59 protein-coding genes, 4 tRNA genes, 3 rRNA genes and 1 other RNA gene (2 of these 67 running past the window's edge) are annotated in these 57,671 nt (G+C 37.7%); 4 read left to right on the forward strand and 63 right to left on the reverse strand.

Annotated elements, in window-relative coordinates; genetic code table 11:
- The 42 genes from lysS to metG all read right to left on the reverse strand — a co-directional run.
- Positions 1-213, reverse strand: the 5' portion of a protein-coding gene (gene lysS / locus AABL52_RS26655; RefSeq protein WP_000369672.1) for a lysine--tRNA ligase. 1,287 nt of this gene lie to the left of the window's left edge; the window shows 213 of its 1,500 coding nt (coding positions 1-213); it begins with the start codon at positions 211-213; the stop codon falls past the left edge of the window.
- A gap of 159 nt (positions 214-372) precedes the next feature.
- Entirely contained in the window at positions 373-1,371 is a 999-nt protein-coding gene (dusB, locus tag AABL52_RS26660) for a tRNA dihydrouridine synthase DusB (RefSeq protein WP_000912237.1), read from the reverse strand.
- 23 nt (positions 1,372-1,394) lie between these two features.
- Positions 1,395-1,598 (reverse strand): helix-turn-helix domain-containing protein, encoded by a 204-nt coding sequence (locus AABL52_RS26665; protein ID WP_000387029.1) that lies wholly within the window; start codon positions 1,596-1,598, stop codon positions 1,395-1,397.
- Complete coding sequence (folK, locus tag AABL52_RS26670; protein WP_001059441.1) at positions 1,550-2,065, reverse strand: 2-amino-4-hydroxy-6-hydroxymethyldihydropteridine diphosphokinase; 516 nt, start codon at positions 2,063-2,065, stop codon at positions 1,550-1,552. Before folK ends, AABL52_RS26665 begins: the two co-directional genes overlap by 49 nt.
- Positions 2,062-2,424 (reverse strand): dihydroneopterin aldolase, encoded by a 363-nt coding sequence (gene folB, locus AABL52_RS26675; RefSeq protein ID WP_000358076.1) that lies wholly within the window; start codon positions 2,422-2,424, stop codon positions 2,062-2,064. Before folB ends, folK begins: the two co-directional genes overlap by 4 nt.
- Entirely contained in the window at positions 2,425-3,285 is an 861-nt protein-coding gene (folP, locus tag AABL52_RS26680) for a dihydropteroate synthase (protein ID WP_033655950.1), read from the reverse strand.
- Entirely contained in the window at positions 3,275-4,132 is an 858-nt protein-coding gene (gene pabC / locus AABL52_RS26685) for an aminodeoxychorismate lyase (protein ID WP_000909861.1), read from the reverse strand. The genes folP and pabC overlap by 11 nt, the downstream gene beginning before the upstream one ends.
- Positions 4,126-4,713, reverse strand: a complete 588-nt coding sequence (gene pabA / locus AABL52_RS26690) for an aminodeoxychorismate/anthranilate synthase component II (RefSeq protein ID WP_341518709.1) — start codon at positions 4,711-4,713, stop codon at positions 4,126-4,128. Before pabA ends, pabC begins: the two co-directional genes overlap by 7 nt.
- A gap of 5 nt (positions 4,714-4,718) precedes the next feature.
- Positions 4,719-6,116: an aminodeoxychorismate synthase component I gene (gene pabB / locus AABL52_RS26695; protein WP_341518710.1), complete on the reverse strand. Its 1,398-nt coding sequence runs from the start codon at positions 6,114-6,116 to the stop codon at positions 4,719-4,721.
- A gap of 221 nt (positions 6,117-6,337) precedes the next feature.
- A complete protein-coding gene (gene cysK / locus AABL52_RS26700) occupies positions 6,338-7,261 on the reverse strand; it encodes a cysteine synthase A (protein ID WP_001261702.1) in 924 nt (307 codons plus the stop codon).
- Between the two features lie 113 nt (positions 7,262-7,374).
- A complete protein-coding gene (gene hslO / locus AABL52_RS26705; protein WP_061678927.1) occupies positions 7,375-8,250 on the reverse strand; it encodes a redox-regulated molecular chaperone HslO in 876 nt (291 codons plus the stop codon).
- Between the two features lie 6 nt (positions 8,251-8,256).
- Positions 8,257-9,045, reverse strand: a complete 789-nt coding sequence (locus AABL52_RS26710) for a type III pantothenate kinase (protein ID WP_000578367.1) — start codon at positions 9,043-9,045, stop codon at positions 8,257-8,259.
- A 225-nt stretch (positions 9,046-9,270) separates the two neighbouring features.
- Positions 9,271-11,172 (reverse strand): ATP-dependent zinc metalloprotease FtsH, encoded by a 1,902-nt coding sequence (ftsH, locus tag AABL52_RS26715; RefSeq protein ID WP_001079662.1) that lies wholly within the window; start codon positions 11,170-11,172, stop codon positions 9,271-9,273.
- Between the two features lie 85 nt (positions 11,173-11,257).
- Positions 11,258-11,800, reverse strand: a complete 543-nt coding sequence (gene hpt / locus AABL52_RS26720; RefSeq protein ID WP_000981838.1) for a hypoxanthine phosphoribosyltransferase — start codon at positions 11,798-11,800, stop codon at positions 11,258-11,260.
- Entirely contained in the window at positions 11,797-13,227 is a 1,431-nt protein-coding gene (gene tilS, locus AABL52_RS26725; protein WP_000655439.1) for a tRNA lysidine(34) synthetase TilS, read from the reverse strand. Before tilS ends, hpt begins: the two co-directional genes overlap by 4 nt.
- A gap of 218 nt (positions 13,228-13,445) precedes the next feature.
- Positions 13,446-15,917: a stage II sporulation protein E gene (spoIIE, locus tag AABL52_RS26730; protein ID WP_341518711.1), complete on the reverse strand. Its 2,472-nt coding sequence runs from the start codon at positions 15,915-15,917 to the stop codon at positions 13,446-13,448.
- Between the two features lie 260 nt (positions 15,918-16,177).
- Positions 16,178-16,249: transfer RNA gene (locus AABL52_RS26735), tRNA-Glu, on the reverse strand.
- Between the two features lie 13 nt (positions 16,250-16,262).
- A tRNA-Met gene (locus AABL52_RS26740) sits at positions 16,263-16,336 on the reverse strand.
- Positions 16,337-16,496: 160 nt separating this feature from the next.
- The gene (locus AABL52_RS26745; protein WP_000021453.1) at positions 16,497-16,982 is read right to left on the reverse strand and encodes a S1 domain-containing RNA-binding protein; all 486 of its coding nucleotides are present in this window, start codon (positions 16,980-16,982) and stop codon (positions 16,497-16,499) included.
- Between the two features lie 87 nt (positions 16,983-17,069).
- The gene (gene divIC, locus AABL52_RS26750; RefSeq protein WP_001208737.1) at positions 17,070-17,429 is read right to left on the reverse strand and encodes a cell division protein DivIC; all 360 of its coding nucleotides are present in this window, start codon (positions 17,427-17,429) and stop codon (positions 17,070-17,072) included.
- The gene (gene yabQ / locus AABL52_RS26755; RefSeq protein ID WP_097844306.1) at positions 17,426-18,079 is read right to left on the reverse strand and encodes a spore cortex biosynthesis protein YabQ; all 654 of its coding nucleotides are present in this window, start codon (positions 18,077-18,079) and stop codon (positions 17,426-17,428) included. Before yabQ ends, divIC begins: the two co-directional genes overlap by 4 nt.
- Entirely contained in the window at positions 18,076-18,384 is a 309-nt protein-coding gene (yabP, locus tag AABL52_RS26760) for a sporulation protein YabP (RefSeq protein ID WP_001059101.1), read from the reverse strand. Before yabP ends, yabQ begins: the two co-directional genes overlap by 4 nt.
- A 57-nt stretch (positions 18,385-18,441) precedes the next feature.
- On the reverse strand, positions 18,442-18,717 hold the full coding sequence (locus tag AABL52_RS26765; RefSeq protein WP_001234876.1) for an RNA-binding S4 domain-containing protein: 276 nt from the start codon (positions 18,715-18,717) through the stop codon (positions 18,442-18,444).
- 14 nt (positions 18,718-18,731) lie between these two features.
- Positions 18,732-20,192 carry a nucleoside triphosphate pyrophosphohydrolase gene (gene mazG / locus AABL52_RS26770; protein WP_000014263.1) on the reverse strand — a complete coding sequence of 487 codons (1,461 nt, stop codon included), beginning with the start codon at positions 20,190-20,192 and terminating at the stop codon, positions 18,732-18,734.
- A 12-nt stretch (positions 20,193-20,204) separates the two neighbouring features.
- Positions 20,205-21,806 (reverse strand): putative polysaccharide biosynthesis protein, encoded by a 1,602-nt coding sequence (locus AABL52_RS26775; RefSeq protein ID WP_000444147.1) that lies wholly within the window; start codon positions 21,804-21,806, stop codon positions 20,205-20,207.
- A gap of 232 nt (positions 21,807-22,038) precedes the next feature.
- Entirely contained in the window at positions 22,039-22,575 is a 537-nt protein-coding gene (gene spoVT / locus AABL52_RS26780; protein ID WP_000648309.1) for a stage V sporulation protein T, read from the reverse strand.
- Between the two features lie 136 nt (positions 22,576-22,711).
- Positions 22,712-26,242 carry a transcription-repair coupling factor gene (gene mfd, locus AABL52_RS26785; protein WP_000579707.1) on the reverse strand — a complete coding sequence of 1,177 codons (3,531 nt, stop codon included), beginning with the start codon at positions 26,240-26,242 and terminating at the stop codon, positions 22,712-22,714.
- 105 nt (positions 26,243-26,347) lie between these two features.
- A complete protein-coding gene (locus AABL52_RS26790; RefSeq protein ID WP_000399442.1) occupies positions 26,348-26,572 on the reverse strand; it encodes an anti-sigma-F factor Fin in 225 nt (74 codons plus the stop codon).
- A gap of 70 nt (positions 26,573-26,642) precedes the next feature.
- Positions 26,643-27,203, reverse strand: coding sequence for an aminoacyl-tRNA hydrolase (pth, locus tag AABL52_RS26795; protein ID WP_080000234.1), 561 nt, complete (start codon positions 27,201-27,203; stop codon positions 26,643-26,645).
- 72 nt (positions 27,204-27,275) lie between these two features.
- Positions 27,276-28,229, reverse strand: coding sequence for a ribose-phosphate diphosphokinase (locus AABL52_RS26800; protein WP_000107420.1), 954 nt, complete (start codon positions 28,227-28,229; stop codon positions 27,276-27,278).
- An 18-nt stretch (positions 28,230-28,247) separates the two neighbouring features.
- On the reverse strand, positions 28,248-29,627 hold the full coding sequence (gene glmU, locus AABL52_RS26805; protein ID WP_000071043.1) for a bifunctional UDP-N-acetylglucosamine diphosphorylase/glucosamine-1-phosphate N-acetyltransferase GlmU: 1,380 nt from the start codon (positions 29,625-29,627) through the stop codon (positions 28,248-28,250).
- A 324-nt stretch (positions 29,628-29,951) separates the two neighbouring features.
- Positions 29,952-30,245 carry a septation regulator SpoVG gene (gene spoVG, locus AABL52_RS26810; protein ID WP_000454042.1) on the reverse strand — a complete coding sequence of 98 codons (294 nt, stop codon included), beginning with the start codon at positions 30,243-30,245 and terminating at the stop codon, positions 29,952-29,954.
- Positions 30,246-30,397: 152 nt separating this feature from the next.
- Positions 30,398-30,772: a RidA family protein gene (locus AABL52_RS26815; protein ID WP_000869825.1), complete on the reverse strand. Its 375-nt coding sequence runs from the start codon at positions 30,770-30,772 to the stop codon at positions 30,398-30,400.
- Between the two features lie 124 nt (positions 30,773-30,896).
- Positions 30,897-31,745 carry a pur operon repressor gene (purR, locus tag AABL52_RS26820; RefSeq protein ID WP_061678916.1) on the reverse strand — a complete coding sequence of 283 codons (849 nt, stop codon included), beginning with the start codon at positions 31,743-31,745 and terminating at the stop codon, positions 30,897-30,899.
- A 54-nt stretch (positions 31,746-31,799) separates the two neighbouring features.
- A complete protein-coding gene (gene ispE / locus AABL52_RS26825) occupies positions 31,800-32,669 on the reverse strand; it encodes a 4-(cytidine 5'-diphospho)-2-C-methyl-D-erythritol kinase (RefSeq protein ID WP_000772099.1) in 870 nt (289 codons plus the stop codon).
- Positions 32,670-32,865: 196 nt separating this feature from the next.
- A complete protein-coding gene (gene sspF / locus AABL52_RS26830; protein ID WP_001985066.1) occupies positions 32,866-33,045 on the reverse strand; it encodes an acid-soluble spore protein SspF in 180 nt (59 codons plus the stop codon).
- Between the two features lie 91 nt (positions 33,046-33,136).
- Positions 33,137-33,397, reverse strand: a complete 261-nt coding sequence (gene veg / locus AABL52_RS26835) for a biofilm formation stimulator Veg (protein WP_000044349.1) — start codon at positions 33,395-33,397, stop codon at positions 33,137-33,139.
- Positions 33,398-33,635: 238 nt separating this feature from the next.
- On the reverse strand, positions 33,636-34,499 hold the full coding sequence (yabG, locus tag AABL52_RS26840; protein WP_001173736.1) for a sporulation peptidase YabG: 864 nt from the start codon (positions 34,497-34,499) through the stop codon (positions 33,636-33,638).
- A 110-nt stretch (positions 34,500-34,609) separates the two neighbouring features.
- Positions 34,610-35,488 (reverse strand): 16S rRNA (adenine(1518)-N(6)/adenine(1519)-N(6))-dimethyltransferase RsmA, encoded by an 879-nt coding sequence (gene rsmA / locus AABL52_RS26845; RefSeq protein WP_000651555.1) that lies wholly within the window; start codon positions 35,486-35,488, stop codon positions 34,610-34,612.
- Positions 35,485-36,042, reverse strand: coding sequence for a ribonuclease M5 (gene rnmV / locus AABL52_RS26850; RefSeq protein ID WP_000692828.1), 558 nt, complete (start codon positions 36,040-36,042; stop codon positions 35,485-35,487). Before rnmV ends, rsmA begins: the two co-directional genes overlap by 4 nt.
- Positions 36,043-36,236: 194 nt before the next feature.
- Positions 36,237-37,004, reverse strand: a complete 768-nt coding sequence (locus AABL52_RS26855; protein WP_000895839.1) for a TatD family hydrolase — start codon at positions 37,002-37,004, stop codon at positions 36,237-36,239.
- A 166-nt stretch (positions 37,005-37,170) separates the two neighbouring features.
- Entirely contained in the window at positions 37,171-39,153 is a 1,983-nt protein-coding gene (gene metG / locus AABL52_RS26860) for a methionine--tRNA ligase (RefSeq protein WP_000134145.1), read from the reverse strand.
- A 518-nt stretch (positions 39,154-39,671) separates the two neighbouring features.
- On the opposite strand from metG, the gene AABL52_RS26865 reads away from it, so the two are divergent.
- Positions 39,672-39,956: an AbrB/MazE/SpoVT family DNA-binding domain-containing protein gene (locus AABL52_RS26865; protein WP_000843036.1), complete on the forward strand. Its 285-nt coding sequence runs from the start codon at positions 39,672-39,674 to the stop codon at positions 39,954-39,956.
- A 20-nt stretch (positions 39,957-39,976) separates the two neighbouring features.
- On the opposite strand, the gene rsmI is transcribed toward AABL52_RS26865, so the two are convergent.
- The 21 genes from rsmI to tadA all read right to left on the reverse strand — a co-directional run bounded on the left by rsmI (position 39,977) and on the right by tadA (position 56,250).
- Entirely contained in the window at positions 39,977-40,852 is an 876-nt protein-coding gene (rsmI, locus tag AABL52_RS26870; protein WP_097844302.1) for a 16S rRNA (cytidine(1402)-2'-O)-methyltransferase, read from the reverse strand.
- Positions 40,821-41,111: a GIY-YIG nuclease family protein gene (locus tag AABL52_RS26875; protein ID WP_000414345.1), complete on the reverse strand. Its 291-nt coding sequence runs from the start codon at positions 41,109-41,111 to the stop codon at positions 40,821-40,823. Before AABL52_RS26875 ends, rsmI begins: the two co-directional genes overlap by 32 nt.
- Positions 41,098-41,838, reverse strand: a complete 741-nt coding sequence (locus AABL52_RS26880; protein WP_001055372.1) for a tRNA1(Val) (adenine(37)-N6)-methyltransferase — start codon at positions 41,836-41,838, stop codon at positions 41,098-41,100. The genes AABL52_RS26875 and AABL52_RS26880 overlap by 14 nt, the downstream gene beginning before the upstream one ends.
- 119 nt (positions 41,839-41,957) lie before the next feature.
- The gene (gene yabA, locus AABL52_RS26885) at positions 41,958-42,311 is read right to left on the reverse strand and encodes a DNA replication initiation control protein YabA (RefSeq protein WP_000412061.1); all 354 of its coding nucleotides are present in this window, start codon (positions 42,309-42,311) and stop codon (positions 41,958-41,960) included.
- A gap of 14 nt (positions 42,312-42,325) precedes the next feature.
- Positions 42,326-43,153: a PSP1 domain-containing protein gene (locus AABL52_RS26890; RefSeq protein ID WP_000272429.1), complete on the reverse strand. Its 828-nt coding sequence runs from the start codon at positions 43,151-43,153 to the stop codon at positions 42,326-42,328.
- A gap of 5 nt (positions 43,154-43,158) precedes the next feature.
- A complete protein-coding gene (holB, locus tag AABL52_RS26895; RefSeq protein WP_000169569.1) occupies positions 43,159-44,142 on the reverse strand; it encodes a DNA polymerase III subunit delta' in 984 nt (327 codons plus the stop codon).
- 35 nt (positions 44,143-44,177) lie between these two features.
- The gene (gene tmk, locus AABL52_RS26900) at positions 44,178-44,804 is read right to left on the reverse strand and encodes a dTMP kinase (RefSeq protein WP_061678924.1); all 627 of its coding nucleotides are present in this window, start codon (positions 44,802-44,804) and stop codon (positions 44,178-44,180) included.
- A 1-nt stretch (position 44,805) separates the two neighbouring features.
- Entirely contained in the window at positions 44,806-46,227 is a 1,422-nt protein-coding gene (locus AABL52_RS26905) for an aminotransferase class I/II-fold pyridoxal phosphate-dependent enzyme (RefSeq protein WP_341518712.1), read from the reverse strand.
- Positions 46,228-46,299: 72 nt separating this feature from the next.
- The gene (locus AABL52_RS26910; RefSeq protein WP_000837606.1) at positions 46,300-46,479 is read right to left on the reverse strand and encodes a sigma factor G inhibitor Gin; all 180 of its coding nucleotides are present in this window, start codon (positions 46,477-46,479) and stop codon (positions 46,300-46,302) included.
- Between the two features lie 190 nt (positions 46,480-46,669).
- Positions 46,670-46,785 (reverse strand): 5S ribosomal RNA (rrf, locus tag AABL52_RS26915).
- Positions 46,786-46,834: 49 nt separating this feature from the next.
- A 23S ribosomal RNA gene (locus tag AABL52_RS26920) occupies positions 46,835-49,756 on the reverse strand.
- A gap of 80 nt (positions 49,757-49,836) precedes the next feature.
- Positions 49,837-49,912, reverse strand: a tRNA-Ala gene (locus AABL52_RS26925).
- A gap of 10 nt (positions 49,913-49,922) precedes the next feature.
- Positions 49,923-49,999 (reverse strand) — tRNA-Ile (locus AABL52_RS26930).
- Between the two features lie 130 nt (positions 50,000-50,129).
- Positions 50,130-51,681: ribosomal RNA gene (locus AABL52_RS26935) — 16S ribosomal RNA — on the reverse strand.
- The 16S, 23S and 5S rRNA genes sit together here with 2 tRNA genes alongside, the layout of an rRNA operon.
- Positions 51,682-51,900: 219 nt before the next feature.
- Positions 51,901-52,170 (reverse strand): pro-sigmaK processing inhibitor BofA family protein, encoded by a 270-nt coding sequence (locus tag AABL52_RS26940; protein WP_001089287.1) that lies wholly within the window; start codon positions 52,168-52,170, stop codon positions 51,901-51,903.
- A 215-nt stretch (positions 52,171-52,385) separates the two neighbouring features.
- The gene (locus AABL52_RS26945; protein ID WP_000466019.1) at positions 52,386-52,607 is read right to left on the reverse strand and encodes a YaaL family protein; all 222 of its coding nucleotides are present in this window, start codon (positions 52,605-52,607) and stop codon (positions 52,386-52,388) included.
- 14 nt (positions 52,608-52,621) lie between these two features.
- On the reverse strand, positions 52,622-53,218 hold the full coding sequence (gene recR / locus AABL52_RS26950; RefSeq protein ID WP_000559169.1) for a recombination protein RecR: 597 nt from the start codon (positions 53,216-53,218) through the stop codon (positions 52,622-52,624).
- A 14-nt stretch (positions 53,219-53,232) separates the two neighbouring features.
- Positions 53,233-53,559, reverse strand: coding sequence for a YbaB/EbfC family nucleoid-associated protein (locus AABL52_RS26955; protein ID WP_170930109.1), 327 nt, complete (start codon positions 53,557-53,559; stop codon positions 53,233-53,235).
- 25 nt (positions 53,560-53,584) lie between these two features.
- On the reverse strand, positions 53,585-55,273 hold the full coding sequence (gene dnaX, locus AABL52_RS26960; RefSeq protein WP_000121578.1) for a DNA polymerase III subunit gamma/tau: 1,689 nt from the start codon (positions 55,271-55,273) through the stop codon (positions 53,585-53,587).
- A gap of 132 nt (positions 55,274-55,405) precedes the next feature.
- An RNA gene (ffs, locus tag AABL52_RS26965) (signal recognition particle sRNA large type) lies at positions 55,406-55,670 on the reverse strand.
- 79 nt (positions 55,671-55,749) lie between these two features.
- Complete coding sequence (tadA, locus tag AABL52_RS26970; protein ID WP_000399501.1) at positions 55,750-56,250, reverse strand: tRNA adenosine(34) deaminase TadA; 501 nt, start codon at positions 56,248-56,250, stop codon at positions 55,750-55,752.
- Between the two features lie 107 nt (positions 56,251-56,357).
- Here tadA and AABL52_RS26975 point away from each other — a divergent pair, with 107 nt between their 5' ends.
- The 3 genes from AABL52_RS26975 to AABL52_RS26985 form a co-directional block, all read left to right on the forward strand.
- On the forward strand, positions 56,358-56,897 hold the full coding sequence (locus AABL52_RS26975; protein ID WP_000798742.1) for an isochorismatase family cysteine hydrolase: 540 nt from the start codon (positions 56,358-56,360) through the stop codon (positions 56,895-56,897).
- Positions 56,898-57,022: 125 nt separating this feature from the next.
- Positions 57,023-57,658, forward strand: a complete 636-nt coding sequence (locus AABL52_RS26980; protein WP_000148216.1) for a deoxynucleoside kinase — start codon at positions 57,023-57,025, stop codon at positions 57,656-57,658.
- Between the two features lie 2 nt (positions 57,659-57,660).
- On the forward strand, positions 57,661-57,671 hold the 5' portion of the coding sequence (locus AABL52_RS26985) for a deoxynucleoside kinase (protein WP_001053583.1). The gene runs 658 nt beyond the window's last position; the window shows 11 of its 669 coding nt (coding positions 1-11); its start codon is at positions 57,661-57,663; the stop codon falls past the right edge of the window.

Consider the following 57,671-nt stretch of genomic DNA (forward strand, 5'->3'; position numbering starts at 1 on the left):
TGTCATAATACGACCAGCGATAGAAACAGAGATTTCTTTCTCTTCTAATTCTTCTTTAGAGAACTCTCCATATAAGCTTAATAAGTCATTTGTTGCATTTGTACGTTCAAATCGTTTACCGAACGGATCGATTCCTTGCTCACGTAAGTTATGTAACTTTTCACGACGAACAAGCAATTGGTCGTTTAATTCTTCGTGGTTCATGTTATCCATGGTATTGATATCACTCCAGCTCTATTAATTTTTACAATATATACAGTATAGCATTTTCTACTCAACTAGAAAAACTGCCAGCAACTAGCTGGCAGTTCTTCTTTCTTTCACGTAATTATAGGAAGTGTATAGAAGAATGTCAATCTTCCCTATCTATTATTAACCAACGTGAATTGTTTGTTGTTTCGCTTCTACTTCTTCTACAAATGCACCTAATACATTCGCAAGATCTTCACGCGTATTACAAGCATTGATACCATTACGTACAGTTGCATTACCACGAACACCCTTTAAATACCAAGCTGCATGCTTTCTCATCTCTCTTACAGCGACATTTTCGTTCTTTAAATCGATAAGACGGTCTAGATGCAACATACATACGTCAATTTTCTCACGCACTGTCGGTTCCGGCATTAATTCACCTGTTTCCAAATACTTTACCGTACGATAAATCATCCACGGATCCCCAAGGGCAGCGCGACCGATCATAACACCATCTACACCAATTTCATCAAGCATTCGCTTTGCATCTTGTGGCGTTTCGACATCACCATTTCCGATAACCGGGATATTTACAGCTTGCTTTACTTGTTTAATAATATCCCAATCCGCTTTCCCTTCATACATTTGCACTCGTGTACGCCCATGAACTGCTACCGCTTGTCCGCCAGCACGTTCAACAGCTTTTGCATTCTCAATTGCGAAAATATGATCTGCATCCCAACCAATACGCATCTTAACTGTAACTGGCTTTTCAACAGCATCTACAACTGCCGCTACCATTTCATATATTTTATTTGGGTCTAAAAGCCACTTTGCTCCCGCATCACACTTAATGATTTTCGGTACTGGGCAACCCATATTAATATCAATAATGTCTGCTGTCGTATATTTATCTACGTATTTCGCAGCATCTACAAGAGTTTCTTTCTCTCCACCAAAAATTTGTAAACTTAATGGCTTTTCTCTTTCATCAATATATAACATATCTAATGTTCTTTTGTTATTAAGTAATATCGCTTTATCACTTACCATTTCAGCACAAACTAGGCCTGCACCAAATTCTTTTACTGTCAAACGGAATGCAGAATTACACACTCCCGCCATCGGTGCTAATACAACCGGGTTTTTCATCTCAATATTTGCGATCTTTAACACTCGACTTACTCCTTCCTTCATAGTCACTTTGGCATTAATTCCTCCACCGAAACCTTCAATGCCTTAGCAACTTCCACTACAAAATCTTGGGAAGGTGATCGATTCCCTCTCTCAACTTCACCTAAAACAGATACAGATACCCCTAACTCTTTAGCAAAACCTTCTTGCGTATAGCCTTTTAGCTTTCGAAAAGCACGAATGCGTCTTCCCCATTTTTCTGCTTCCATACCGTTACTCCCTCTCGCCTTTTCATTTCTTCTACTTGTGAACGTGAAATGTTTTGTTTAATATCTTGATTAATCTCTAACAACGGAACGATAACAAAAGCTCTTTCGAACATCCGCGGATGCGGAACAATAAGATTCTCTGCTTCAATATTTTCTTGATTATATAGCAAAATGTCAAGGTCGATGGTCCTCGGACCCCATCTGATTTCCCTTTTTCTTCCTAAATCATTCTCTACTCTTTGCGTAACTTTCAATAACTCTTGCGGTGATAAATTGGTAGAAATTTTTACAACTAAATTTAAAAAGCAACTTTGGTCAGTATAACCAACTGGTTCCGTTTCATATACAGACGAAACATCCTCAACTTGGATATAAGGATTTTTATTTAGAAACTGAATCGCTTCAGTTAAATACGTGTGACGTTCTCCGATATTTGAGCCTAATGCAATGTAAGCTATATTATTCATGGACGTTCTCTCGTAATTTCCACTGCTACAGCACGATAATGCCCAGGTATCGGCGGATCTGGTTTAATTACTTTAATTGTACAACGGAAAATACTCTCATATTGTTTCAATATATCTGCAGCAATATTTTCAGCGATACTCTCTACAAGCTTATACGTTCTATCTTCAACAACTTTTCTACATAATTCAAAAAGCTCTCCATAATTGACAGAATGCTCTAAGTCATCACTTTCTCCCGCCTGCTTCAAATCCAATTCCACCGTTAAGTCCACTTTAAATCTCTGCCCCAATTTATTTTCCTCTGGGAATACACCATGATAACCATAAAACTCCATATCATGAACATAGATTTTATCCAATTACTTTACCCCCTTACCAATCATCGCGTCCATCATCTTAGCCATACGTGACATTTCCCTCACATCATGAACACGAACAAACTCACAGCCCTTTTCAATACCGAGACAAACGGTAGCTCCCGTTCCCTCAAGACGTTCCTCTACCGGTAAATCTAGCACATGCCCAATAAAGGACTTTCTTGAAGTACCTAACAGCACTGGGTAACCTAGTACGTTTAACTGTTCTAAATTACGCATCGCCTCTAAATTTTGTTCAGGTGTTTTAGCAAAACCAATGCCTGGGTCTAAAATGATATTCTCATCTCGCACACCAGCATTTTTAGCAATTTTAATACTGTCATATAAATCAGCGACCATATCAGCCATTAAATTGCGGTAATTCATGTTATCGCGATTATGCATTAAAATAATAGGTACATCGTAATGAGCTGCAACTTCAGCGATTTTCGGTTCCGCCTTCGCTCCCCAAATATCATTAATAATATGAGCACCCGCCTCTATTGCTTGTTTTGCAACTTCAGCTTTATACGTGTCGATAGAAATAGGCAATTTTACTTCTTTTGAAACCGCCTGAATCATTGGAACAACTCGCTTGATTTCTTCTTCCACTGATACTTTAGCAAAACCCGGACGAGTGGATTCACCGCCGATATCAATAATATGAACACCTTCATCTCGCATTTCTTTCGCATGGCGCACTGCAGCCTCTACCTCGTTGTAACTCCCGCCATCAGAAAACGAATCTGGTGTTACATTTAAAATCCCCATAATTAAGGTTTTTTCATTTAAGTTCAATGTATATTCGCCGCAGCGCAAATCATAATCCCACTTCAAACTACACATCTCCTCTTCACAATTCATTTCTGCTCCACAATTTCTCTCTCTGCATTTCATAAAGACTCATAAACCTTTTTGTAACCATACCTACTTTACCCGGGAAATCTCGTCCCTCTATACGATAAAGCGGAACAATTTCTTGAATCGAATTTGTTACGAAGACTTCCTCAGCTGAAAGTAATTCATCTTTTGTAAAGAAACCTTCCTTTACTTCTATACCTAACTCTTCAGCAACCTTTATAATAAACGCACGAGTGATACCATTTAAAATCCCTGTTTTTAACGAAGGTGTATATAAAATATCACCTTTTACGAAAAAGAGATTCGAAACAATACCCTCTGCAACATAACCTGTTTCAGTAAGGAAAATACCTTCCTTATTCACAACATTTCCAATTTCACGTTTCCCTAAAATGTTATTTAAATAATGATGAGACTTCAAGCGGGACGCACCCTCTGGCGTATTTCGCACTTGCTTTAAAACAACCCCTTCTTTTTCCACTACATCTCCCGGGGCTGCTAAAGGTTTTATAAAAACAATAACAGACGGCTCTTCATACATTTCCGTTTGCAATCCAATTTCATCTATACCCGCCGATACATTAAAACGGACATACGCATGCTCTAATTCATTCTTAACGAGTAGGTTCTTCAGAATAAGCAATACTTCATCTTTCGTCATTGTCCATTTAATTTGCAATGTATTCAGCGCATCTATTAAACGATCATAATGATCATCCAATAAGAAAGGATGACCATTATAAATACGAAATGTCTCAAACACTCCAAGACCATATAAATAACCATGATCATAAGGAGAAATTCTCGCTTCATTCGCTTCTACGTACTCACCATTTACGTAAATTAACATGATGTCACACTTGGACTGTATTTACGAATGAAATTTTGCAACAACTCTTTCCCGTGGGAAGTCATAATCGATTCCGGGTGGAACTGTACACCTTCAATCGGTAACGTTGTATGACGGAGCGCCATAATTTCCCCTTCTTCCGTCCAAGATGTTACCTCTAAGCAATCAGGTAACGTCTCTTTCTTAACGATAAGGGAATGATAGCGCGTCGCAGTAAACGGATTAGGAATATCCGAAAAAATCGTCTTTCCGTCATGATGTATAAGCGACGTTTTCCCATGCATTAAGCGCTCCGCACGAACAACCTCTCCACCAAACACTTGTGCAATGGATTGGTGCCCAAGACAAACCCCAAAAATCGGAATCTTTCCAGCAAAGTATTGAATAACCTCCATACTAACACCGGCTTCATTCGGACTACACGGACCTGGTGAAATCATTAAAAAGTCTGGTTTCATATTCTCAATATCCGAAATAGTCACTTCATCGTTACGTTTAACAACAAGCTCTTGTCCAAGTTCCCCTAGAAACTGTACTAAATTAAATGTAAAAGAATCATAATTATCAATCATTAATATCATTTCTCTCACCTAACCGTTTCTTCACTACGTTCTTTTGCACGCCATAAAGCAATCGCCTTTTTTAACGACTCTTTATATTCATTTTCCGGATTTGAATCAATTACAATTCCCGCTCCTGCTTGTACATGAGCCTTTCCATCTTTAGCAAGAAGTGTTCTAATTACAATATTCAATTCTGTATCTCCAGAATAACCGATCCAACCGATTGAACCTGTATAAATCCCTCTGCGAACAGGTTCTAATTCTTCAATAATTTCCATCGTACGTATTTTCGGGGCACCAGTAATTGTTCCCCCAGGGAATACAGCCTTCACTAAATCAAAAGCATCTTTATCTTCATCCACCTCACCACGCACATTAGAAACAATATGCATTACATGTGAGTATTTCTCGATTACCATAAACTCATCTACTTCTACAGTGCCATATTTACAAACACGCCCTAAATCATTTCGTTCTAAATCCACAAGCATGACGTGCTCTGCTCTTTCTTTTTCGTTTTCAATTAATTCTCTTGCTAATGCTTCATCCTCTTGCTCATTCACACCTCTAGATCTCGTTCCAGCAATTGGTCTTGTACTTACTTCGGTCCCTTGTTTCTTAATTAACAACTCTGGTGACCCACTAACAATTTGAAAATCTCCAAGCTCCAAGTAACCCATATATGGAGATGGATTAATTTCACGAAGACTTGTATAAATTTCTAGCGGGTGTGTTTGTAACGTTCTTTCTTGTCTCGTCGACAAGTTTACTTGGAACACATCACCAGCACCAATATATTCTTGAATACATTCAACCGCCTTCATAAAGCTTTCTTCTGTAAAAGCAACTGCTTCACTTTTCTTTTCAGGGCATGCAAATGGTATAGTCACTTCCGGCGCTTCTGTCGCCCAAAGAACCTTCCACTCATTTAATCGCTCTTTTGCCTCTTCACGCTTATCTACATAATGTGTAATAATCCATAATACATTCTCTTCTTGATCATACACAAACACATCATCAAATAATAAAAAGAATATATCAGGTATATTAATGTCATCCTCCGCAAGAGAAGGCAGTTTTTCAATATAACGGATGCAATCATAACTAAAGTAACCAATCGCACCACCTTGAAATGGCGGGTATTCCGGATTATAGTCCGTTTCCCATCGCTCCATATATTCCTGCATTAAATCTAATGGGTTTCCTTGCTTTATTGTTTCCTTACCACTTTCGCTTATATGTAACGTTTCATCCTTCCCTCGGATTACCGCTACTGGGTTTAATCCCACAATGTTATAACGACCGCCACGTCCACTCTCTAACAAAATATGTTGCGGTTTATCCTTAGAAAGAAATTTATATTGCTTAAAGAAATCTAACTGATATGGAATAGAAAGCGCTAAAGATTTTCTTCGTTGCATATCAACACCCCGTCTTCTTTTATCCCACCCTCTTAGATTAACCACTTCAAACTACATTCGTTATGTATATAGAGTAGTTATACTAGAAGGCTAGTGAAAATAAATTAATTATACTACCTCTTATTTTACATGAAGTTTTCTAGTCATTCACTCTTTTCCTATTTCCAATCCAAAAAGAAAAAGCATCCTTTTTTCAAGGATGCTTTTTCAATCACATATAATTAAGACTCAAATTGATAAAGTGGTGTACTTAAATAACGTTCACCGTTACTTGGGATAATAACAAGTACCTTTTTCCCTTTACCTAGCTTTTTCGCAATTTCTGTTGCCGCATAAATAACCGCTCCAGAAGAGATACCGACTAAAATCCCTTCCTCTTTAGCCACTCTTCTTGCATATTCAAATGCTTGCTCTGTTTTTACTTGAACAATTTCATCATATACCTCTACATCCAATGTCTCTGGGATAAATCCTGCCCCAATTCCTTGGATTTTATGTGGACCCGGTTTCCCACCAGATAATACCGGTGAATCCGCAGGTTCTACTGCATAAATTTTAATATCTTTATACGCTTCTTTCAGTACTTCACCAGCACCAGTAATCGTTCCACCTGTACCAATACCCGCAATAAACGCATCTAATTGGTCGCCCATTTGTTCAACAATTTCTGGCCCTGTTGTTAAACGATGAATTTCTGGATTCGATTGGTTTTTGAACTGTTGTGGTATAAAGTAGCCATGCTCTTTTGCTAATTCTGTTGCTTGACGAATCGCTCCACCCATTCCTTCAGGCCCTGGAGTCAATACTAATTCTGCACCGTAAGCACGCAATAAATTACGACGCTCAATACTCATTGTTTCTGGCATTACTAAAATTGCCTTATATCCTTTAGCGGCCGCTACCATCGCTAAACCAATTCCTGTGTTACCACTTGTCGGCTCAATGATTGTATCGCCTTCTTTTAATAATCCTTTTTTTTCAGCATCTTCAATCATAGCTAATGCAATACGATCTTTAACGCTGCTCCCCGGATTCATAAATTCTAATTTTAAGTATATATCTGCGCTGTCTGATTCTACGATGCGGTTCAACTTAACGATCGGCGTTTTCCCGATTAATTCTGAAACTGATTGTGCCACTCGCATTCCTGTCACTCCTAACACCGAGTATTTTTATTGGTTTTGTCTATATTTAGATTTTGTCAGAAAATTCCCTGTTTGTCAATCTATTTAGGGGGTGAATCCCCTTAATTTCCTTATTACAAACTCTCAATTAAATTTGTAATATCTTCTTTAGAGAACTTGTATCGCTCATTACAGAAATGACAATGAACTTCTGTCTCTTCTTCTTCTGCACGAACTTGCTCTAACTCCGTTTTACCTAAACTAATTAACACACTCTCGATACGTTCGCGTGAGCATGTGCAATTAAATTGAACATCCATCGTTTCTAATACTTTTACTTTATCTTCTCCAAGAACTGCATACAGTAACTCTTCTGGAGAAAGCCCTTGTTCGATTAACGTTGATACAGGAGGAATGTTCTGCAAACGATCTTCAATGAATGAAATTGTTTCTTCCTGTGCACCTGGCATAATTTGAAGGATAAATCCACCTGCCGCTAATACGCTGTCATCTCCATTTACAAGAACGCCAACTCCTACAGAAGAAGGTGTTTGCTCAGAAACTGCAAAATAATACGTGAAGTCTTCCCCTAATTCTCCCGAAACAATTGGAGATTGACCAATAAACGGCTCACGCATACCAATATCTTTAATTACTGTTACAAATCCTTCAGTACCTACCGCTTGATATACGCGTAATTTCCCTTGTTCCGTTCCTTCAAAATCAACATGCGGATTCGTTACATAACCACGTACATCCCCATTTGCATGAGCATCTACTAAGATGGGACCAATCGGGCCATTACCTTCTACCTTAATCGTTAACTTTTGGTCACCTTTTAACATTGCGCCCATCATTGTACCTGCAGTTAAAGAACGACCAAGTGCCGCTGAAGCTGTTCTCCATGTATCATGACGTCTTTGCGCCTCACTTACTGTGTTTGTAGTACGTACACTATATGCACGCACTTCTCCATCAAATGCTAACGCTTTTACTAAATAATCTTTCATACTCATTTATTCACCTTTCTCATGCTGTAAATTTGCATTACGCTCATATAACATATACAAACCTTTTAATGTTAAAAATGGATCTACAACATCAATTACATTCGATTCTTCTGAAATTAATTTCGCTAATCCACCTGTTGCAATAACTTTCGGTTCTTGTTTAGCTTCCTCTTTCATACGCTTAACAATACCTTCCACTTGTCCAACATAACCATAAAGAATACCAGATTGCATCGCACTTACCGTATTCTTTCCAACAACACTGCTTGGTTTTGTAATTTCAATACGAGGAAGTTTTGCCGCTCTACTATATAAAGCCTCTGCTGAAATCATAATTCCCGGCGTAATAACTCCACCCATATAATGCTTTTCTTCGTTAATATAACAATATGTAGTAGCCGTACCGAAATCGACAATAATAAGCGGACTTCCATATAAGTGTATTCCTGCTACCGCATTTACAATTCGGTCCGCGCCTACTTCACGTGGGTTTTCATATTTAATATTTAGCCCCGTTTTTATTCCAGGACCTACTACAAGCGGTTTAATTTTAAAATATTTTTCACACATGCGCTCTAAAGCAAACATAATTGGTGGTACGACTGAAGACACGATAATACCTTTCACATCTTCAAACGAAAGACCTTCATGCTCAAGCAACTGCTTTACAAGCATTCCATATTCATCTTCTGTCTTATGACGATCTGTTTCCATGCGCCAATGTTGACGAAGTTCCCCCTCTTCAAACACGCCTAGCACAGCATTTGTGTTCCCTACATCCAATACAAAAATCATATTCTCACCACTTATCTTATTTAATCTATATTTGTTCAGTATGTATAAAACTTATAAAAACATCATATCACACATACTTATATAATCAGCTTTTCTATCCTCATCATTTTACAAAAAGATTACGCTCTATTTCAATTTTTAATACCAAATTTATTTAAATTCTTTTTCTACTTCATTTCGTTCCACAAATAAAAAAAGGAGTGACTATCGTCACTCCTTCATCTCTTACTTATCTTCTGATTCTTCATCGTCCTTCTTCATGTTGATGTTTACTTTCACATCAGCTGAAGACGTTGGACGTTCTGGCAATCTGCCGTAATCACATAAATGATTGATTTGCTCTGCATCTAACGTTTCTACTTCAAGTAGCGTTTTCGCAATAAGATCTAGTTTATCACGATTTTCAGTAAGAATTTCTTTTGCACGAGCATAACAGTCTTTCATAATTGTTTGCATTTCCACATCGATTTCATGTGCAATTGCATCACTGTAGTTTTGTTCTGAATGGAAGTCTCTTCCTAAGAACACTTGACCACCTTGTGAGCTACCAAATTGCATCGGTCCAAGCTTATCACTCATACCGAATTCCGTAACCATACGTCTTGCAATGCCAGTCGCACGTTGGAAGTCGTTGTGAGCACCTGTACTCACTTCACCAAATACAATCTCCTCAGCTACTCGACCACCAAGTAAACCAGTGATTTTATCAAGTAACTCTGGCTTTGTCATGAAGTAACGATCTTCTTTCGGCAGCATTACTGCATATCCACCAGCTTGACCACGAGGGACAATTGTTACTTTATGAACGACATCTGCTTCATCAAGAACAACACCAATTACAGTGTGGCCTGCTTCATGGAAAGCAACGATATTACGTTCTTTTTCAGAGATAACACGACTCTTCTTAGCTGGACCTGCAATAACGCGATCCGTCGCTTCATCAATGTCACTCATATCAATTTTCTTCTTATCTTGACGCGCAGCTACTAAAGCAGCTTCGTTTAATAAGTTTTCAAGATCGGCACCAGAGAATCCTGGTGTACGAGTTGCAATTGCTCTTAAGTTGATATTCTCATCAAGCGGTTTATTACGAGCATGTACTTTCAGTACAGCTTCACGGCCATTTACATCTGGACGATCTACTGTAATTTGACGGTCAAAACGACCTGGACGTAATAACGCTGGATCAAGAATATCAGGACGGTTTGTCGCAGCGATGATAATAATACCTTCGTTTGCACCGAATCCATCCATTTCAACAAGTAATTGGTTCAACGTTTGCTCACGCTCATCATGGCCACCACCAAGACCTGCGCCACGTTGACGTCCTACCGCATCAATTTCATCAATGAAAATGATACAAGGAGCATTTTTCTTTGCGTTTTCAAATAAATCACGTACACGTGATGCACCGACACCGACGAACATCTCTACGAAATCAGAACCACTGATAGAGAAGAACGGAACGCCTGCCTCACCTGCAACGGCACGTGCTAGTAAAGTTTTACCTGTACCTGGAGGTCCTACTAATAGAACACCCTTCGGAATACGGGCACCAACTTCAGCGAACTTACGAGGGTCTTTCAAGAATTCAACTACCTCAACAAGCTCTTGTTTCTCTTCATCCGCTCCAGCAACATCTCTGAAACGAACTTTTTTCTTTTCGTCATTATATAACTTCGCCTTACTTTTCCCGAAGTTCATAACACGGCTACCGCCGCCCTGAGCTTGGTTTAATAAGAAGAAGAATAAAATGAAGATAATAACAAACGGAATGATAGAAGTAAAGAATGTTACCCAAGCACTTGTTTCTTCTGCTGGTTGATACTTAACTTCAGCACCTTGCGCTTTGTCATTAATTTTCTTTTGTAATTCCTCAGTATTTGGTGCATAAGTAACAAATTGTTCTCCTTGGCTAGAGTTGTTAAATTGTCCTTTTACCTCAAATACACCATTTTTCGGTTGAAGTTGCACATTACGCACTTCACCTTTTTCTAGTTTAGTAATGAATTTATCGTAGCTAACTGATGTCGTTTTTTGTGTCGAACCATTAAAATAGCTCACGATTCCAATTACTACTAGGAATATCAGTAAATAAAAGATGGTATTACGGAAGATACGATTCATTCCTAACCTCCTCTCACGGCATAAACACTATAGTAAATCGTAACATAGAAAAACTTTCCTATACAATTGTGACGCCTGTATTTAATTAATTTGAGTAAACGCTTGGTTTTAATACTCCTACATAAGGAAGATTACGGTACTGCTCTTTATAATCTAATCCATATCCTACAACAAATTCATGCGGTACAGTAAATCCAACATAATCCGCTTTCAAATCTACTTTGCGGCCTGTTGGCTTATCTAATAACGTAACAATTTTTACAGATTTCGCTTTACGATATTTAAATAGGTCTACTAAGTAGCTTAGCGTAAGACCGCTATCAATAATATCTTCAACGATTAAAATATCGCGACCCTCTACAGAAGTATCAAGGTCTTTTAAAATTTTCACTTCGCCTGTTGAAACAGTAGAGTGACCGTAACTAGATACAGCCATAAAGTCCATTTCAAGATATGTATCTGTTCTCTTTAATAAATCTGCCATGAATGGCATTGCACCCTTTAATACGCCGATTGCAAGAGGTACTGTGTTTTTATAATCCTCTGCAATAATTGCGCCTAATTCGAGCACCTTTTCTTGTATTTGTTCTTCAGAAATTAATACTTTTTCGATATCTTGATTCATCATTTCATTATCCTCCCGGAAGACTCCTTGCTTTTGTAGTGAATAATCATATATTTATCCTTCTTTGCCGTCTCTTTCGAGATAGCAAATGCAGATCGCTTCAACAAGGGTATCCAAATAATATTCCCACTTGCATCACAAACGACCGGCCATTCTTCTCTTTTTTCTCTTGGTACTTTTGCTTCGATAAAAATAGTTTTTATCTTTTTTGTGCCATTCATACCTTGTATTGACATACGATCTCCATTTTCTCTAGAACGAATACGAAGTGGATATGATATATCATTATACTTAGCAACAAATACTGTTTCATTCATGTTACTTGGTATATCTTCGCTCACCTCTGCTACAAGCTTATCCCCGTTCGATAGCGTAATTGTCCCGGGCACTGATAAATCTTGTAAAAAAGGAGAAACAATTTCTTGTTTAAATCCAAAGCTGCACTCCTCGTATGCGCGAACAATTTTTAAATCACCTGGGAAATCAAGTGAACCCGAAGGTTGTGTCCGCTTAAAAAACTCAATCACTTTGTCAATATGTATAGAGGAAAGAGAAGATGGAATCTTATATTCATAAAGATAGTTTAATATTAGTTGAATCCCTCTTCTTTGTAAAGGCATAGACATGGATTCAAAGGCAGGAATTGATAAGCTAATTTGTTTATCACTTTTTTTTGTAATTACTTTATTCATTTTCTCAAAAGCTAATTCCTGCAAATACGCCTCATCCTCTTGCATCTGCATGCTAAATTTTTGGAATTTCTCATGCACTTGTGAATTTTCTTCTTTCAAATGCGGAAGGACATATTTACGTAATCGATTCCTTGTATATACTTCCTTTTTATTACTTGGATCTATACGAGGAATTATTTTTAGCTTATTACAGTAATCAACAATTTCTTCCTTCGTTACTCCAAGTAACGGCCTAATTAAATATCCATTATGAAAAGGACGCTTCACTGCAATGCCTGCATATCCTTTCGGAGTACTCCCTCGCACAAGGCGCATTAAGATCGTCTCTACTTGGTCATCACCATGATGTCCAAGAGCTACATATCTCGCATCATATTTCTTCATTATTCTTTCCAAAAATGCATATCTGCATTCTCTAGCAGCAACTTGTGCATTCATCCCATATTGCTGTTGATATTGCGACACATTAATCCTTATCGTTTCGCAAATAACTCCCAGTCCCTTACAAAGGTCCTGCACAAACTGTAGGTCCTCATGAGATTCATCACCTCTAAACATATGATCCACATGCGCCACTACAATTTCAAACTGTTTTGCCGCTCTTTTTTCTAACAAATAATATAGAAGAGCCAAAGAGTCAGGACCACCAGAAACCCCTACAACAATTGTTGAATGTTCCTTTAATACATCATGCTGCTTTACAAAGTCATCTACCTTTTCAACAAATGTATCTTTCAACTTCGTAATCACCTTTCATTAAACAAGAACAGCAACGTTAGTTACCTTGTTTATAATGGTACAACTTTTACAAACATTGTGCAAAAAAAAGATATACAAAAATTACATTTTTATCTTACATCATCCGTACATATTCACAAAAATAATACCATTATCTTTTAAAGCAAAAAACCTAGGCATCCACCTAGGTTTTTAGAAAGAAACATCACACTTAAAGTTTATTGTGCCTGCATTCCTACAATTGGAATCGTAGCCCACTTCGGCATATTTTTCTTCACTTTCGCCACAACAATAGTCATATCGTCATTTATATAACCATCACCAGAGCGAATCACCTCTTCCATAATGATATCAGCAATTTCTTGCGGATCTTCGGTTTGTAATTCTTTAATTTTTCGTTTCATCCATAGTTCATGATTCTCCACATGTTGCGCTCCCTCAAAAATCCCATCGCTCATCATAATAAGAATATCACCCGTTTTTAATTGTTCACCTACTACATCAACTTCAACATCTTCAATAATCCCCATCGGTAAATTACTTGCCTCAATTTTCAAAATGTTATTTGCACGCTTAACAAAACTCGGTGTCGATCCAATCTTTAAAAACTTCGCACTCGCATCCCGCAAATCTACCATAGCTAAATCTAACGTCGTAAACATCTCTTCTGTTGTTCTTAAAGAAAGAATAGAATTGATAGACTTAATCGCTATTTCCTCATCAATGCCTGATTGAAGTATCTTTTGTAATAATTTCACCGTTTCTTTACTCTCCATATGAGCTCTTTGCCCATTTCCCATACCATCACTAATCGCAAGCGCATATTTACCGACGCTTAGATCCATCATCGCATAAGAATCACCCGAAACAAACCCACCACCCTTGGCAGCTGTAGCCAATCCCGTATCAAGAGAATACGTCTTTGCTGAACCAAATGATATTAAGCTGTGACCGTTCGGATAAGAAGACTTTTCTTCATGTTTAACAACTATATTTTCCTTTAGAATATCAGAAAGCATCGGCGCAACTAATTTTTCACACTCTCCATGTTCATTAGATGCAACCGGAATCAGCATTTCAATATCAATACTTCCTCTATCTAAACAATAAATATCAACGTGCTCTATTTCTACGCCAAAATCACGAAACGCTTGCAAAATCTGTTCTTCTTGTACTTGATGATTTTCTCGTTCTCTTTGTATCTCCTTAGCAAAATCCTCCATAACCTTTGATACACCTAATAGTTGCTCCGCTACTATCCTACGATTTTCCTTCATTTGTTTTCGTAATTTCTGCCCCTCATAGAAATGATCTAATTCACCAGCTACTAAATCCGTCACTTTCTTCCCTCTCACACAATGCTTGTCCCATTCACGAACTAACTTCCGATTATGCTGCAACGTCCCCTCTTCCGTTTCACTCATTATTTGTTTCATATAATCGTACGTTTTATCGAAATTAACTACCCAGCATTGGTCCTTTTTAAAGCATGTTTGACATGTTTTTGCAGTAATTGTACTTAAGAACAAATCTGCCTCTGTCTCTTTATCTTCCTCCTCCACATATCCATATACAGAAAAGCTATTAGATAAAGCAGCAAATACATTGGCAAATTGATTAATTTTATTCGCTGTAACATCACGCATCCTTCTTAAATACTGTTGTTGATCTTGCGAATGTTCCTGTGTGCCTGGCATGAATTTAGCAATACGATCCATAACAAGTTTCGGTGTTAATAAGAAGAACGCAATCGCCACACCGGATTCAACTAAAGTTGTCACTATGTTTGTTTGCTTGTCTACATATAGCGTAATCAAGCTCGTCCCGATTAATAAACCTAAACTAACACCTAAACGCTTCCCTTCTTTTAACAAACCACCAAGCAATCCAGAAAAAGCAAGCAGACTAAGCTGAGACAAACTGGAGACATTCGCTAAACTTAATATTAATCCAGTGACGACCCCCACTGTAGATCCCGTAGCAGCCCCCGCGATAAATGCAAACACGAGCACTAAATACCTAGTAAAAATATGTTGAATAGAAGCGTCATATACAAACCAATCTGTTGTACCTGTTAAAACAGATGCTAGTAATATAATTAAACAAACAATTTCTTCTGTCTCTAGCGCTTGTTGTTTACCTTTTCGTTCGACTAAAAGCGGAACACTTTGTAAAAATATCATAGTTAATACGAAGCTAAGCCCTGCCTCAATCGTACTAACAAGTAAATCGTACATGGTAACAGTTTGTTGCGCAAAATATACGACAACTACATGTGCGGTTAATGCGGAGATAAATACTTGGAATGGAACAAGTCCAACAGTTTTACGTGTAAACCGACTAAAGAAGATATTATAAATGAAGAAAGTAAAAATAGATGCAAAGGTAAAGAATAAATTATCTATCGAAACTGAAAGTGCGCCCCCCATTAGAGCCAAGAACGCGAGCGGCATTTTATCCCGCTTCATAACATAAACAGCAGCAAAAAATGGCAGTGCAAACGGTAAAATGTTTGTTAATATATATGCTCGTCCCAAAAGAAAACCAATAACAACAATAATGAATCCCCATCTAAAGAAAACTTGTTCAAACTTCATTCGCAACTTACTTGTCCACTTTACTGCTCCAAGCTGACTCTCATTCATTGCCAATGCACTTGTATTCATAGTATTCCTTCCTGCTTTAGGCATATTTTTAACACCACCTGCATAGTTTAATTACTGTCATTATAAAAGATTATTATTGGGATTTTTGTCAAAACAACAGTTTTCACTTTTATAATCGTTCGACTTTTTATTCGAAATAACTCTACATATATACAAGGTATGTAATGTATCTTTAATATTTTAATCGAACATTCAGAAAATATAGGGTAATTTTGTAGAAGTGTTGTATGTCTTAATTTATTTAACAAAAAAAGATCATGCAAATTTGCATGATCTTTTTAGGATGACCCGTACGGGATTCGAACCCGTGTTACCGCCGTGAAAGGGCGGTGTCTTAACCACTTGACCAACGGGCCGTTAAATTAAATATAGCGGCGGAGGGGATCGAACCCCCGACCTCACGGGTATGAACCGTACGCTCTAGCCAGCTGAGCTACACCGCCATGTCGTCTTATTTAACGGACAATTAGTATCTTACCTCAGATACATTTTAAAGTCAACACATCTTGAAAACTTTTTTAAAAATATATTTTCACATATAAAAAAGCACCCCGAGCAATCGCCCTGGGTACCTCTCTATATGCTAAGAATTAAACGTTCTTATTATCCGCGACGTGCGCCACGGCCACCACGTTTAGATTCTGTGTTACGCTTTAAAGAAGTTAAACGATCTTCACTATCCTTTAAGAAACGTGCCATCTTTTGCTCGAATGTTTCTTTTGGAGCTCGTTCGTTACCGCCGCCACGATTATCTCTGTTGAAAGAACGATTACGTTGTGGACGTCCAGAACGTTGTTGATCGCCGCCACCGCGTTGGTATTCACCACGTGGACGATCTCCTTCTGTTTTTTCACGCTCTTTCGCTTTCTTAATAGATAGACCGATCTTGCCATCTTTTTCAACGTTAATAACTTTTACTTCTACTTGGTCGCCCACTTTTAAGTGATCGTTAATATCTTTCACATAATTATCAGCAACTTCACTAATATGAACAAGACCCGTTAAGCCTTCTGGCAGCTCCACAAAAGCCCCAAAATTTGTAATACCTGTTACTTTACCCTGTAACTTGCTGCCTACCTCGATTGACATAAAAAAAATGCTCCTCCTTAGTGGTTAAAAAGTCAAATTTTACTTTATTATATATAATCCTAAAATATAGTGTCAATAAGACATACTCTACTTAGAAACAGGAAAAATTATCTCCCCTTTTCCAGAGAAGAAATAATCCCTTCTAGCAATCTTTAATACGTACTCTTCATCATTTAACTTTTGAACTTCGTCTTTTAGACTCTTTTCTTTATTCGTTAATGAATCCAGTTCTTTTTTCATGTCCTTAACTTTTGCTTCTTTTGCTCTAATGGAACTGTTTTGTTGATAAAACGTTACACTAATACTCGCAATAATTGTAAAAGCAAAGACAAGAAAAACCGCTAAACGGCGATAAAGTCGCTTCCTGTTCTCATCCGTTTGTATTATATGCTCTTTAACAGGATTTGGACTCTGTTTTTCGATTGTTCTTTGTCTCAGTTCCCTCATTTCCGAGGTCCCCCTAACTTCTTTTTTATACGCTCCCATAATTGGAAGATATGTCCCTTTAATTTTGCTATATATTGCAGGAACCCTACATGTTTCATTATAAAAAGTTTAACACGATTAGGGAGAAGTTTCCATATGAGCGAAGCAATAAATCGAACAGGCCAGAAAAAAACTTTCCATATGAAAAGTAATATCCAAATCACCATTTTCCATAACACATGTCCAATTGAAAGCAGTATACGAAATAAGAATAATATAAATGCAATAAATAGCTGCGCTATAATAATAACAGGTTTTATCATGAGTAGCTTTATAATTTGAACAAAAAAGTTTGTTGTTTGCATAAAAATATAGATGAGAAAATTTAACAATCTCATGTATAGTGCTTTCAATAAGCTTTGATACGCCGCAAAACCACATAATAATGCCAAAAATACATATATACGTAGTTCAGCTTCATTTACAAGAAGCAATACGTAAAAGACGAATAACGCTTGGACAATCCAAAATAGTATATCATGTATAAACACAAGCCAACGTTTACGTTCTTGCCGCTTTAAAAATCGTTGGTATGTATCTAAAGACGCTCCAATCCAAGCACCCATTCCGATCATTGAGAGCATCGTATACAACTGAATTGTTAGGCTCATTTAAACAACTTACTAAAGAATCCTTTAGTTTTCTCCCCTTGATTCTCATCAATATACAGCATCTCATGAACTTTCCCTTTAATCGATACAACACCTTTTTCCACATCTAAATTTTTCATTTGCAAATTTTGACCACGAATTGTTAAAAAGCCCATTACAGTCTCAAGCAAAAACTCTTCGCTATCAAAACTCTCTACCTGCTTTACACCGGTAATATCAATTACACGCCTGCCACGCATAATAATATCATGCTCTACAGAAACATTTTGTTGATTAGAAGACATAGGTGAGTAACCATTATTCACGTAAATCCCCCCTACATTTATACTAGCTAATAGTAATGTATGAAGGGATAATTGATTTTAGAACAAGCCTTCTTCAGCCTTTACCTTTTCTTCGCGAACTAAACTATACATATTTGCTGCATCTTCTTTTTTGGTCGTTTCTTTCAATTCGTTTATTTTTACAGTTACTATTTTTTGACCAAAACGAATTGTTAATTCATCAGCTACTTTCACATCTGAACTCGCTTTTGCCACTTGACCATTAATTGATATTCTTCCTTGATCAGCTACTTCTTTCGCTAATGTTCTTCTTTTAATTAAACGTGATACTTTTAAAAACTTATCTAAACGCATATCAAATCCCCCTATTAACGCTCTGTTTGTTTTGCCTCTTCCCATAAAACATCCAACTGCTCTAATGATAAATCTTGCATCTCTTTATTCATTTCAGCTACCTTTGCTTCCATGTATAAGAAACGACCGACGAATTTCTCATTCGTTGCATGTAACGCCTCTTCGGGATCTATTTTATAATGACGAGCTATATTAACAAACGCAAATAGTAAATCGCCAAATTCACCTAACATCTTCGCCTCATCCATATTTGTAACTTCTTGTTGGAACTCTTGCCATTCTTCTAAAGCTTTCTCTATCATCGGTTGTACATCAACCCAATCAAAACCAACCTTGCCCGCTTTTTTCTGGATTTCATAAGCGCGTAGTAACTGTGGCAAACTTTTTGGAACTCCATTTAAAACAGATTCTTTCACGAATCCTTTTTCTTGTTTTTTAATTTCTTCCCAATTAGCAAGTACTTCATCAGCACTATTTACATCTGTATTCCCAAATACATGCGGATGGCGACGAACCATTTTCTCAGATAAAGTCCGAATAATATCATCTATAGAGAACCAACCTTCGTCCTCTCCGATTTGAGCGTGCAGCATAACTTGTAATAATACATCACCCAGTTCCTCTACTAAGTGGTCGTCGTCCTCTTCATCAATTGCTTCCAACACTTCATAAGCTTCCTCAATTAAATACTTCTTTAAAGATTGATGTGTTTGCTTTTTATCCCACGGACAACCATTTGGTCCACGAAGGTCTGCAATAATTTCTCTAAGCACATCAAACTGTTGATACAAGGACGCACGTTCCTGAACGGGTGGTACATATACACTCGTTAAATTATTTAATTCCGTTTCATGATCTAACATGTACAACGGCACCTTTTTAACCTGTTCAAATGAAGTCCCTGCAGCTGTTACGATATATACTTCATAATCATCTGGCAGCATCTCCATTAATGTTAATTTCACATCAGATGCAACGAATGCGTCATATACTTGGCAAAAGATTAAATGTTGACGTAATTCTAATTGTCCTCTTTCAAATGATGTGGCATCAATTAATTGGAATCCTTCAATCGGATCAATCTTTAGACTTGCAAACATTGGATCAAGGAAACTTTGTCCACCTTCAATGCGCACTTCAACATTCGCTACTTCGCCTTTTTCCAATAGTAGCTGAACCGTTCTTTCCGCTACAAGCGGATGCCCTGGCACGGCATAGATGATTTCTGCGCCTTCAGCTTGTTCTAACAATGTATTCGCAATTGTTTCATATACAATTTCAAATGTATCATGTGCTTCATATACACTGTCAAAGGCTGTATATTGTATACCTTCTTTCTCCAACTCTTCTATAACGGGGTGTTCCTTCGTTCGAACAAACATGTGATCTGCTTCTTTTATTTTTCGATATACACCCATCGTTAACTGATCTAACTCACCAGCACCTAATCCTAAAATAGTAATGATTCCACTCACAATCTGCCACCTCTATCCACTCTTCTTCAATGAACCTTCTTTTTTCTCTTTTTTCATCACGGTTCCTATTTCCGCTTTTGTAAATACACGTAATTTTAAAATCAAAAACATATATGCCAATCCGCCGATAGCTACACCTAACAATGCCTCAATTGTCGCGATTCCTCTATGTTCCGTATCAATTACTAATCCAGACATTTGCATTACACGCATAAACATTATTAATACAAATCCCATACCGATACCACTAATAACTACACCTAACATATTACGTTTATCGATGAGCGATTCCGATACGGCTTGCATAAGTAATGCACTATTTAACACAGAAATTACAATTAACGCAACTAGTGTTGCAATTGCAGCTCCCTTCACACCAAAATACGGCATTAATATATAATTTAAAGCTAACTTTAAACAACTCCCAAATATAACGAATATTGCTGGTTTTAATGTTTGTCCTAGCCCTTGCAAAATAGAAGCAGTTGTAATTGACAATGAACTAAATAAAATAGATAAAGATAAAATGGATAAAACATCTGACCCATCACTATTTTCAAACAGCATAATATTCGTAGGCTGAATAATACAAGTTAATCCAATGGCCGCTGCAAATCCAATAACAAATGTTATTTTCATTGCTAACTTTACCTTTTCTCGAATAAAGGAAAGATCTCCTCTTTCCTTCGCCGCTGTAATGATTGGAATAAGCGACAACGAGAAAGAAGTTGTCACGACAGTCCCTAATTGCATAAGCGGGATACTTCTGTCATACACACCTTTTAATACCTTTGCACTTTCAGCTGGCTCTCCTGCCCCAATAAGTAAAGAATAGAAGGAAACAGAATCAGCCATTTGTATAAAAATAAGCACTAAATTACTAACACAAATCGCCAAACCCTGCCAAAACAGAATTTTAATAATCCTCTTTTTCCCCTTAATTCTCTTTACACTTTTGAAGAATATAGAACGAAAGTCATGACGCATATAAAGTACAAGTACGATAATCCCAATCAGTCCGCCTGCGATTGAACCTAACATAGCACCTGCACCGACCGTATATAAATCAAATCCGTGAGCAATTAGGAATAGAGATAAAAATACAATAATAGAAACACGAATCGTTTGTTCTATCACTTGCGAAACAGCTGTTGGCATCATATTATTGAACCCCTGAAAATATCCTCTTGCCACAGATAGAAACGGCATCAATATGAATGAAAATGAAATAACACGTAATAACTTATCTAAGTGTATATCGCCCATAGCTGTTGCAATTGCTTCGGCACCAAAAAACAATGTAAAAAAGCCTATGAAACCAATTCCTAATAAAAACCAAAAAGATACACAAATAATTTCTTCTGCTTCTTTTTGTTTCCCTCGCTCTAATCGTTCCGCAACCATTTTTGAAATTATAATCGGGAATCCATAAGTAGCTAAAATTAAACAAAATCCATAAAACGGATAAATTTGTTGGTAAATATAAAAACCAATATCACCCGCTATATTTTGATATGGAATACGGTAAAAAGCGCTTAATACCTTTGTAACAAAACTTGCGATTGTTAATATAATAGCCCCACGCCAAAAGGCTTGATACTTCTTCGATTCCATACAAGAAAACTCCTTTTTCTATTCTCACCCCTCGTATTATATCATAAAGAAAAGGACAAGCTTCCTTACCTACACGAGCAATAATACGTTCGTGCAACGCTAGAAATGTTCAACGAAAAAAGGTAGCAAAGCGCTACCTTTTTTCAATATACATATATCTCCAAATAATTGATTTCTCAAGAAGAAATATCATAATTAGGAAAGATTGCTACTTCTAAAATTCGATATGACCTTACTGCTCCATTTGTTTCGCTAAAAAGCTCGCAGCTGTATTTACTGACTTATGCTCTACCTCACTTATAATAGCCTCTTTAGAGAAGATAATAACAGCTCCAATTGGATCCCCATTCGCAACAATCGGTCCAATTGTATAGGAACTAACTTTTTCTGTCACCCCATCAATAATTGAAATTTCGCTTTCATCCGTCATAATTACAGACTTACGATCTTCCATTGTCTTCTCAATTAAATCGCCAACGCTTTTATTTAAGTATTCTTTTTTAGATATGCCTGCTACCGCGATAATAGAATCACGATCGCATACAAGCACATTATGTCCTAAGCTATCGTATAAAGCTTCCGTATATTCTTTTGCAAAATCGCCTAGTTCACTAATCGGAGAATATTTCTTCAAAATTACTTCTCCATCGCGATCAACAAATATTTCTAGTGGGTCTCCTTCTCGAATACGTAAAGTTCTACGAATTTCCTTCGGGATTACTACCCTACCTAAATCATCAATTCGACGTACGATTCCAGTTGCTTTCATTCTAATGCTGCCTCACTTTCTACTGATGATGAAAGTGGTGAATTTACCTGTTCATGTAAAAATCACCAACTGTTAGACATAGTATTTTACACATTAGTTCTTCTATGCACGCCGAATTGTATTTTTTTATCTTATATTAGGCATTTATGACTTCTTTTTTTACATCTGGTAGGCCTTTTAATAAATTTTCAGCAATTGTTAACCACTTCGATGTCTCTAAGCCATTTGTTTTCATAACGATTTTCAATTGTGATCCTTCCATCCCTAGACCGATCATACGTCCAAAACTATTTCCAAGCATGAATAATTTTCCACCATCAATATTTTGACTTGCTTGTTCTGAGAACAGAATTGTTACTTCAAATTTATTTTGCTTAATTAACTCAATTTGTTCTTTCATTGCCAATACTTTAATATTTGCAATTTGTAATAAATAACCAACCTCTTGCGGGTAATCACCAAATCTATCTATCATCTCTTCCTGCAACTCTTCAATATCCTCCATTGCAGAAACACCTCTAAACTGTTTATACATCATAATTTTTTGTTTACTATCTGAAATATAAGCATCTGGTAAATATGCATCTACTTCTAAATCAATTTCAACATTAACTGTATTTTCAGCCCCATCTGTTCCTCTACGCTGTTCAATTGCATCTTTCAACATTTGAGAATATAGATCAAATCCGACAGAATCAATAAATCCATGCTGTTCGGCACCTAACAAGTTACCTGCACCACGAATAGATAAGTCTCTCATCGCAATTTTGAAACCTGATCCAAGCTCTGTGAACTCTTTAATGGCTTGTAGACGCCTCTCTGCAACTTCTGATAACACTTTATCTCGTTTGTATGCAAAGTATGCATATGCAACACGATTAGAACGTCCAACACGCCCACGAAGCTGATACAACTGCGATAATCCCATACGATCTGCATCAAATACAATTAACGTATTTACATTGGGAATATCTACACCCGTCTCAATAATTGTTGTACTTACAAGAACATCATGCTGTCCCTCTAAAAACGATAGCATAACAGACTCTAATTCACTTTCGTTCATTTTCCCATGTGCATAAGTTACACGCGCGTCTGGAACTAACATCGAAATTTCATCCGCTTTTCTTTCGATATCCTCCACACGATTATATAGGAAGTAAATTTGTCCACCCCTTGCAAGCTCTCGTTCTATCGCTTCTCGCATTAACGCTGGATTATACTCTACTACATACGTTTGGACTGGGAAACGATTTTCTGGTGGTGTCTCAATAACAGATAAGTCACGCACACCAAGCATAGACATATGAAGTGTACGCGGGATCGGAGTTGCCGTTAATGTTAATACGTCAACATTTGCTTTTAATTGTTTAATTTTTTCTTTATGCGTTACACCAAATCTTTGTTCTTCATCAATAATAAGAAGACCTAAATCTTTATAAGTAACATCTTTAGATAAAATACGATGCGTTCCGATTACAATGTCTACCGTGCCATCTTTTAAGCCTTTAATTGTTTCATTTTGCTGTTTTCTCGTACGGAATCTACTTAATAATCCTATATTGATTGGATAATCTTGAAAACGCTCTCGAATTGTTTCATAGTGTTGTTGTGCAAGGATCGTTGTCGGCACTAAAATTGCAACTTGTTTTTCATCCATAATTGCCTTAAATGCCGCACGGATAGCTACTTCCGTCTTTCCATATCCTACGTCACCACAAAGAAGCCTATCCATCGGACGTCCACGTTCCATATCTTTCTTAATCTCTTCAATAGAACGTAATTGATCCTCTGTCTCTTGATACGGGAAAGAAGATTCAAACTCTTGTTGTTCTGCCGTATCTGGTGTATATGCATAACCCTTTGAAGCTTCGCGTTCAGCATATAATTTAATTAGGTCATCCGCAATGTCTTGTACAGATTTTTCAACTTTCGTTTTGACCTTTTTCCAGTCATTTCCGCCTAATTTATAAACTTTAGGATCCTTACCTTCAGATCCTACATATTTCTGCACTTGGTCAATTTGTTCAATTGGAACGTATAACTTATCATTACCTTGATATTTAATATTCAAGTAATCTTTATGAACGCCATTAATCTCTAACGTCTCGATACCTAAAAATTTACCTATACCATGATTTACATGAACTACATAATCCCCAACTTTTAATTCCGAATAACTTTTAATACGTTCGGCATTAGATAATTTTTGCTTACGTTGTGATTTTTTAACTTTCTTATGAAAAAGCTCTTTTTCAGTAATAACAACAAGCTTTTGCATCGGCATTTCAAATCCTGCATGTAAATCACCTACAGCAATTTGTAACCTTCCAGGCAATAATATATCTGTGCCCTCTACGATATCTGCCTCAATATCATAATCACTTAAAATATGTTGTAGTTTTTTTACACGTTCATCATCAGTTCCGAGCACAACAGTCGTAAAATGCCCTTCGTTCCATCTATCGATTTCAGTTTTCAACAACTGCATCTGCCCATGGAAATCTTGCATTGTTTTACATGTCACATTCACAATGTTTTGCGGATGTGTATGTGCTATATGACGTAGGAATAACGTTAAATATACAAAACTTCTTTTTTTATGATGAAGAAATTCCTCAAACGAGTGTGAGAAAGATAAATCTTGAATAATTGTTCCCTCACCAAGAAGTGAGATATACCATTCCGCCTCTTCCGTTTCAAGATGTGATGCTGTTTCTTGAATACGGGAGATCTCATCTAAAACCACAATACCATCTTCTGGTAAATAATCTATCAGACTAGCAGGTTCGTTATAGAAAATAGATAAATATTTAAACATCTGTTCTATACTTTGCCCGTTTTTTAGCATCTCAATTTCATGACTTACCGTCTCAAGCACTGTAGTCTTCAATTTATCATCGGAAAGTTTTTGCATCGTCTTAGTCAAGCCTTCCTCAAGACGCTTAATTCCCGACTTCAATTCTTCCTGTGAAAATAAAAACTCTGTTGCTGGACCAAATCTAACACTTTCTTTTTTATCTTGAGAGCGCTGTTCATCTACATCAAATAATCGAATAGAATCAACTTCTGTGTCGAAAAATTCAATACGAAATGGTAACTCTTCAGTTAATGGATAAATATCTAATATTCCCCCGCGCAAACTGAATTCCCCAGGAGCCTCTACCATCGACTTACGCTCATAACCAATATGATGTAAAGTATGCAAGAATGTATCTAAATCAATCTCTTGCCCTAGATTAATTTCGATTTGCCTTTGCTTCCACAATTCTTTCATTGGTAAAAATCTGCGTAGTCCCGCAACCGGCGCTACAATAATCCCATTCTCTCCTGCAGCTAAACGATTCAATACTTCAATACGTTGCGCCTTCAATTCTGGGCTTGCAACACCAATTTCTGATGCTATCAATTCATTTACTGGGTATAGCCACACATCTTTTTCACCAAGTAACGCCACTAAATCTTCATGTACTTTTTGCGCTTGATATAAATTATGCGTCACAATAAGTTGTGATTTTTTTGTTTTTTTATATAAGGCCGCCATTAATAACGAACGAGAAGAGGTTGCCATACCTGATACAAGCTGTTCTTTTAAACCATCTTCTAATCCATTAATAACCGATTGGATCTCTTCATTTTTATAAAATTGCTCTAATAAACCTATCATTTTCAAAACCCCTCTCAACATAAAGAGCAAGCCACTATATTTTATGCAAATATTTCGGAAAAAGAAAACAGAAAAATGCTTTGGACATGCCAAAGCGACAACATTTTATTGCAGAAATTTTTCATATTCATAATACTCAGGATAAGATGCGAGCGTTTCTTGACACGATTCACAAATCGTTTGTATATATATATTTCCATTCTCATGAAAATGAATCATCTCTACTACTTCTTGCTCTGTTAGTTGAAATAAAACGTCGCTATATACTTTTTCTGCAGTAACGGAGCCTACATTACTCCCGCAATGTCTGCAATAATAATAACCTTCCATACTAGCCTCCTAAAAATCCAATTACTACTAGTATGGGTAAAAATAAAACAAATTATTCCCAATCATACCCTTAACTATTGAAGGTATTCATGATTTGAAGAAAAGGTTTATTTAACCATTCTTCACATGCATCCGCTGCTTTTTCAATAGAATGACCCACATCAGGAATTTCTTCCGATGTAAAACGTCCTAATACGTAATCTACTACCTTCATTCCATTTTTCGGACGATCAATTCCCATGCGGATGCGTTGAAACTCTTGTGTTCCTAAATGTGAAATTGTTGATTTCACACCATTATGTCCACCAGCACTACCTTTCATACGAAGGCGTAATTTACCTACAGGGATGTCTAAATCATCGTACAGAACAACGAAATCCTCAACATCAATTTTATAGTAATCCATGAGTGGACGAATACTTTCCCCAGATAAATTCATATATGTAAGTGGCTTTAATAAGATTACTTTTTCTCCATTAACAAATCCTGCACCAAATACTCCTTTAAATTTTTGTTCATTCAAAGAAATATTCCAACGCTTTGCAAGTTCATCAATTGCCATAAATCCAATATTATGCCTTGTTAATTCATATTCTCTACCCGGGTTCCCAAGTCCTACTATCAATTTCATTCTTGTACCACTACTTTCTTTTTTCGATACGAAAAGACGTAACCAATCTTGGTTACGTCTCATTCTATCCAATTAATTGAATAATACACTTACAGATTCTTCTTCGTATACACGAATGATTGCTTCTCCGATTAATGGAGCAACTGAAAGTTCATGTACTTTGTCGATTTTCTTCTCTTCCGGTAATACGATAGAGTTCGTTACAACTAACTCTTTAATATTTGAGTTTTGGATACGCTCAATTGCTGGACCAGATAATACTGGGTGTGTACAGCAAGCATATACTTCAGAAGCACCGTTCTCAACAAGAGCGTTTGCTGCTAATGTAATTGTACCAGCTGTATCAATGATGTCATCAATTAAAATTGCTGTTTTACCTTCAATATTACCGATAATGTTCATTACCTCTGATACGTTCGGACGAGGACGACGCTTATCAATAATAGCGATTGGTGCTTTTAGGCGATCCGCCATTTTTCTAGCACGAGTTACCCCACCGTGGTCAGGTGACACGATTACGATATCTTTAAGACCTTTTGTTTCAAAGTAATCTGAAAGAATCGGTACACCCATTAGGTGATCGATTGGGATATCAAAGAACCCTTGAATTTGTGGAGCATGTAAATCTAGAGTGATTACACGAGTTGCACCTGCTGTTTCAAGCAAGTTTGCTACAAGTTTCGATGTAATTGGTTCACGAGAACGCGCTTTACGGTCTTGACGCGCATAACCATAGTAAGGAATAACAATATTAATTGTTTTTGCAGATGCACGCTTTAATGCATCGATCATAATAAGTAATTCCATGATATGTTCGTTTACTGGGAAGCTTGTAGATTGAATAATGAATACATCGCAACCACGGATACTTTCTTCAATGTTAATTTGAACTTCTCCATCACTAAAACGATCAACAGAACATTTTCCTAGTCCTACTCCAATGTGCTTTGCAATTTGCTCAGCAAGTTCCTTATTAGAGTTTAAAGAGAATACTTTCAAATTAGAATTTAGATATTGAGTCGACATCTAGATTAACCCTCCACATTATGATTTTTTCTTATTCAGCAATTGATCAACATAGTCTTCTTTGTTAACTTGACGTGCACGTGCTACCGATAATGCCTTTGATGGAACATTCTCTGTAATTGTAGAGCCTGCTGCCACATAAGCACCATCTTCAACTGTTACAGGAGCAACAAGGTTTGAATTACATCCAATAAATACCCCATTACCAATCACAGTTTTGAATTTATTCTTACCGTCATAGTTCACCGTAATTGAACCACAACCAAGATTCACGTCTTCTCCAACTTGTGCATCCCCGATATAACTCAAGTGTGAAGCTTTACTTCTATTACCAAAAACAGTTTTTTTGATTTCCACGAAGTTTCCAACGCGTACTTCATCTCCAATAACTGAATCTGGGCGAATATGTGCAAATGGACCAACCGATACTTCTGTACCAAGTTTACTATCATGTACAGTAGATTGACGAATTGTCGTACGATCTCCAATTTCACTATTGCGAATTACTGTATGCGGTCCAATTTCACAATCAGAACCGATTACAGTGTTTCCCTCAATAATTGTTCCTGGATGAAGAACTGTATCACTACCGATAATTGCATCAGCAGAAATATACGTGTTACTTGGATCAATAATCGTAACACCATCTACCATGTTCTTTCGGTTGATACGGTTTTTCATAATAATTTCCGCTTGCGATAGAGCGACTCTGTCGTTAACACCTAACGTTTCATCGAAGTGCTCTGTTTGATAAGCCGATACAATGTGACCTTCATTTTTTAAAATCTCAATAACATCTGGCAGGTAATATTCACCTTGTACGTTATCATTTGAAACTTTAGAAAGCGAAGCGAATAAAGCTTTGTTATCAAAACAATACGTACCTGTATTGATTTCTTTAATAGCTAATTCTTTCTCATTTGCATCCTTATGCTCAACAATCTTTTCAACATGACCATTCTCGTTACGAACGATACGACCATATCCAGCAGGCTCTTCTATGTAAGCTGTTAGCACCGTTGCCATTGCCCCTGCTTCTTTATGTTGCTGAAGCAATGATTCCATCGTTTCAGCAGTTATTAGCGGCGTATCACCACAAATAACTAAAGTTGTTCCTTCTTCATTTGCAAGTACACTTGCAGCTTGATCTACAGCATGCGCTGTACCAAGTTGTTCTGCTTGTAATGCAAACTCACTTACGTTTCCTAGCTGTTCTTGTACCATTTCAGCACCATGTCCTACGACTGTTACAAGTTTCTGCAATCCTAATTGAGATACTTGATCGACAACATGTTGTACCATAGGTTTTCCACATACAGGATGAAGCACTTTGTATAGCTTAGACTTCATACGTGTGCCTTTACCTGCAGCTAGAATCACTGCAAATCTGTTTGACATATAGACCCTCCATCGCAACCTATTTATCCATTAACGATATTATCCTAAATCATCATATATTTCAAGAAACACATTTTAACTATTAAATTTTACCATAATTCTCATACGATGTTTTACTCTTTAGTATCTTTTTTAAGAAATAAGCTATACTATTTAAATTGATTTTGAAAAAATTAGAAGTTTTACTCCTCATTTTAATAAATTCTGAATTTTCCGCACGAAAAATGTATAAAACTACAAAAAAAAACAAACTCCTGTAAATGCTTACAGGAGTTTGTTGCAAAATTATAGGGCTTTCTTTAAAAAGCCCTTTTCATTCGAATTTTACGAAGCACCCGCTTCTTCAAACTCAACCTCTTCTAACTCGCCTAAACGATGATACTCTGTTAAAACCGCATCTTGAATTTTAGAGCGTGTATTAGAATTAATTGGATGTGCAATGTCACGGAATTCTCCATCTGGAGTACGTTTACTTGGCATTGCTACAAATAATCCATTATTACCATCAATTACACGAATATCATGAACAACAAATTCATGGTCTAGAGTAATAGAGGCAATTGCTCTCATGCGGCCTTCTGTGTTTACGCGGCGTAATCTTACGTCAGTCACTTCCATCTTGTGTTCACCACCCTTTTCTAAATAAGCGATATATTTGTATAAATTCCACAAAATTTCTATTTTCCCTTTAATTTTTTAAAAATTTTTAAGATAAAAATTTTTAATGTAATTGAATATAGAGATTAGTAGAGGTTATCGCTTACAAAGAACTACTTAACTAGGGCAATTACTTCGATTTCAACTGAAACATCTTTCGGTAATTTTGCTACTTGTACACAAGAACGAGCTGGCTTATGAGTAGAGAAATAAGAGCCGTATACTTCATTAACAGCATTAAAATCATCCATATCTTTTAAGAATACTGTTGTTTTTACTACTGAATCAAATGAAGCACCTGCTTCTTCTAATACTGCTTGTAAATTTTGAAATACTTGCTCTGTTTGTACTGTCACGTCTCCTGCTACAAGCTCTCCACTTGCAGTTAACGGAATTTGTCCTGAACTGTAAAACATATTATTTACAATAATCCCTTGTGAATATGGTCCAATTGCTTGTGGTGCATTGCTTGTTTGAACAACTTTCATATTTTTCCACCCTTTTATTATTTATTTTTACTCTTTAAAAATAGTGCACGAAAAGCAGTTTGTCCATCTATTTTATAATTTATAAATAGAATAAAAAAAAGATAAAGCGATCTGCTTTACCTTTTTACTCAGCCTCTACAAGCCCTTCATCAAATGGTGCCAGTGAATAATTTCCCTTTTCCACTTGAATCGCTTTTTCTTTCACATCAACTTCTGATAGACGAATTAATGATACAAAATTATTAATTAGTCTTTCCTCAATATCCGTGGATTCTACTAATACACCAATACCAACAACATTAGCCTTAAACTCTTCTAACATACTCATCATACCTTGAATTGTCCCGCCAGCTTTCATGAAGTCATCAATAATTAAAACATTTGATCCTTCTGGAAGGCTACGCTTTGCTAACGTCATTGTTTGAATTCGCTTAGAAGAACCTGATACATAATTAATACTCACAGTTGGGCCTTCTGTTACCTTATTATCTTTTCTTGCAATTACTACCGGTACATCTAAGTAATTTGCCACCGCATAAGCAAGTGGAATCCCCTTCGTTGCCACCGTCATAACCGCATCAATTGGTTGCCTAGCAAAAACAGAAGCAAACAAACGACCTGCGCCATTAATATGACGAGGATTACTTAAAAGATCTGTCATATATAAGTAACCACCGGGTAAAATACGACCTGGATTTTCAAATAGGCTACAAAGCTCTCCAATAATGAGATCTGCCTCTTCCGCACTTATATATGGTATATATTTCACTCCTCCTGCTGCTCCTGGTATCGTTTGCAATGTGCCGACCCCTTGTTGTTCAAACGTTTGCTTAATAATAACTAAATCTTCACTAATGGAAGACTTAGCTGATTGATACCTTTCAGCAAAAAAAGTGAGAGAAACTAGCTGACGAGGATTTTGTAACAAGTAATACGTCATATCGACTAATCTTGTACTTCGTCTAATTTTCATACTCTCACCTCAAATCACGAATATTCTAAACAAATCATACCGTATTATACGTCTTTATTCAAGCGTTTCTCGCTCTCCCAATAAACGTACTGCATATACTTGTTCACAAAATCCTTTTAATCCGTTATATATACGATGCATTCGCGAATCATGGTGCACAAGACCAAATACGGTTGGGCCACTTCCACTCATTAATACGGCATCCGCCCCAAATCGCTTCATCTGTGCCTTAATACGTGCAACTTCAGGGTGCATCGCAAACGTTACATCTTCTAAAACGTTACCAACAGTATCACAAATCCCTTTGTAATCCCCAGCATTTATGACATCAACCATTTTATCTACATTTGGATGTGTAACTCGATTTAACTTTAAATTTCCATACACATCAGCAGTAGATACACCAATATGGGGTTTTGCTAAAATAACCCAACAAGAAGGCGGAGTTTTTATGTGCTCAATTTGCTCTCCTCTTCCAGTGGCAATTGCTGTCCCACCATATACACAAAACGATACATCTGATCCAATTTCTGCGCCTAGCTCTGCTAACTGGTCAATTGTAAGCCCTAAATTCCATAATTTATTAAGGCCACGTAATGTCGCTGCTGCATCACTACTTCCACCTGCTAATCCAGCTGCTACTGGAATCGTTTTTTCAATAGTAATAGATACGCCTTTTTTTACATTAAACTTCTCTTTTAATAATCTCGCTGCTTGATAAGCTAAATTTCTTTGGTCGTCTGGGACATACCGATTATGGGATAAAATTTCAATACGGTCTTCTGCTAATTCCATTAGTTCTAAACGATCCGCTAAATCAATTGTTGTCATAATCATTTTCACTTCATGATATCCGTCTTGTCTTTTTCCCAGTACATCTAACGACAGATTAATCTTTGCTGGTGCTTTCACTAGTAGCTTCAATCTATTCACCCACTCTATGTACTCAATCTTTTATCGTTTATTTTACCATAAATTTATAGTAAGACGATGACACTTCCCTAATTATAACGAAAAGCATTCAGAATGAAACTACTTATGTAAAATGATGGCACCTTTTAGAGTACAAAAAGCCGAGGAATCACTCCTCGGCTACCGTAGCATAGAAAGTATCTTACAACTACTGGTTTTGTTTCATTAATTGCTGTTCTGCAATTTCTATAGCACGTTTCACCATGTTACCAGCATCTTTCGCACGAATTCCGCCCCAGCCTTCTTTCTGAACAACATCATAAAAGCCTAGCTCTTTTGCAAGCTCTTCTTTAAATTGATTTGACATGACACCTCTTCGTCTACTCAATGCAGAGTCCCTCCTTATTTTGCTACGGTATAATTAGTATGCAAAATAATATAGCTTTTCATTTGTGGGAATATATGTAACGATACATGAATTATAAAATCACTTCATTATGAGGTTCACCATAAAATGTTAACTCTACTGTCTCCGTTAAAACATCCGCATAGCTATACGATACACGTTGCAACGCATCTTCTTGCTGATCCAATTGTACAACAAAAACAGAACGGTACGTTTCTGCAAGTACACCTGATTGTTCTACTGTTTTTCTTCTCCCACTATTTGCCTTTAACATCAGTCTCTGTCCAAGATGGTGATCTAATTCGCTTTTAATTTCATCTAAACGTTTTGACATATACTTCGTTACACCTCGCTGTAATTTAGATTGAACACTTAAAACACGATATATCTATCCCAATTATTAACCGCAACTCACAGACAATATCATTATAAAAGCATTATGCGTTCGAATAGATAGAAGAAATACTATATTGTAAAAGTATCATTATGTAGTCTGTGCGTTCTTATCTCTTTTTATCCAAGCTGATTTAAATCCTTTCCATACAAAAAAGCAAGATACATATGTACCTTGCTTATTCTTCATAATGTTGAAAGGGTAATCCTGTTCGTAAAATCCCCCTCGTCTCAATCCCACCAAGTCCCTTTTCACCGGTAATTGTATTACGTACAACATCCCATACATTGACTCTCTCCATAAATGACGTAAAACTAATTTTACCCACCACATATACAGGATCTAGTGCGTGAATATTAATTCTAGATGGTGAACTAGCAAAATTAGCGCCTGCTCGAATTAATGCTTCAAAGTGTGATTGGCATGCCCCAGCAAAAATAACGAGTTGATCCAATGATGGATATTTTTTTCTCACTTCTCGAACAGCCTGTACAAAATGCCTTGAATGTCTATATGCTGCTAAATCTCCCTTTACCCCTTTTGACTTTGTATATGCATCGTGCCCCGTAATAACTAAAATATCCGGACGAAAATGATCTATTAAATCTACTACCTTTTCATGCATTTCTGTTTCTTTACAATGAATACCTTGTACAGGAACACCAATTTTATTATATAAGTCTAAGCACTTGCGCAAATATAACGGGTCTCCATCTATATGCAATACACGTCCCGGCATTTGAAAATAATTCACCTCACTTGTATATCCACCCGTTGAAGTGTGTTCATGCCTTTGTTTCATTAATACATAATCTTGTTGAAACAATCGATACGTACGCTCCATCGTTTCTTTCTCAAGCTTCGCTCTTTTTTTATGTTCTCGTTGATCTATACTAATTAAATCTTCAAGCGGGGCATCCGCCACCAGTCTAATTTCCTCTCCAAATAATATAGCTATCTCGCCTTTTATTTCTATAATACGAAAAAGGATATCCCTATTATGAGAATATCGTTCCACTAATTCTCCAACATGTAAAGCCATTCTCCTACCTCCAAACTCGTTAGGCCATCTTACCTGTTTTTAAAGTATGAATGTAGGAGAGGAAAGGTGACAAAAGGGACAGTTCAAGTTGAACTGTCCCTTTTGTATTCTTATGACAATTTATGAAGAACTAATGCATTACTTAATGTTGCAAACTCCTCGATAGATAGCGTTTCGCCTCTTCGTTTTGGATCAATTCCTACTTCTGTTAAAATCCGATCCAACAGCTCTTTATCTTTCGGGAAACCATTTAAATTATTTGATAAATTATTCATTAAAGTTTTACGACGCTGTGCAAAACTTGCTCGTACTACTTCAAAGAAGAATGTCTCATCTGTTACTTCTACAACTGGTTTCGGGCGCTTTAGGAGACGGATAATCGCAGAATCAACATTTGGTTGTGGTACAAACACTGTACGTGGTACAGTCATAACTGTTTCTACCTCTGTATAATACTGAATAGCAATGGATAAAGAACCATATTCTTTCGTTCCAGGCTTAGCAGCTAAACGATCTCCCACTTCTTTTTGCATCATAACAACAAATCCACGAACCGGTAATTTCTCTTCCAGCAATTTAAATAAAATTGGCGTTGTAATATAGTACGGTAAGTTAGCTACTACCATTACATCTTGCCCTTCCTCAAATTGCTCACTAAACACCTCATGTACATCTGCCTTTAGTACATCTTTATTGATAACTGTAACGTTGCTATATGGAGCTAACGTCTCATCTAAAATTGGTAATAATCTTTGATCAATTTCAAAAGCCACTACTTTTTTAGCACGCTTCGCTAATTGTTCTGTTAACGCACCGATACCTGGTCCAATTTCAATTGCACCACTTTCCGAACCAATTTCAGCGTGATCAACGATACGATTTAATACATTCGTATCAATTAAAAAATTTTGTCCTAAACTTTTTTTGAATGAAAATCCGTACTTTTCAACAATGTCTTTCGTACGATTTGGCGTTGCGATATCCTTCATTTTTTTTCCTCCTGTATGACTTGCTTATAAGCTTCTGCAAATGCTTCTTTTGAAACTTGAAACATTTGTAAACGTTTATGTAACTGTTTTGCGTTTGTATAACCAATCTTTAATAGCTTACCCATTCTTTCTCTGCGACTCTTTGCCATTTCTCCGCCCACTAAGCCTGCATCGACTAGATCGCTCCAACTAATTTCACTTGTGTAAGCTTCCATTTCTTCATGTATATTCTCTAAAGCACGGCGAATTGATTCATTAGAAGCATGCTCAATTCCGACACCTTTTTTCCTTTTAGCAAGTGCTTCTTCCTTCGGTAAAAAGGCATGTTTACATCCAGGAACCTTATCAGAAATAATTTTCCGAATACGCTCTCCAGGATAATCCGGATCTGTAAAAATAATAACGCCTCGTTTTTGTAGCGCTAATTTAACTTGCTCAATAACATGATCACCGATTGCTGAACCGTTCGTTTCAATTGTATCCGCATCAACAGCACGCTTAATCGCAACTGTATCATCTTTACCTTCTACAACGATAATCTCTTTAATTTTCATGCTTGCCTCCACACTCGTTTCGTCTCTACTTAGTAAAACAAAAAAATGACGACTTTTCCATTATTATTTTCCCCATTCTTACATTTTAAAAAATAGAATGTCCAAAACTTTGTTCTCTCTCCTTATTGTAACACTTCCTCATTCGCCATTCTTTTTTCACAAAAATAAAAAAGAATGGGTTCTCCCACTCCTTTTTATTCAACACCAAATAAAGCTTTTGCATTTTTTGTTGTTACTTCTGCTACTTCCTCATAAGAGATTCCTTTTAAGTTCGCAATTTCTTCTGCTACGAGTTTTACATAACTCGGTTCATTTCGTTTTCCTCTAAATGGATGTGGTGTTAAATATGGACAGTCCGTCTCTATTAACAATTTCTCTAACGGAATCTCCGCAGCAACCTCTTTCGGTTTCTTAGCATTTTTAAATGTAACTGGTCCGCCTAACGAAATTAAAAAGTTCATATCGACACATCGCTCTGCTACTTCTACGCTGCCACTAAAGCAATGCATAATACCTCCCACTTCAGCCGCATTCTCTTCTTCTAGAATATCAACAATATCTTGAGTTGCATCGCGGTTATGTATAATAATCGGCAATTTCACCTTTTTGGCTAATGCAATTTGTTTGCGGAATACTTCCTTCTGTATTTCTTTTGGAGACTTATCCCAGTGATAATCTAAGCCCATTTCTCCAAGTGCAACAACTTTAGGATGGGAAGCAAGTTCTTCTAACCAAGCTAAATGTTCTTCCGTCATATCAATGGCATCAACCGGATGCCATCCAACTGCAGCGTAAATAAAATCATAGGCTTCAGCTAATTCAAGCGCTTTTTTTATCGTTACTTCATCAAAACCAACCACAACTGTATAAGTAACTCCCGCTTCTTTCATTCGTGCAATAACTTCTTGCAAATCTTCTTCAAATTGCTCTGCATTCAAATGTGAATGTGTATCAAACAACATCATACATAACTCCTTTTATATTGAAATCAAGTTTATTCTACACAAATAAGCACTTTACAAACTTAACGATAACAATACTACAATCTTAATGCAAAAATTGAGAGTGTAAAAAGAAAAAAGACGCTTCACACATGTTACACGTGAAACATCTCTTTTCTTGTCTTAATTACTTAATTTTTGTACCATTTGGTAGATTTTGGTCGATTGTTGCTAATGACAATACGCCATTCTCTTCACCTGCTAAAATCATACCTTGGGATAATTCACCGCGTAGTTTTACAGGTTTTAAGTTTGTTACACAAATAACCTTTTTACCTTTTAGGTCTTCTGGCGAATAGAATTTTGCAATTCCAGAAACAACTTGACGCTTTTCTGTACCTAAATCTAGCTGGATTTTTAACAACTTATCTGCTTTTTTCACAGGCTCAGCAGATAATACCTCAGCTACGCGTAATTCTACTTTAAAGAAATCATCAATTGTAATTTCTTCTGCCTTCGGTTCTTCTTCTTTTTTCTCTTCTACTTTAGGAGCAGAGGCTTTCATTTGTTCTTTAATGTATTCTACCTCTACTTCCATTTCTAAACGTGGGAAAATTGGTTGTCCCTTTTCTACTTTTGTTCCAGCTGGAATACAGCCAACTGTAGATAGACTTTCCCAAGACTTATGTGCTTCATCAGTAAGGCCAAGCTGAGCAAACATTTTGCTTGGTGCTACTGTTAAGAATGGCATAAGCATAATACCTGTTTGACGAAGTACTTCTGCTAAATGGGCCATTACAGAAGCTAACTTTTCACGATCATTCTCATCTTTTGCTAATACCCAAGGTTGTGTTTCATCAATATATTTATTCGTACGGCTAACCAATTGCCAAATTGAGCTTAACGCTACAGAGAATTCCATATTCTCCATTGCTTCTTCTACTTTTTTTAATGTATCCTGTGCAAACGTTACTAACGTTTCATCAAATTCCGTTACATTTGCTTTAAATGCAGGGATTTCACCGTTAAAGTACTTATCAATCATAGCTACTGTACGATTTAATAAGTTACCTAAGTCATTTGCTAAATCGAAATTAATACGCTCCACAAATCCTTCTGGTGTGAATACGCCATCAGATCCGAATGGAACTTCACGAAGTAAGTAATAACGTAATGCATCTAATCCGTAACGATCGATTAATGTGACTGGATCTACTACGTTTCCTTTTGACTTACTCATCTTTCCATCCTTCATTAAAATCCAACCATGAGCAAAGACTTTTTTCGGAAGAGGTAAGTCTAATGCCATTAAAATGATTGGCCAATAAATTGTATGGAAACGAACGATTTCTTTTCCAACTAAATGCACATCAGCCGGCCAGAACTTCTTATACATCTCTTCATTTTCTGTTCCATAACCTAATGCTGTAATGTAGTTAGATAATGCGTCAACCCATACGTAAATAACGTGTTTTGGGTTACCTGGAACACGAACTCCCCAGTCAAATGAAGTACGAGAAACCGCTAAATCTTCTAAGCCTGGTTTAATGAAGTTATTAATCATTTCATTCTTGCGAGACTCTGGCTGAATGAAATGTGGATTATCTTCATAGAATTTTAATAGTCTGTCGACATATTTACCCATTCTAAAGAAATACGATTCTTCACGAACAAGTTCTACATCATGACCACTATCTGGGCTTTTTCCTCCAACTACTTTGTCACCTTCCATAATTGGATCTACTAATTGATGCGCTGTGTAGAATGTCTCATCTTGTACAGAATACCAACCTTCATATTCATCAAGATAAATATCACCTTGGTCTACTAGTTGCTTGAAGATTTTTTCAACAACATCTTTATGACGATCTTCAGTTGTACGAATAAAATCATCATAAGAGATATCCATCTTCTCCCAAAGTTCTTTAATTCCTGCAACGATGTTATCCACATATGCTTGTGGTGTAACGTTTAATTCTTCTGCTTTCTTTTGGATCTTCTGTCCATGCTCATCAGTTCCTGTTAAATAATGAACATTATATCCTTGCATACGCTTATATCGTGCCATCGCATCTCCTGCTACTGTTGTATAAGCATGTCCAATGTGTAATTTTCCACTTGGATAATAAATTGGGGTAGTAATATAAAAGGATTTGTTTTCCTCTGTCATTGTTTTGGACCTCCCGGATAACCTCATATGTATTTATAAATAGTATATCAAAAACTTATATATAAAGTGAAACTTTAATCTGTCGGGGTTTTGTTCCCTCCCGCGGATTATTAGCCCGCACCAATTGGGCTTTACGAGCAGCCCGACTCCCACTTAACTTCTTTGCGCCGGCCAAACTTTAAATTTAGAATCTTATTGCTTGTTAATGCGTGATAAAAACGAGTTAATGATTAGTATATTTATCATCTATTACTCATATTTCAAGAAAATATACAATCTCTACTTACAATTTAAACATTTTTCTGAAAATAAAGTGAAATAATAGTAGAAATTACTCACATTCTATTATATATAAGAAGTAAGAAATCTATAAATCTTTTTAAAAAATATAGCATTAAAGAATTGACGGAAATGTAAATGATTGGTATCATATGTCCATAGGGTATTTTGTCGAAAAATGACGAATCTAGAAAATAGACTCGAAACTTATAAACTATTTCTTTAGGAGGAAAAGAATTATGAAATCTACTGGTATCGTTCGTAAAGTTGATGAATTAGGTCGTGTAGTAATTCCAATCGAATTACGCCGTACTTTAGGTATTGCAGAAAAGGATGCTCTTGAAATCTACGTTGATGACGAGAAAATCATCTTAAAAAAATATAAGCCAAACATGACTTGCCAAGTAACTGGTGAAGTATCTGATGGTAACCTATCTTTAGCTGAAGGTAAAATTATCTTAAGCAAAGAAGGCGCTGAGCAAATCTTAAACGAACTTCAAGATTATATCGAAACAGCAAAATAAGCTTCTCAATTATGAGAAGCTTATTTTTTATCGACATGATAGATTTGATATACGTCGCGTTTCGACAAATCTCGATCTTTAGCGACTGTTTTTATCGCCTCTTTTGAATTCATACCTTTTTCGTTTATATAATGTTCAATATGATCATATACCGAAATAGATTCCCACCATTGTTCTTCTGGGGCAGGTTCTTCTGTTGAACCAGCTACTAAAATACAAAACTCGCCACGAACTTCATTTTGTTTCGTCCACTCAATTGCTTCCTCGACTGTTCCACGAATAAATTCCTCAAATTTTTTCGTTAACTCTCGACATAATACGATTTCTCTATTTCCAAACACTTCTTGCATCGAGATTAAAGTATCATCTAAACGATGAGGCGCTTCATAAAACATCATTGTAGTTTGTACATAACGAAGCTTCTCTAACTCCACTTTTCTTTCTTTTTTATTTCTTTTTAAAAATCCATAGAAATAAAATTGTTTTGTTTCAAGACCTGACGCAATTAACGCTGTAAGGGCTGCATTTGCTCCAGGAAGCGGGATAACATGATACTGTTCCGCTACAGCCTCTACAACAATATCGTAACCTGGATCGGAAATACAAGGCATACCAGCATCACTAACAAGTGCTACTGTCTTTCCTTCGTCTAACTTATCTAATATTTTCTTCCCACTTACTTCCTTATTATGCTCATGGTAACTCATAACAGGTGTTTCAATTTCGAAGTAATTACAAAGTTTTTTCGTTTGTCTCGTATCTTCAGCAGCAATTAAATCAGCTTCTTTTAAAATTCGGATTGCACGAAATGTCATATCTTCTAAATTTCCAATAGGAGTTGGTACTAAATATAAAACTCCCTTTTCATTTTGTTGAAAGCTTTTTTGTTGCCACATAGCGTTCTCCTTTTTGCATATATTCTTCTTTTTGTTTTCTATTTAATTGCTTAAAATAGTACTCTGCTTGCATCGCTGTACGCTTATCTTCATGAGATTCTACATATTTTAAAACAACAGGAAGTCTAGCACGCGTATACCTAGCTCCCTTTCCGCTATTATGCGTCTGAATCCGCTTCTCTATATGATTTGTATATCCAGCATAATAACTTCCGTCAGAGCACTCTACTACATAAAAACAATGCTTATTCTTCTCCATATAAAATTGAACGAATCTCCTTTGTATATTCATTATTTTCTTCATATACAAAAAGAGGTGGCAATATTTTCAAATCTGCGTTTCCGTCCTTAATTCCTTCAATTAACAACGTATTCGCTTCTTTCCCTGCCTTTGGATAAACAAATCGTACACGTTTTGGTTCAATTTTGTATTTACGCATTAATGTAACAATATCTAGTAAACGGCCTGGTCGATGTACAAATGCTACTTTCCCACCTTGCTTTACTAGCTGACTACTTGCAGATACAACATCCTCTAATGTACACATAATTTCATGACGAGCTATTGCTAAATGTTCATTCATATTTTTCTCAGACGTTGCAGGTGTTTGAAAATAAGGCGGATTACATGTGACAACATCATATTGATGACGTCCAAGTCTCTCCGGCATATCTTTCAAATCCCCATGTATTAAGTGAACTCTTTCTTCTAACTTATTGTATTGAACGCTTCTGATTCCCATATCATATAAACGTTCTTGAATTTCCACACCTGTAATATTCCCTTTCGTCCTTGTACTTAATAGAAGGGGTACAACTGCATTACCTGTACACAAATCAAGTAAATTACCTTTTTGAATTGGTACCCAAGCAAAGTCTGCAAGTAAAACAGCATCTAACGAGAAATTGAATACTGATGGACTTTGTACAATCTTCATATCTTGCGCTAATAAGTAATCTAAACGTTCATCTTCATATAAATTCATATGTTACTCCTTTTCTTACACTTAACCTACCCTATTTCATCTTTTACTAATAAAAACATATTTCATTCTACTCTCATGTATAAAAAATTACCTTTCCAATTATCATTGGAAAGGTAATTTCACTTTTTATTTAAAAATGACAGGCAGAATAAACAATCTCCCTCTTTACGTACACTTCCATAATGCAGATTACAAATATGAAAACCTTCTTGATATAGTCTTGCTAAATTATCGTAGCCTTCACCGATATCAGCTGTCTTTGGCTTCACTTCTTTACGTTTTTGAGTTTTTTGTTTTTCTTTAATCTGCACTTTTTCAAAACGGTGTCGCAAATTTTCATTTTCCATTTTTATATGTTGGTTTTCTTCCAACAACTCTGCAAGATGTTGTTTTAATTCTCCCAACTGTTTGTATAAATGTCCAATTTGCTCTTCCATACTAGAAACCGATGCAAAAATATCTTTTTTCTCCACAAGCACCCACCTCATTAATCTGTGGTTTGACTCGAAACGACCCCTTTATTCACTAACTCATCTAACGTATATTCTACTATCCGTTCCTTGTCTACTAGTTCCACTTGAATTAATCTTTCTAAAATATTTAATCCGATAACACGGCCAGTACCATGCGGGGTTTGTATACGTTGATCTAAATCAGGAAGTTGTTCCTTTGCTGCCTCATATTCATCATTCTCATACTTTAAGCAACACATTAAACGACCACATAAACCAGAGATTTTTGCAGGATTTAATGATAAATTTTGATCCTTTGCCATCTTAATAGATACAGGTTCAAAATCACCTAAAAAAGTAGAACAACAAAGCATACGACCACATGGACCAATACCACCAAGCATCTTCGCTTCATCACGAACACCAATTTGTCTTAGTTCAATTCTTGTCCTAAAAATTGCTGCTAAGTCCTTCACCAGTTCGCGGAAATCAATCCGACCATCCGCAGTAAAGTAGAAAATAATCTTATTGCGATCGAATGTATACTCTACATCTACAAGTTTCATATCAAGATTATGCTCTACTACCTTTTGCTGACAAACTTGATATGCTTCTTTCGCAGCATGTTTGTTCTCTTCAACAATGGTACGATCATTTTCATTTGCAATACGAATAACCTTTTTTAGCGGTAATACAACGTCGTTTTCATCAACTTGCTTTTTGGTAATAACTACTTTCCCGTACTCAATACCCCTTACTGTTTCTACAATTACAAACTCATTTTCAGAGATATCGAACTGATTCGGATCAAAGTAATACACCTTTCCGGCCTTCTTAAAGCGAACACCTACTACATCATACAAAACGGTCATCCCTCCTGCAACCGCAACACTAACTGTTCGAACACAAGCTGCGCATTTACATTAGCGTTGATTCTATTTTTTGCCTCTAATATATTAAAGAGAGCTGATACAATGCGCTTCTGAGCATAGGAGAAAGATTCAAACATCTCTTTCTGCTCATGAAAAACAAGACGATCTTCTTCTCCAAGTTGAACATATAATAAATCCTTATAAATAAGGAGTAACATATCTAAACCTTGCTGTAATTGTTCTTTCTCTCCAAAGTGTTTTCCCCATTTTTCTTGTACAAAAAAAATAGAGGCTTTATCCTTTTCGAGCGCTTCACATAATTTTATCACTAAAGCTCGTGCTTGTGCAAACCATTCATCACTACATAAAGCTAAAGCTTCATCAAAACTATTCGTGAGTTGTGCAGCAAGTGTTGATAAAGATGCCGTAATACCTTCATCCTGTAATCTCCTAATTAAAGATTCCGTAGGTAATGCTCTAAATGTAACAACTTGACAGCGAGATAAAATCGTATTTAAAATTTGATGACTTTGTTCAGTAAGTAAAATAGCTGTTGTATCACTACTCGGTTCTTCTAAAAATTTCAAGAGTGTATTCGCTGCATTTGCTGTCATACGGTCTGCGTGCTCAATAATATATACTTTTTTATTTGCCTCTAATCCTGTTTTTGAAAACTCTTCCTGTAAATCATGAATTTGTTGCTTCTTAATAGATAATCCGTCTGGTTTTACAATATGTAAGTTCGGGTGGTTACCTGAATCAATTCGCTTACAATTTGTACATACATGACAAGGCTCTACCCCATTCCGCTGAGAACAAAGGAAACTCTTTGCCATTTGAATTGCCGTCGCAAACTTTCCTGTCCCTTTCCCTCCCTCTAACAAGTAAGCGTGGGATATACGCTCTTTTGCAATGCTATTCATCAACATTTTTACACCGATGGGTTGTATAGCAGAAAGCTGCTCCCACGTCTTCGTCATAATGCATACCTCACTTATTTCATTCTTTCCTTCTATTATAACAATTTATCTTCTATAATCTGAACAACTTCTTCTATAAGTTTTTCCATTGGTTGATCAGCATTTACTAATACAATTCGATCAGAGAAACGTTCTACAACTTGTAAATATCCTTCACGCACACGTTTATGAAAAGAGATATCTTCCATATCTAATCGATTCACTTCACGTCCTGCATCTTTTTCAATTCGGGCTAAACCAATCTCTGGTTCAATGTCCAAGTAAATCGTTAAACTAGGCATACAGTCCTCTGTTGCGAAACGATTGATTTCAAATACTTTATCCATACCTAATCCTCTTGCATATCCTTGATACGCTAAAGAGCTATCTATAAAACGATCACATAATACAAGGTAGTCCTCGTTAAGCGCTGGCATAACTTTTTCCACCAAATGTTGTCTACGTGCAGCAGCATACAGAAGCGCCTCTGTACGTGCTTCCATCATCGTATATTCTTGTTTATGTAAAATCGTTCTAATATCCTCAGAAATTGCAATACCACCTGGTTCTCTCGTCGCCATTACCTTCTGTTCTTTTTGTTCAAAGTATGGCAATAAACTTTGAATTAACGTTGTCTTACCAGAACCTTCTGGACCTTCAATTGTTACAAATAATCCCTTCATCCTAAAACCCACTTTCTATATCATACACTTTCATATATTTCGTACTGCCCTGAAAACGAGCGCCTGCTTTCTCTAAATACATAATTTGCTCTTTATGTTCTGAAGTAATTCTTTCCCCATACATAATCAATGGAATTCCTGGTGGATACGGAATCACCATTTCTGCCGCTATCATCCCAACTGATTCTTCTACAGATACTTCTTTTGTTTCATATCCTTCCAGTTGTTTATATGTATACGGTAAAGGAGAAATTTCCCCTTTATAAGTATAACGAATAGATTCCTTCTTGTCTTTTACCTCATAATATTGCAATGCCACTCGGATCATCTCTATAGCCTCCATATACTCCTTATTTACTTGCAAAGGCAAAATAAATAAGACATTATATGGATCCGCCATTTCTGTATATATACCGACCTTTTCAAATACAGACTGTAATTCGTATCCTGATAACTGACAACGTGTCTGTACGGTAACCTTTAACTCGTCTTGTAATGGATATTGTAAAATAGCTATTTGTGGAATAGAACACAATCCTTCTTTAAATTCCCGTAAAAACTCGACAATTTCATCCTGTCCCTTTTCTTTTATACGCGCTATTGTAAAGCGGGCAATATCAAGAGAAGTCATAATTGGATACGATGGACTACTCGATTGTAGCATACTTAAATAGGTAGAAACTTTTTCTTCTTTTACTAGGCGACTATTTATATGTAAATAGGATCCCATCGTCATCGCGGGTAATGTTTTATGTGCAGAATGAACTACAATATCTGCACCATATGCTAATGCTGACTTTGGAAATGCCCCCCCTAAACAAAAATGAGCACCATGTGCCTCATCTACTAAAACGGGGATTTTATGTGCATGTGCATAAGCGATGCTTGCCTCTAGATTCATCCCCATACCATAATAATTAGGGTGCGTTAAAATGAGTGCTTTCGCATTCGGATATTTTTCAATTGCTTCCCTAATAATTTCATCATGAATTCCCACTGGTACATTATAAGCTTCATCAATCCATGGATCTAAAAAAATTGGATTTGCTCCCGCTAATTTTAAACCATTAATAATTGATTTATGACAATTTCTTTGTACAAGAACAATGTCATGTTCCCGGCAACAAGACAAAATCATTGCTAAGTTCCCTACTGTTGAACCATTAATTAAAAAATAACTTTTTTCTACTTCATATACATCAGCTAATAATTGTTGCGCCTCATCTATACATTCAAACGGACTATGTAAATCATCTAACCCTGACAACTCAGTTACATCGATAGATAGTATATCTTTAAACTCCTCTACTGCCTCCTGAGGGAAGTTTAAACCATTTTTATGACCTGGAACATGAAAGGACAACGGCCCTCTTTCTTTAAACTCTATTAATGCCTCATATAAAGGTATGCGATTTTGATTCATCTATATCTCTTCCTTATTATTTCATTCTTTCTCTATTATACAGAACAAAAAAAATAATAGGCATATGCCTATTTAAAAATATGATACTTCTAATTTCCGAAGCTGTTTTAAATAATATATATACTTCGGATCATCTGTCTCCGTATTCACCATATCTTTTTCACATTCATAACATATTAAATTATTATAAACATATATTCCTTCTTTTCTTTCTGTCTCACAAACAATACAAACTTCATTTTTTGATTTCATATCCTTTCCTCCCTATTTAAAATGGACATATTTTATACTCCTATTCCTTAACAATTTACAGAAAAATATACATCAATCTCTTATATAATATGATTAATCCTTGGGCAACGTGTTTGTATTATCATTACTTCTTTTTACGTACTGTTTGAAAACACAAAAAACACAAGTCAAAAGACTTGTGTTTTTAATTGCTTGGCGACGTCCTACTCTCACAGGGACAAGGTCCCAACTACCATCGGCGCTAGAGAGCTTAACTTCCGTGTTCGGTATGGGAACGGGTGTGACCTCTCTGCCATCATCACCAAACTATGAAGGCATATTCCTTCAAAACTAGATAACATTTGCTACATATTATATGGTTAAGTCCTCGATCTATTAGTATTCGTCAGCTCCACATGTCACCATGCTTCCACCTCGAACCTATCAACCTGATCATCTTTCAGGGATCTTACTAGCTTACGCTATGGGAAATCTCATCTTGAGGGGGGCTTCATGCTTAGATGCTTTCAGCACTTATCCCTTCCGCACATAGCTACCCAGCTATGCCCTTGGCAGAACAACTGGTACACCAGCGGTGCGTCCATCCCGGTCCTCTCGTACTAAGGACAGCTCCTCTCAAATTTCCTACGCCCACGACGGATAGGGACCGAACTGTCTCACGACGTTCTGAACCCAGCTCGCGTACCGCTTTAATGGGCGAACAGCCCAACCCTTGGGACCGACTACAGCCCCAGGATGCGATGAGCCGACATCGAGGTGCCAAACCTCCCCGTCGATGTGGACTCTTGGGGGAGATAAGCCTGTTATCCCCGGGGTAGCTTTTATCCGTTGAGCGATGGCCCTTCCATGCGGAACCACCGGATCACTAAGCCCGACTTTCGTCCCTGCTCGACTTGTAGGTCTCGCAGTCAAGCTCCCTTATGCCTTTGCACTCTACGAATGATTTCCAACCATTCTGAGGGAACCTTTGGGCGCCTCCGTTACACTTTAGGAGGCGACCGCCCCAGTCAAACTGCCCACCTGACACTGTCTCCCGGGTCGATAAGACCCGTAGGTTAGAATTTCAATACAGTCAGGGCGGTATCCCACCAGCGCCTCCACCGAAGCTAGCGCTCCGGTTTCAATGGCTCCCGCCTATCCTGTACAAACTGTACCAAAATTCAATATCAGGCTACAGTAAAGCTCCACGGGGTCTTTCCGTCCTGTCGCGGGTAACCTGCATCTTCACAGGTACTATAATTTCACCGAGTCTCTGGTTGAGACAGTGCCCAAATCGTTACACCTTTCGTGCGGGTCGGAACTTACCCGACAAGGAATTTCGCTACCTTAGGACCGTTATAGTTACGGCCGCCGTTTACTGGGGCTTCAGTTCAGAGCTTCGCTTACGCTAACCCCTCTCCTTAACCTTCCAGCACCGGGCAGGTGTCACCCCCTATACTTCGCCTTACGGCTTCGCAGAGAGCTGTGTTTTTGCTAAACAGTCGCTTGGGCCTATTCACTGCGGCTTTCCGTTAAGAAAGCACCCCTTCTCCCGAAGTTACGGGGTCATTTTGCCGAGTTCCTTAACCAGAGTTCTCTCGCACACCTTAGGATTCTCTCCTCGCCTACCTGTGTCGGTTTGCGGTACAGGCACCTTTTATCTCGCTAGAAGCTTTTCTTGGCAGCGGGGAATCAAAGACTTCGCTCCATAAGGAGCTTCCCCATCACAGCTCAGCCTTCACGATAAGCGGATTTGCCTACTTATCAGCCTAACTGCTTGGACGTGCACAACCAATCGCACGCTTCTTCTATCCTTCTGCGTCCCTCCATTGCTCAAACGATAAAGAGGTGGTACAGGAATATCAACCTGTTGTCCATCGCCTACGCCTGTCGGCCTCGGCTTAGGTCCTGACTAACCCTGAGCGGACGAGCCTTCCTCAGGAAACCTTAGGCATTCGGTGGACGGGATTCTCACCCGTCTTTCGCTACTCATACCGGCATTCTCACTTCTAAGCGCTCCACCAGTCCTTCCGGTCTGACTTCACTGCACTTAGAACGCTCCCCTACCACTGATACCATTGGTATCAATTCGCAGCTTCGGTGGTGTATTTAGCCCCGGTACATTTTCGGCGCAGAGTCACTCGACTAGTGAGCTATTACGCACTCTTTAAATGGTGGCTGCTTCTAAGCCAACATCCTAGTTGTCTAAGCAACTCCACATCCTTTTCCACTTAATACACACTTTGGGACCTTAGCTGGCGATCTGGGCTGTTTCCCTCTTGACTACGGATCTTATCACTCGCAGTCTGACTCCTAAGGATAAGTCATTGGCATTCGGAGTTTGACTGAATTCGGTAATCCGATGAGGACCCCTAGTTCAATCAGTGCTCTACCTCCAAGACTCTTACACTTAAGGCTAGCCCTAAAGCTATTTCGGGGAGAACCAGCTATCTCCAGGTTCGATTGGAATTTCTCCGCTACCCACACCTCATCCCCGCACTTTTCAACGTGCGTGGGTTCGGGCCTCCATTCAGTGTTACCTGAACTTCACCCTGGACATGGGTAGATCACCTGGTTTCGGGTCTACGACCACGTACTAAACGCCCTATTCAGACTCGCTTTCGCTGCGGCTCCGCCTCTTCAGCTTAACCTCGCACGGGATCGTAACTCGCCGGTTCATTCTACAAAAGGCACGCCATCACCCATTAACGGGCTCTGACTATTTGTAGGCACACGGTTTCAGGATCTCTTTCACTCCCCTTCCGGGGTGCTTTTCACCTTTCCCTCACGGTACTGGTTCACTATCGATCACTAGGGAGTATTTAGCCTTGGGAGATGGTCCTCCCAGATTCCGACGGAATTTCACGTGTTCCGCCGTACTCAGGATACATTCAAGAGAGAACGAAGTTTCGACTACGGGGTTGTTACCCTCTACGACGGACCTTTCCAGGTCGCTTCGTCTACCTCGTTCCTTTGTAACTCCGTATAGAATGTCCTACAACCCCAAGAGGCAAGCCTCTTGGTTTGGGCTATGTTCCGTTTCGCTCGCCGCTACTCAGGAAATCGCATTTGCTTTCTCTTCCTCCAGGTACTTAGATGTTTCAGTTCCCTGGGTCTGTCTTCCTTACCCTATGTATTCAGGTAAGGATACCATACCATTACGTATGGTGGGTTTCCCCATTCGGAAATCTTCGGATCAAAGCTTACTTACAGCTCCCCGAAGCATATCGGCGTTAGTCCCGTCCTTCATCGACTCCTAGTGTCAAGGCATCCACCGTGCGCCCTTTCTAACTTAACCAAACTAAAAATTAAAAAATATGAGCTACACTGTTATCTAGTTTTCAAAGAACATACCATTTGCTATTTAAAATAGCTTTTTGGTGGAGCCTAGCGGGATCGAACCGCTGACCTCCTGCGTGCAAGGCAGGCGCTCTCCCAGCTGAGCTAAGGCCCCAAAAGTTGTATGGTGGGCCTAAATGGACTCGAACCATCGACCTCACGCTTATCAGGCGTGCGCTCTAACCAGCTGAGCTATAGGCCCATACAAATTGCAGGATTTATTTATATCATATCCTCATTTAAGAGTCAATACTTAATTGAACTCTCAAAACTAAACGAAAACGAAACACGGAAACTTATATTGATGAACAGTGTTCATCAATTCTCCATAGAAAGGAGGTGATCCAGCCGCACCTTCCGATACGGCTACCTTGTTACGACTTCACCCCAATCATCTGTCCCACCTTAGGCGGCTGGCTCCAAAAAGGTTACCCCACCGACTTCGGGTGTTACAAACTCTCGTGGTGTGACGGGCGGTGTGTACAAGGCCCGGGAACGTATTCACCGCGGCATGCTGATCCGCGATTACTAGCGATTCCAGCTTCATGTAGGCGAGTTGCAGCCTACAATCCGAACTGAGAACGGTTTTATGAGATTAGCTCCACCTCGCGGTCTTGCAGCTCTTTGTACCGTCCATTGTAGCACGTGTGTAGCCCAGGTCATAAGGGGCATGATGATTTGACGTCATCCCCACCTTCCTCCGGTTTGTCACCGGCAGTCACCTTAGAGTGCCCAACTTAATGATGGCAACTAAGATCAAGGGTTGCGCTCGTTGCGGGACTTAACCCAACATCTCACGACACGAGCTGACGACAACCATGCACCACCTGTCACTCTGCTCCCGAAGGAGAAGCCCTATCTCTAGGGTTTTCAGAGGATGTCAAGACCTGGTAAGGTTCTTCGCGTTGCTTCGAATTAAACCACATGCTCCACCGCTTGTGCGGGCCCCCGTCAATTCCTTTGAGTTTCAGCCTTGCGGCCGTACTCCCCAGGCGGAGTGCTTAATGCGTTAACTTCAGCACTAAAGGGCGGAAACCCTCTAACACTTAGCACTCATCGTTTACGGCGTGGACTACCAGGGTATCTAATCCTGTTTGCTCCCCACGCTTTCGCGCCTCAGTGTCAGTTACAGACCAGAAAGTCGCCTTCGCCACTGGTGTTCCTCCATATCTCTACGCATTTCACCGCTACACATGGAATTCCACTTTCCTCTTCTGCACTCAAGTCTCCCAGTTTCCAATGACCCTCCACGGTTGAGCCGTGGGCTTTCACATCAGACTTAAGAAACCACCTGCGCGCGCTTTACGCCCAATAATTCCGGATAACGCTTGCCACCTACGTATTACCGCGGCTGCTGGCACGTAGTTAGCCGTGGCTTTCTGGTTAGGTACCGTCAAGGTGCCAGCTTATTCAACTAGCACTTGTTCTTCCCTAACAACAGAGTTTTACGACCCGAAAGCCTTCATCACTCACGCGGCGTTGCTCCGTCAGACTTTCGTCCATTGCGGAAGATTCCCTACTGCTGCCTCCCGTAGGAGTCTGGGCCGTGTCTCAGTCCCAGTGTGGCCGATCACCCTCTCAGGTCGGCTACGCATCGTTGCCTTGGTGAGCCGTTACCTCACCAACTAGCTAATGCGACGCGGGTCCATCCATAAGTGACAGCCGAAGCCGCCTTTCAATTTCGAACCATGCAGTTCAAAATGTTATCCGGTATTAGCCCCGGTTTCCCGGAGTTATCCCAGTCTTATGGGCAGGTTACCCACGTGTTACTCACCCGTCCGCCGCTAACTTCTTGAGAGCAAGCTCTCAATCCATTCGCTCGACTTGCATGTATTAGGCACGCCGCCAGCGTTCATCCTGAGCCAGGATCAAACTCTCCAATAAAGTTAGTTTGTCTAGCATCTAAAAATAAAAATTGACGTTTCACGTTGTTTGTTTCGTTTAGTTTTCAAAGTTCAACATCGCGTTTCAGCGACTTTTATAATTTAACATTTTGCGTTAAATCTGTCAACAACTTTTTTCTTTCGTTCCTGACGACGCTTATTAATTTATCATATTAATCATTTGTTCGTCAACACTTTTTAAAAAAATGCCAAAATAATTTTATCTTGGCATGATATAAAGCTTAATAACCACTAATGCAGCAACACCGGGTAGACCTAATAAACTTGTGATTGCTGCTGTACCCAAGTTAATTGGAATATGAAAATCAAAATATGTTCCTATAACATTTACGATAAAGAGTAATGCTATTCCCAAAGTAACATGAAAAAGCGCTTTTCCTATAAAACGTAATGGCTTTGAAGAAACACCAAAAACAAGAAAAATAAAAACTAGAGTAAGAATACAAACAATAACAATTGTAGAATTCATTTTCTCCCTCCTTATGAATGACCTATACACACTCATTTGTATGGGACAAGACGATAAAAAAGAACATGTATCATATAACTCCAGTCGTTTTATCTCGTTCACCTTTATTCGACAACACTTCCTTCATAAAAACCACTATTCGTTCTTTCCAAACGAAATAACCACTAAATGTTTAACGAATAAAATAAAAGGTTCTGCTTTTTCAGCAGAACCTTTTACCATTGTTCCATTTTTACAGGGCGACGTTTTGCTTCTTTTAACAAGAAGAAATATTTTGCCTCTGCTATTTTCAAAGAACAAATCACATCTTGAGATGGTTCCACACTTTGTTCAACCATTCTCTTCTGACGTAACCATTCATTCTTCACCTTTTCTAATAGTACAATTAGTTTATCATCATACTCTTTGCGCAATTTACCCTTTTTTTGAAAGAACATTTTTGTTTCTCCTCTTATACTTCTCTACGACCTTCTAACGCTTTCGACAGTGTCACTTCATCTGCATATTCTAAATCTCCACCCACTGGCAGACCATGTGCAATACGAGTTACTTTAATACCTGTCGGCTTTAAGAGGCGGGATATATACATCGCTGTAGCTTCCCCTTCAATATTAGGGTTTGTTGCCAATATCACTTCTTGTACCGTTTCATCATGCAGTCGCTTTAAAAGTTGTGGGATATTAATGTCTTCTGGTCCAATTCCCTCCATTGGAGAAATCGCACCACGTAACACATGATATACACCTTGATACTCTTTCATCTTTTCCATTGCGATTACATCTTTCGGTTCCTGCACAACACAAACAACCGATTGATCTCGATGTGAATCATTACAAATATAACAAGGATCGCGGTCAGTAATATGTCCGCATACAGAACAATATGCTAAATCTCGCTTCGCATTTACAAGTGCTTTTGCAAAACCTAACACATCATCTTCTTTCATATCTAATACGAAAAATGCCAATCGAACCGCTGTTTTCGGTCCGATTCCTGGCAATTTCATAAAACTATCAATTAGTTTTGATATTGGTTCTGGATAATGCATATATCAATATCCTCCTAGAACATTCCACCCGGTAAGTTTAAGCCTTTTGTAAATTTACCCATTGTAGAATTTGAAAGTTCATCAGCTTTTTTAAGTGCATCATTTGTTGCAGCTAACACTAAGTCCTGTAACATTTCGATATCTTCTGGATCTACAACTTCTTCTTTAACTTTCACTTCAAGAATTTGCTTATGACCATTTGCAATAACTGTGATCATACCGCCACCAGCTGTACCTTCAACTGTTTTTTCGCCAAGTTCTTCTTGCGCTTTCGCCATATCTTTTTGCATCTTTTGCATTTGTTTCATCATGTTATTCATATTTCCCATTCCGCCACGCATCATAATTAATTCCTCCTAATTATTATTACTCTTTTATTTCAATCAGTTCTTGTCCTACTAATTTTACTGCCTCTTCTATAAGAGGATCTTCTTTTTTCTCTGGGCTTTCTTCAGCATTCCCACCTTCACGCTGTAAAAAATCTTCACGGATTTTACCCCATTCACTTTTTGGAATGGCAATCATATTTAATCTTTTACTTAGCAATTCAAATAAAGCTTGTTCCACTGTATCCATGGCTTCTCGATTCTCGCTTGCCATTTTACAGTGAATCTCATATTGAAACGCTAAAACGTAAGTATCATCTGAAGCTGCTACTGGTTCACTATTTTCTAATAAAACAGCAAACGCTACTTTGTTGTATGCTTTGAGTCTTCCTAACAACTCACCCCACACAGCTTTTAATTGTTCTAAATCCTGACGCTTCGCTTGCTTTAACACTTCATTTACACGCCCGACAGGAATCTTCATACTCCCTGTTCGCACTGGCTTTGGTGTTGCACGTGTCTCTCTGACTTCCTGCTGCACACCAGCAGGCACACCATTCTTTTTGACCTCTTCTAACTCTTTCTCCAATTGCTGCATCCTGTTCATAATCGCTTGTAAACGATCTGCACCGTTCGCTTGCATCATAAACTGTTGACACAGTTGTACCATAACAACTTCCAAGAAAATTCGCGGATGATTTGTCCACTTCATTTCCTGTTGTCCCTTACTAAGAGTATGAATGATTTCATAGATTACTTCCGGTTGCATCTCTTCACTTAACATCCGGAATTGCTCATCTACCATTACTCGTTCCAACATATGTTCCAGTTGTGGTGAAGTTTGATATAAAAGCATATCGCGATAATAGTAAATGAAATCCTCCATAAAGCGAACTGGATCTTTCCCTTTCCCCATCATCTCATCTATGATACGTAATGCTCTTGATACATCATTTTCACGTATACATTCTACTAAGTTACCTAAGTATTGTTGAGAAACCGAACCTGTTACAGCTAATACATCTTCTGTCGTAACTGTCTCATCACTATAAGATATCGCCTGATCAATAAGACTCAGCGCATCACGCATACCACCTTCAGCGGCACGTGCAACAATTTGTAACGCCTCATCTTCTACTTGCGTACCTTCATTCGTCACAACCGTCGATAATCTCTCAACAATATCATTTACTGATATTTTTCGAAATTCAAAACGCTGGCAACGTGAAATGATTGTAGGCGGAATCTTATGCGGTTCTGTTGTCGCTAAAATAAAGATGACATGTCCTGGCGGCTCTTCTAACGTTTTTAAAAGCGCATTGAAGGCACCCATGGAAAGCATGTGGACTTCATCAATAATGTATACTTTATATTCTACAGCACTTGGAGCATATTTTACTTTATCTCTAATATCTCGAATTTCATCTACACCGTTATTTGAAGCCGCATCAATTTCTAATACATCTGAAATGGATCCTTGTGTAATCCCCAAACAAGAAGGACATTCATTACAAGGTTCAGCTACCGGAGCATGTTCACAGTTGATTGCTTTTGCAAATACTTTTGCAATTGTCGTTTTTCCTGTTCCCCTCGGCCCAGAAAATAAATAAGCATGTGAAACTTTCTCTTGAAGAAGGGCATTTTGCAACGTTTTTGTCACGTGCTTTTGACCAACTACATCTTCAAACTTTTGCGGTCTCCATGTTCGGTATAACGCTTGGTATGACACGAAAATACGGCCTCCCTCAAAGGTTATTATCTCATTTATTATAACCCATTCTGTTTATAGATTCCAAAAGTTATTTTCTATACAAAAAACCCACCTTAATATTAAGGTGAGTTTTGTATACATATATAACTGCCGTGCACCTTCTGTCGATTACGTACCATAAGCGTTACTCAAGCAGTTAGCTCGGTTCAGGCACTCCTGCGGCACACGAGAAGACCCGCTTATTGCTGCTTCCTTCCGGACCTGACAAGGTTCACGGGGTCCCGTTGCGCAGGACCCAAACGTCAACACCACTTACTTAAGGCAGACCTTACAGCAACATAACCTCGAGAAGGGATTCGGCCTCGCTAGAGCGGATTGCGAGTATAGGGCACCGCTACCTCCCCGCTTAGCACGGCAAAGTTAAAACCAATATTCGGTTGCCTTCATTAAAGGCATTATCAGTATAACTTGTTTTTTTATAAAATGCAAATACGTTAATTCTCTTTGCTTTTCTCTAATTTCTTGATCGCTTTTCTTTTTTTGCGAAGCTCTCTAAAAAAGTTTGTTAACAACGTACCGCATTCTTTTTCTAATACACCAGCCACTACTTCACATTGATGATTAAAGCGTTCATCCGTTAAAAGATTCATCAATGTCCCTGCACATCCACCTTTCGGATCACTTGCACCATATACAACTCGCTTCACTCGTGATAAAACAATTCCACCCGCACACATCGGACAAGGCTCTAATGTTACATATAATGTCGCATCTTCTAAACGCCATGTCCCTAATTTTTTGCATGCCTCATCAATAGCTAATAACTCAGCGTGAGCTATTGATCTTTGCTCAGTTTCCCTTAAATTATGAGCGACACTAATTACTTCACCATTTAACACTATAACTGCACCAATCGGTACTTCTTGTATTGCCTCTGCCTTTTTAGCCTCTTCTATCGCTAACTGCATAAAATAAATATCTTGATCGTGTTCCATACCATAGTCCTTTCATTACAAATAACGTACACTAATTTCCATTTACTACACATGGGATAACTTTTACAAATTCAATCCACCCTAATAAAAAAGAGAGGGGATTGCATATGAAGAATACTGCCTTACTCATTATCGATATGATTAATGACTTTCAATTTTCACACGGGCCCACCCTAGCCAAAAAATGCGAAATTATAACAAACCCTATTTTACAATTAAAGAAAACAATGAAATCCTTTGGCTATCCCATAATTTATGTTAATGACCATTATCAACTTTGGAGATCTGATATTGACCAACTAATTACTCATTGTACAAATGAGTATAGTGAAGATATCATTCATAAGATTGCCCCAAATTCCGATGATTACATTTTTATTAAACCACATTACTCTGCTTTTTATGAAACACCTTTAAATTCTTTATTAGGCTATTTAAAAATAGAAAATCTCATATTAACAGGAGTCGCAGGGAATATATGTATCCTCTTTACAGCTAACGATGCTCATATGAGAAATTATACACTGTATGTACCACAGGACTGTATCGCCTCTAATCATGATCAGGATAACTTACATGCTTTAAAAATAATGGAAGCCACATTAAAGGCAAATATAGTACCGTCATCTCAAATAAAAATTAATTAATACATATATCTATTTTCTAACTTTTTATATCAAATTAACCCGCTCGCTTCCCTCTTGTGCTACAATAATTCTGTTTTGTGTTTTTAGTAGTCACGGTAAATCACTGATTGAAAGGAGGAAACAGCGTGACCGGAGTACCATTTATCACGGTTGAAGGACCAATTGGTGTTGGAAAAACTTCACTTGCGAAGGAAATTTCAACTCACATGCAACTCCACTTACTAAAAGAGATTGTTGATGAAAACCCTTTTTTAGGAAAGTTCTATGAAGACATCGACGAATGGAGTTTTCAAACAGAGATGTTCTTTCTTTGTAATAGATACAAACAATTAGAAGATATTAACATAAAGTATTTGAATCAAAGGAAGCCAGTAGTAGCAGATTATCACATATTTAAAAATCTAATTTTCGCATCCCGTACATTAAAAGATTCTCAATACGATAAGTACATGCAAATCTATCGTATCCTTACACAAGATATGCCTGTACCAAACGTAATCGTTTATTTAACGGCTAGTTTGGAAACATTACAAGCACGAATTGCAAAGCGCGGAAGAGAATTCGAAAAAAATATGGATCCAAATTACTTACTACAGCTCACAAAAGATTATGAAACTGCAATGGATACGTTTAAAAAGGACCATCCAGACATCCCAGTATTGAAATTTAACGGAGACGATATGGATTTTGTAAAAAATCCTGATGATTTAAACGTTATCCTATCTGCCCTTCAAAATACTCTCTTAAAGGAGTCGAAATAATAATGAATTTAAG

Origin of the sequence: Bacillus paramobilis, from assembly GCF_038096195.1 — a bacterium.
Lineage (GTDB): Bacteria > Bacillota > Bacilli > Bacillales > Bacillaceae_G > Bacillus_A > Bacillus_A mobilis.

Bases quoted from the DNA above. Each gene is read 5' to 3' on its own strand.
- folK (WP_001059441.1), bottom strand. From the start codon at position 2,065: ATGAATAATATAGCTTACATTGCATTAGGCTCAAATATCGGAGAACGT.
- AABL52_RS26865 (WP_000843036.1), top strand. From the start codon at position 39,672: ATGAAATCTACTGGTATCGTTCGTAAAGTTGATGAATTAGGTCGTGTA.
- ftsH (WP_001079662.1), bottom strand. From the start codon at position 11,172: ATGAATCGTATCTTCCGTAATACCATCTTTTATTTACTGATATTCCTA.
- rsmA (WP_000651555.1), bottom strand. From the start codon at position 35,488: ATGAAGGATATCGCAACGCCAAATCGTACGAAAGACATTGTTGAAAAG.
- AABL52_RS26765 (WP_001234876.1), bottom strand. From the start codon at position 18,717: ATGCGTTTAGATAAGTTTTTAAAAGTATCACGTTTAATTAAAAGAAGA.
- mfd (WP_000579707.1), bottom strand. From the start codon at position 26,242: ATGATAGGTTTATTAGAGCAATTTTATAAAAATGAAGAGATCCAATCG.
- purR (WP_061678916.1), bottom strand. From the start codon at position 31,745: ATGAAAATTAGACGAAGTACAAGATTAGTCGATATGACGTATTACTTG.
- AABL52_RS26665 (WP_000387029.1), bottom strand. From the start codon at position 1,598: ATGGAAGCAGAAAAATGGGGAAGACGCATTCGTGCTTTTCGAAAGCTA.
- recR (WP_000559169.1), bottom strand. From the start codon at position 53,218: ATGCATTATCCAGAACCAATATCAAAACTAATTGATAGTTTTATGAAA.
- tadA (WP_000399501.1), bottom strand. From the start codon at position 56,250: ATGGAACACGATCAAGATATTTATTTTATGCAGTTAGCGATAGAAGAG.
- AABL52_RS26800 (WP_000107420.1), bottom strand. From the start codon at position 28,229: ATGTCGACTCAATATCTAAATTCTAATTTGAAAGTATTCTCTTTAAAC.
- AABL52_RS26975 (WP_000798742.1), top strand. From the start codon at position 56,358: ATGAAGAATACTGCCTTACTCATTATCGATATGATTAATGACTTTCAA.
- spoIIE (WP_341518711.1), bottom strand. From the start codon at position 15,917: ATGCCTAAAGCAGGAAGGAATACTATGAATACAAGTGCATTGGCAATG.
- holB (WP_000169569.1), bottom strand. From the start codon at position 44,142: ATGACGAAGACGTGGGAGCAGCTTTCTGCTATACAACCCATCGGTGTA.
- veg (WP_000044349.1), bottom strand. From the start codon at position 33,397: ATGTCAAAACGTTTAGATGAAATTAAAAGCGAATTAGATCACCATCTT.
- yabQ (WP_097844306.1), bottom strand. From the start codon at position 18,079: ATGAGCCTAACAATTCAGTTGTATACGATGCTCTCAATGATCGGAATG.
- tmk (WP_061678924.1), bottom strand. From the start codon at position 44,804: ATGAAGGGATTATTTGTAACAATTGAAGGTCCAGAAGGTTCTGGTAAG.
- hpt (WP_000981838.1), bottom strand. From the start codon at position 11,800: ATGATGAATCAAGATATCGAAAAAGTATTAATTTCTGAAGAACAAATA.
- folP (WP_033655950.1), bottom strand. From the start codon at position 3,285: ATGAATTGTGAAGAGGAGATGTGTAGTTTGAAGTGGGATTATGATTTG.
- yabG (WP_001173736.1), bottom strand. From the start codon at position 34,499: ATGGCTTTACATGTTGGAGAATTAGTGGAACGATATTCTCATAATAGG.
- AABL52_RS26875 (WP_000414345.1), bottom strand. From the start codon at position 41,111: ATGGAGAAGAATAAGCATTGTTTTTATGTAGTAGAGTGCTCTGACGGA.
- AABL52_RS26745 (WP_000021453.1), bottom strand. From the start codon at position 16,982: ATGTCAATCGAGGTAGGCAGCAAGTTACAGGGTAAAGTAACAGGTATT.
- pabC (WP_000909861.1), bottom strand. From the start codon at position 4,132: ATGTTAATTTACGTAAATGGTGAGTACGTAGAAGCGAATGAAGCGAGA.
- spoVG (WP_000454042.1), bottom strand. From the start codon at position 30,245: ATGGAAGTGACTGACGTAAGATTACGCCGCGTAAACACAGAAGGCCGC.
- metG (WP_000134145.1), bottom strand. From the start codon at position 39,153: ATGACAGAGGAAAACAAATCCTTTTATATTACTACCCCAATTTATTAT.
- pth (WP_080000234.1), bottom strand. From the start codon at position 27,203: ATGAAATTGATAGTAGGACTTGGGAACCCGGGTAGAGAATATGAATTA.
- spoVT (WP_000648309.1), bottom strand. From the start codon at position 22,575: ATGAAAGCAACTGGAATCGTACGTCGAATTGATGATTTAGGTAGGGTA.
- AABL52_RS26855 (WP_000895839.1), bottom strand. From the start codon at position 37,004: ATGTTGTTTGATACACATTCACATTTGAATGCAGAGCAATTTGAAGAA.
- rsmI (WP_097844302.1), bottom strand. From the start codon at position 40,852: ATGTGGCAACAAAAAAGCTTTCAACAAAATGAAAAGGGAGTTTTATAT.
- pabB (WP_341518710.1), bottom strand. From the start codon at position 6,116: ATGCAACGAAGAAAATCTTTAGCGCTTTCTATTCCATATCAGTTAGAT.
- AABL52_RS26955 (WP_170930109.1), bottom strand. From the start codon at position 53,559: ATGCGTGGCGGAATGGGAAATATGAATAACATGATGAAACAAATGCAA.
- divIC (WP_001208737.1), bottom strand. From the start codon at position 17,429: ATGAGGGAACTGAGACAAAGAACAATCGAAAAACAGAGTCCAAATCCT.
- AABL52_RS26815 (WP_000869825.1), bottom strand. From the start codon at position 30,772: ATGAAAGTTGTTCAAACAAGCAATGCACCACAAGCAATTGGACCATAT.
- glmU (WP_000071043.1), bottom strand. From the start codon at position 29,627: ATGTCAAACAGATTTGCAGTGATTCTAGCTGCAGGTAAAGGCACACGT.
- AABL52_RS26940 (WP_001089287.1), bottom strand. From the start codon at position 52,170: ATGAATTCTACAATTGTTATTGTTTGTATTCTTACTCTAGTTTTTATT.
- AABL52_RS26775 (WP_000444147.1), bottom strand. From the start codon at position 21,806: ATGGAATCGAAGAAGTATCAAGCCTTTTGGCGTGGGGCTATTATATTA.
- AABL52_RS26710 (WP_000578367.1), bottom strand. From the start codon at position 9,045: ATGATTTTTGTATTGGATGTAGGGAACACAAATGCTGTGCTAGGCGTG.
- AABL52_RS26880 (WP_001055372.1), bottom strand. From the start codon at position 41,838: ATGAATTTATATGAAGATGAACGTTTAGATTACTTATTAGCGCAAGAT.
- cysK (WP_001261702.1), bottom strand. From the start codon at position 7,261: ATGCGAGTGGCACAATCAGTTTCAGAATTAATCGGGAAAACGCCGATC.
- hslO (WP_061678927.1), bottom strand. From the start codon at position 8,250: ATGAAAGATTATTTAGTAAAAGCGTTAGCATTTGATGGAGAAGTGCGT.
- pabA (WP_341518709.1), bottom strand. From the start codon at position 4,713: ATGATATTAATGATTGATAATTATGATTCTTTTACATTTAATTTAGTA.
- AABL52_RS26790 (WP_000399442.1), bottom strand. From the start codon at position 26,572: ATGGAAGGTTATTATTATTGCAGACATTGCGGGAGTAATGTAGGCTCC.
- AABL52_RS26905 (WP_341518712.1), bottom strand. From the start codon at position 46,227: ATGAATCAAAATCGCATACCTTTATATGAGGCATTAATAGAGTTTAAA.
- AABL52_RS26945 (WP_000466019.1), bottom strand. From the start codon at position 52,607: ATGTTCTTTCAAAAAAAGGGTAAATTGCGCAAAGAGTATGATGATAAA.
- rnmV (WP_000692828.1), bottom strand. From the start codon at position 36,042: ATGAAAATTAAAGAGATTATCGTTGTAGAAGGTAAAGATGATACAGTT.
- AABL52_RS26910 (WP_000837606.1), bottom strand. From the start codon at position 46,479: ATGAAATCAAAAAATGAAGTTTGTATTGTTTGTGAGACAGAAAGAAAA.